The organism is Saccharothrix sp. CCNWYY140 (genome assembly GCF_037401995.1).
Taxonomy (GTDB): Bacteria; Actinomycetota; Actinomycetes; order Mycobacteriales; family Pseudonocardiaceae; genus Actinosynnema.
This window is the reverse complement of sequence record NZ_JBBEGC010000007.1, coordinates 111789-168395: the sequence shown is the minus strand read 5'-3', so window position 1 is coordinate 168395 and position 56607 is coordinate 111789. Positions and strand designations below refer to the sequence as shown.

The window sequence follows — 56607 nt, the reverse complement described above, 5'->3', positions numbered from 1 at the left end:
CCCCGCAGGCCGACGTCGTCCCGGGCCGGATCATGGACCTGGTGCCCGGCACGAACTGCTCGCTGGGCTTCAACGGCACCCGCAACGGCCAGAAGGTGCTGCTCACCGCCGGTCACTGCGTCATGGGCAACCCGGACATCCTCGACGCCAACGGCACCCACATCGGCAAGGGCATCGCCACCCGCTTCCCGTCGGCCGACATGGGCCTGATGTCGGTGGACGCCGAGGACACCCAGCGCGCCTACGTCGACACCCGCAAGGGCACCACGGTCGCCGTGCGCGGCATGTCCAAGGCCCCGGTGGGCACCTCGCTGTGCAAGGCGGGCAACACCACCGGGTGGACCTGCGGCACGATCTCCGGCTACAACTACACCGTCCGCTACTCGGGTCAGAGCACGTCCACCCGGGGCCTGGCGCGCTCCACGGTGTGCACCGAGGGCGGTGACAGCGGCGGCGCGTACATCGCCGGCAACACCGCCCAGGGCATGACCTCCGGCGGCCCGGCCGACGGCCACGACTGCGGCTGGAACCAGGGCTCGGGCGCGACCGGTTCCTATTCCTTCTACCAGCCGGTCGTCGATGCCGCGAACTACTACGGCGTCACCCTGCTGACTTCCTGAGTCGGTGCGGAAATGCGGTGGCGCGAGGGCGTGCCACCGCATTTCTCACTGTCGTTTCCGGCCTTGCGCGCGGAACAGCGCCAGCACGCGCAACCCGAGGGTCGGCGCCAGCGCCCCCAGCCGTGCCAGGCCCGCCCGGTGCGCCGGGACGGCCCGCACCAGCCGCCGCCCGTCCAGCATCGCCACCGCCGCGTCGGCCACCTCGTCGGGCGGCAGCAGGCCGCCGCCGGAGAACAGGATCGCCGCGTCGTCGTCGTGCCGGACCCGGTCGACCATCGCGGTGTCGGCGGCGTCGGGGCACAGCGTGTGCACCCGGATCGGGATGCCCGCCAGGTCCAGGTCGCCTTGCAGGCTGGTGCCGAAGTTCAGCACGGCCGCCTTGGTCGCCGCGTACACCGCCAGGCCCGGCACCGGCCCGTAGGCCGACATGGAGGCGATGTTGAGGATGCGCCCGCCGCCGCCGCGCATGGTCTCCACGGCCACCCGCGACCCGTGGACCACCCCGAGCAGGTTGACCTCGACCATCCTGCGCACCACGTCGTCGTCCAGCTCCCACACCGGCCCGGTGGCCAGCACACCGGCGTTGTTCACCCACACCGCGACCCGGCCGTGCCGTCCGGCGGCCTCGGCGACCGCCCGGTGGGCGGCGGGATCGCGCACGTCGGCCACCACACCGTGCCCGCCGAAGCGCGACACGACCTCCTCGACCACCGGGTCCACGTCGGTGGCCACCACGGTGTGCCCGCGCTCGGCCAGCCGCCGCGCGATCCCGAGCCCGAACCCGCGTGCCGCCCCGGTCACCACCGCCACGTCGCCCATACCCGCAGATGCAACCACAGGGCACCGGGCTCATTCGGCGAACCCGCACGTGGGAGCGGTGCCGATGGGTACACTCCCCGCTTTGCCCGATCGGGAGGGGTAGTGCGGTGGGGGCACCGGTGAGCATCCGCGACGTCGCGACGCGGGCGCGGGTGTCGGTCGGCACCGTGTCCAACGTGCTCAACCGGCCCGACCTCGTCGCGCCCGCGACCCGGGAACGGGTGCTCGGCGCGATCAGCGAACTCGGGTTCGTGCGCAACGACGCCGCCCGCCAGCTGCGCTCGGGCACGCCCCGCGCCATCGGCCTGGTCGTGCTGGACGTGGGCAACCCGTTCTTCACCGACGTGGCGCGCGGCGTGGAGGACACCGCCAGTGAGGCCGGCCACGCGGTGATCCTGTGCAACAGCGACGACTCCGCCCAGCGCGAGGCCCGGCACGTCGAGCTGCTGGCCGAGCAGCGCGTGCACGGCGTGCTGATCACGCCCGTGGACACCGACGCCCCGGTCCGCAGGCTGCGCGAACGCGGCCTGTCGGTGGTGCTGCTGGACCACGCGACCGACAACCCGGACCTGTGCTCGGTGGCCGTCGACGACCGCGCCGGCGGGCGGCTGGCCGTGACGCACCTGATCACCGAGGGCCACCGCCGGATCGTGATGGTCAACGGACCGGAGAACCTGCACCAGGCGCGGGAGCGGCTGGTGGGCGCGCGCGAGGCGGCGCACGTGGCCGGGCTGGAGGTCGAGGAGCTGCGGGTGCCCGCGCTCAACGTCGCCGCCGGCCAGCGGGTCGCGCGGGCGCTGCTGGACCGGGAGACCCGGCCGGAGGCGGTGTTCTGCGCCAACGACCTGGTCGCGTTGGGGCTGCTCCAGGTCCTGGTCCGGGAGGGCGTGCGGGTGCCCGCGGAGATGGCCGTCGTCGGCTACGACGACATCGACTTCGCCGCGGCGGCGGCCGTTCCGCTGACCTCGGTGCGCCAGCCGCGCGAGCTGATCGGCCGCACCGCCGCGTCCCTGGTGATCGAGGAGTCGATGGCGCCACGCGAACACCGACACCGCCACGTCCAGTTCCGCCCCGAACTCGTCATCCGCGAGTCCAGCCGCCGCTGAACCGCTCGGACCTCTGACCTATCGCTGACACTCTGCCGCCACCTCTTGCAGTTTTGTGCCGAACTCCAGTAAGAACCGAGGTAAGACCTCCGATGTCTGCCTCGCTTGAGGAGTTGACGGCTCATGCGCTTATCAACGGCGAAAGCGCTCCTGGCGGTGATCACGACGGTCGCGGCGACCCTGACCGCGTTCACCCCCGCGCACGCGGCACCCGGCGACAACCTGGCCTTGGACGACGTGTTCACCGCCCCACGGACCAGCGGTTTCCGGGCCGACCGGTTCGGCATGTTCATCCACTTCGGCCTCTACAGCGCCTACCGCGGCGAGTACCGGCGGACCGACGGCACGGTGTGCCGGGACGCGGAGTGGATCAAGCGCAACTGCGCGATCCCGTGGCCGGAGTACGAGGCCAAGGCGACCCAGTTCAACCCCACCTCGTTCGACGCCAAGGCGGTGATCGGCACGGCCAAGGCCGCGGGCCAGAAGTACGTCGTGATCACCTCGAAACACCACGACGGCTTCGCTGTGTGGCCCACCGCGGCCAACGACTGGAGCATCACCGCCCGCACCCCCTTCAAGCGCGACCTGCTGCGCGAACTGGCCGACGAAGCACGGGCGCAGGGCGTCAAGCTGGGCTTCTACTACTCGATCTGGGACTGGCACGACCCGGACGCCCAGCCCGGCAGCACGAACTACGACGCCTACGTGACCCGCATGAAGGCCCAGCTGCGCGAGCTGGTGACCAACTACGGCGACGTCGCCGTGCTGTGGTTCGACGGCGAGTGGGACGAGCAGTGGACCACCCAACGCGCCGAAGACCTCACCCGATACGTCCGAGGTCTGGCGCCGAACACGGTCGTGAACAACCGCGTCGGGCACCGGCGGGTCGTGGACGGCGACTACGGCACCCCCGAGCAGGAGATCCCGAGCGCCCCGGTGGACGGCCAGCTCTGGGAGTCGTGCATGACCATCAACGGCACGTGGGGCTTCGCCGCGTGGGACAGCAACTTCAAGTCCGTGAGCACCCTGACCCGCAACCTGATCGGCATCGCGGCCAACGGCGGCAACTACCTGCTCAACGTCGGCCCCGACGACAAGGGCGCCATCCCGGCGACGTCCGTGGACCGGTTGCGCGGCATGGGTTCCTGGCTGGCCGTCAACGGCGCGGCCGTGCACGGGGCGGGCGTGCCGGGCGTCGTCGCCCAACCGACTTGGGGCAGGGTGAGCCGCAACGGCAACCGCCTGTACGCGTCGGTCTACACCTGGCCCGCGGCCGGCACCCCGCTGCACCTGACCGCCACCACGTGGTTCCACGTCACCAAGGCGACCCTGCTCGCCACCGGCGCGGACGTCCCGGTCCAAGCCTCCGGCGACGGCTACGACCTCCGCCCGCCCGGCGCCGCCCCCGACCCGGTCGCGTCGGTCATCGCGCTGGACATCGTCCCCCGAACCCCCACTGAAACCGGCACCGGCACCGGGCTCACCGCGAGGTTCTGGACCAACACGACCTTCACCGGAACCCCCGCGGTCACCCGCCGCGACGCCACCGTGAACTACCACTGGGGCGCGACCGGCTCCCCGGCCGCCGGCATCCCGACCGACTCCTTCGCCGGCCGCTGGACGGGCTGGATCGAGCCGCGCTACAGCGAGCCGTACACGTTCACGACGATCTCCGACGACACCGTCCGCCTGTGGATCGACGGCAAGCAGGTCGTCGCCAACACGACCCCGCACGCGCCCACCGTCGACAAGGGCACCATCACCCTGGAAGCCGGCCGCCGGTACGCGATCACGCTGGAGCACACGGAGAACGGCGGCGAGGCGTCCATGAAACTCCTGTGGACCAGCCCCAACACCCCACAACAACTGGTACCGCGCACCCAACTCCACCCCTGACCCGCCACGGCCTGGCGGCGCGCACCCCACGCCGCCAGGCCGCTCGCCCCTCAGTGGGTGAGGGGCGAGCCGTACAAGATCACCTTCTCGGTCGAGCTGATCTCCGGGACCGGCTTGGACAGGGAGCTGAAGCGGGGGAACATCAGGCGGTTGACCAGTGGCGCGCACGACGGTTGCCCGGGGAGCCCGCATTCGGGGTGTTCCAGACCGAGGACGTGGCCCGTCTCGTGGGCCAGCGTCCACGGGTGCGACGAGTACGTGAGGATCGCGCCGGGCCGTCCCGCGGGGTGGCTGGCACAACCGCCGACGCCGGCCTGGTCGATCGCCTTGACGACGTAGAGGACGATCTCGCCGGGCTGAACCCCGTTGCGGTGCCCGAACAGGGTGTTCTGCTCCGCCGTTGTCGGCTGGTAGTCGCTGCACGCACCGACGTCGAGCGTGTCCATGCCGGTCACCTGGATCCGTTCGACGCTGACCAGGTCGACCCCGATCTCGGCCTGGGCGAACCCGGTCGCCGCGTTGGCCAGCTGGGCGTTGATCGGGTCGAGCGCGGCGGTGGGCTGGTTGACGACCTTGACGTGGACGCGCACCCGTTCGGTGCGCCACCAGTTGGTTCCGATGGTGCCGTCCGGCCGGATCCAGAAGGCGTCCAGGAGCGTCGGGTGCCGGCTGGTGAGGCTGATCGCGCCGGGCTGCGCGGCGTTGACGCCGCTGGCCGGTGCGACGGCCCAGCCTCCGGGTATGCGTTCGTCGAAGGCGTAGCCCTGGACCTGGTTGTTCGCTCCCACCCAGACCAGGTCGAACCGGCCCGGGGACCGGCTGACCACGTCCAGCGAGCCGGGTTGCGCCGCGCCGGGCCACGCGATGGGCCAGGGCGTCGGCCAGTCCAGCACCGGGTTCCAGACGGTCGTGCCGATCCCGCCGTCGGGGCCGATCCAGAAGACGTCGAGCTGATCGGGCCGGTGCGACACGGCCGTGAGCGCCGAGCGGCGCCAGTCCCGGCTCGACCCGACGAGCGCGTGCCCGGCCGGCGCGATGGACCGGCTGGGCCAGTTCGCCTGGGCGTTCCACCAGGCGGTGGAGACACCCCCGTCGGGCCGGATCCAGAACAGGTCGAGGTGGTCGCGGGTGCGGGACACGACGGTCAGCGCGCCCGCGTGGGCGTGCGCGACACCGGCCGGGGTGATGGGCCAGGGGGACAGCCAGCCGTGGCCGGGGTTCCACGCGGTCGTGCCGATCGCGCGGTCCGGGCCGATCCAGAAGACGTCGAGCTGGTCGGGGTTGCGGGCCACGGCGGTCAAGGTCCCGTGCAGGGCGTGGCGCGCGGGGGCGATGGAGAGCGGTGGCGCCCAGGCGACGTCGCCGACGTGCCACCACGACGTCGAGACACCCCCGTCCGGCCTGAGCCAGAACAGGTCGAGGTGGTCGGGGTTCCTCGACACCACGCTCAGGGCACCGGAGAACTCGCCGGGCTGCGCGGATCCCGGCGGCGCGACGGGCCGGTTGACCCAGCGGCCCGTGGCACCGGTCCAGGTGGCCGAACTGATGGCGCCATCGGGCAGGATCCAGAACACGTCGAGCGCGTCGGCCCGGCGGGCCACGGACGTGATGGCGCCGCGGGCCGCCGGACCGGGGGAGGGCAGGGTGAATTCCTGTTTCCAGGCGTGCGCGGTAGGGGTCGGGACGAGGAGCCCCGCGAGCAGAGCCAGGATCGCGAACGATCCAAGGCGTTTTCGTCGTAACACGGGCATGACAGCAGAACCTCCTAGCAGTGTCGGTCTTCGCGGTGGGACAGGTCCGGCGGGCGCGGTGAGCGCCTACCAGGAAATCGGGCGGGGCCAGGCGTAGTTGCAGCTGCTGTAGCCCAGCTCGTTGGCGCGCAGCAGCGCCGAGTCGTCGTACTTCTGGTACGTCCGGTACCGCTCGCGCGCCGCGTCGTAGTGACCCGAGGCGACCAGCTTGCTCATCTCGGTCCAGTACCAGTTGGCGTGGCCGTAGTCGGCCCAGATCTTGGCGGTCTGGTCGGCGAAGGGGCCGTCGACCAGGGATCCGCGGGTCTGCTGCCAGCGCTGGAGCAGGTCGACGCGCAACTCGCCGACCTTGGCGGCCCACTGGGGGAACAGTTCGCTGCTGTTGGCGTACCTGCCGATCTCGTCGATCCGCGCGGTGGCCGCACGGCAGGCCTTGTCGGCGAGGTGGATGTAGTCCCACTTGTCCTGTTCGGGGTCGTGGGTCGGCGTCGCCCGGACGACCTTGGTCGTGGTCCGAGCGGACTTGTCCAGGTCGCGGTAGGTCTCGACACCGAGGAAGCCCGCGATGCCCAACAGGCTCCCGACCAGGCCGAGCGTCGTCACCAACCCTGCGCGCCGCATGTCCTGCCCCTTTCCTCCCCGGTCCGGCGCGTCCAGCTTCGCGGGGCGGGGCCACGACGTCGTCCTGGAGACCTGACCGCGCGCGGCCCGGTAATCCGACCGCGGAACTCGGAAACCTTGGTTGCCACGACCGGCGGCGTGTAGATGATCTGTCAGGGAGGTGCCGACGTGGCGGGGCAGCGGTGGTGGGCAGCGGCGGCGGCATCAGCCGTGTTCGCGTGGACGATGGCCGTGTCGTGGCCCGTCGACGCCGCGTCGTGGTGGCAGGAGTTCCCGCCCCGGGTGGTCGGCCTCGTGGTCGTCGTCACCGGGCTCGTCGTGTGGAACCGGCTGCCGACCCCGCGCATCGGCGCACTGATGGTCCTCGGCGCCGCCGTCTACTACCTCCAGTACCTGCGTTCCACCGACGGTGTGCTGTTCGCCATCGGGTTCTGCCTCGCCTACGCCTGGATGGGCGTCGCCGCGCACATCCTGATGACCTGGCCGACCGGGCGGCTCAAAGGTCGGGTCGACTGGATCTACGTGGTGGCCTCGTACACCACCTCGGTCGGCACGCAGGTCGCGCGGTACTTCGTCGACGACCCGTCCCCGCCGTGGGGCATCGGCATCCCGCAGCCGGTCACGTTCTGGGGTGCGTTCGGCAGCGCGTCGGGCGCCTTCATGGCGGTCAGCGCGATCGTCATCGTGCTGTGGCGGTGGATGAGCACCGCGAAGATCCACCGCCGGCCGACCGGTCCGGTGTGGATAGGGATCGTCGCCGCGGCCACCTTCAAGATCGCCGAAGCGGTGGCCACCGTGCTGCCCACGCCGTTCGTGGTCAAGACGACGCTCGCCTGGTTGTTCACCATCGCGGTGATCGTGATGATCCCCTTGCTGTACCTGGTGCGGTGGGTGCTGCGGAAACTCGCCCCCGAGGTGCTGGTCAACCTGCTGGTGGACATCAAGCGCGACTACTCGGCCCTGGCCGACCCGGCTGCGCTGCAACACAAGCTCAGCAACGGCCTCGGCGACCCGACCCTGACCATCAAGTACACGCTGGACAGCGGCACGCTGGTCGACATCCACGGCAAGCCGGTAGGACCGGGACGGGGATCGACCACCGAGGTGCGCAGGCACGACCGCCTGGTCGCGGTGATCGAGCACGACCCGGCGTTGGACGCGCAACCGGACGTGATGGACGCGGCCGTGGCGGCGGTCGGGCTGGCCATCGACAACGCTCGCCTCTACGCGACCCTGCAAGCCCAACTGGAGCAACTGCGCGCCTCCCGCCGCCAACTCGCGCAGACCGCTGCCAACGAGCGGAAACGCATCCAGCACGACCTGCACGACGAGACGCAGGGCCGGTTCCACCGGATCCTGATGTTGTTGGGCAACGCCGAGCACGAACACCCCAGCGCCACCATCCGCCAAGCACGCACCGAGCTGGTCGAAGCGGTCCGCGTGATGCGGGAACTGACCCAGGGCATCTACCCGACGGTCCTGCGCGACCACGGTCTGGCCGCGGCCGTGGAGAACCTGGCCGACCGGGCCACCCTGCCGGTCGACTTCGCCGTGTCCGCCCAGCGCTGGCCGTACGACGTGGAGATCACGGCGTACTTCGTGATCAGCGAGGCCCTCGCCAACATCCACAAGCACTCGGGCGCGACCGAGGCGGGCGTCCGGGTGCGGGCGGAGCCGGAGCACCTGGTCATCGAGATCACCGACAACGGCCGTGGCGGCGCGCGAGGGCTCAGTGGGTTGCGCGCTCGCGCGGAGGCGGTCAACGGACACCTGACCGTGGTGAGTGAACCGGACCAGGGCACCACCGTGCGAGCCGTCATCCCGGGAGAACCCCTGTGCGCATCGTGATCGTGGAGAACCAGCGCCTGCTGCTCGACCTGCTCACCGACTCCCTGCGCAGCCGCGGCATCGACGTGGTCGGCCGTGCCACGACCCGGGAGGAGGCACTGCCCCTGATCGACGACAACGCACCGGACCTGGCGCTGCTGGACATCCGGCTCACCCGGGAGAAGGACACCGACGGCCTCGCCGTCGCTGAGGCGGTCCGCGCCCAGTACCCCGACGTGGGCCTGCTGGTGCTGTCGGACTACCTGGAGGCCGCGTTCGCCGAACGACTGCTGGGGATGCAGGAAACGCCGCACGCCGTGGGCTACCTCGGCAAGGAACGGCTGGGCAACCTCGACGAGCTGATCGACGCCTTCACCCGGATCACCCGCGGCGAGGTGATCATCGACCCGTACATCATCAGCAAGCTGATGGAACGCCGCCGGGTCGCCGACCCGCTGGAGCGGTTGACCCCGCACGAACGCCGGGTCCTGGAGCTGATGGCCCAAGGCAGGTCCAACCGGGGCATCGCCCACGAGCTGGACACCAAGATCTCCACGGTGGAGGGACAGGTCCACAACATCGCCCACAAGCTGGGCCTGCCGGAGAGCCGCGGCTCCCTCTACAACCGCCGGGTGCTGGCGACCCTGATGTTCCTGCGGAGCACAGGGTCGTCGAGTCGTGACACATCGTCCTGATAGCCGGTTCCGCCGACCCCCAACCCGACTCGACTTCTCCCGTTCACCAAGGGTTCACCCGACCATGCCCCGTTCGAGCGTCAAACGAGTCGAACGGGATGCAAGATCGCGAGCGACTGGGGACGAGGGGGTAGGCCGTGAAGCGCCGGTTGTCCATCGGCTTGGCCGTGGTGCTGTTGCTCGCCGTCGTGGCGGTGGTGGTCTGGGGCCGGGACGACGAGCCTCAGGTCGAGTTGACCACAGTCCGGGGCGTGATCGGCTCCGAGAAGCAGGCGTTCTTCACCGACCCGCGCGTGGTCGAGGCCTTCGCCAAGCACAAGCTCAAGGTCGAGGTGGACACCGCCGGTTCCCGGCAGATCGCCACCACCGTCGACCTGGGCAAGTACGAGTTCGCCTTCCCCTCCTCCTCGCCCGCCGCGCAGAAGATCCAGCGCGACCGCAAGGTCACCACGGTGCACACGCCGTTCCAGTCGCCGATGGCGGTCGCGACCTTCGAGCCCATCGTCCAGCTCCTCGAAGCCAACGGCGCGGTGCGCAAGGGCGTGGGGGACTACCAGGTGCTCGACATCGCCAAGTACCTGGAGCTGTCCGACAAGCGCTGGGACCAGCTGCCGGGCAACACCGCCTACCCGGCCCGCAAGAACGTCCTGATCACCACCACCGACCCGCGCGAGTCCAACTCGGCCGCCATGTACCTGGCGATCGTGTCGTTCGTCGCCAACGGCAACGCGGTGGTCAGCAGCGCCGAGCAGGAGGCGCGGGTGCTGCCGCGCATCGCCAAGCTCTTCCTCGACCAGGGCTACACCCAGAACAGCACCGAGGGACCCTGGGAGGACTACCTGTCCGCCGGCATGGGCAAGACGCCGATGGCGCTGGTCTACGAGTCGCAGTACGTAGACCGCCTGATCCGCGCCGACGGCTCGATCCGCCCGGACATGCGCATGCTCTACACGGCCCCGACCGTGTACTCCAAGCACACGCTGATCCCGTTGTCCGCCAACGGGGACCGGGTGGGCCAGCTGCTGGCCACCGACCCGGACCTGGGTCGGCTCGCCGCGACCTTCGGGTTCCGCACCACCAACCCGAAGCTGTTCGCCGAGGTCGCGCAGGGCAAGGCGCCGGCGGACCTGGTGGACGCCGTCGAGCCCCCGTCGTTCGAGACGCTCGAACGGCTGCTCGACGAGGTGAAGAAGCAGTACTGACATGACCGACCCCACCCCGCACCCCGTCGAACCGGTCACGGCCGAGAGCGCCGTCGGACTGGTCGCGCTCGACCCGCGGACCCGCGAGGACATCGACCGCCGCGCCGAGGAGTTCGCCGAGCGGCTGCAAGCGCTGGACGTCCGGTCACCGCAGTTCGCCGACCGGTTGGAGGAGCTGCTGGCCGTCGGCGAGGCGGACATGCGCACGGCCGCCGGGGTGGCGCGCACCCTGCTCGACCGCGCGGTCACCGAGCACTCCGCGCCGCGCAACCCCGTGACCACGACCCTGGCCGGCCTGCGCCGCACGGTCAACGAACTCGACCCGGCGAAGCTGCCGCTCACCGGCCGCAAGCTGCTCGGCCTGTTCCCGGCGGCCGGGGCGGCGAAGAAAGCCCTGGACCGCTACCAGGCCGCCCACGAGCCCGTCCAGGCGCTGGTGCTGGAACTGCGGCAACGCCAGGACGCCCTGCGCCGCGACAACGCGGCCGTCAAGGGCGAGCGGGAACGGCTCTGGCAGGCCATGACCCGGTTGGCCGAGGCCGCCGCGTTCGCCGGCGCGGTGGACGCCGCGGTCGAGCGCCAAGCCGACGTGTTCGACCTGACCGACCCCGGTCGCGCCCGGACGCTGCGCGCCGACGCCCTGCACCCGATCCGCCAGCGCCACCAGGACCTGCTCACCCAGCTGGCCGTCAGCGCCCAGGGCTACCTCGCGCTGGACCTGGTGCGCCGCAACAACGACGAGCTGATCCGGGGCGTCGAGCGCGCGGTGACCACCACCATGACCGCGCTGCGCACCGCGCTGGTCATCGCCTCCGCCCTGGCCAACCAGCGGGACGTGCTGGACGAGGTCGCCGCGCTGCGCGCCACCACCGACGGCCTGATCCGCGCCAACACCGAGCTGATCGGCTTGCAGGGCGCGGAGATCCAGCGCGCGTCCAGCGACCCGGCGGTGGCCGCGGAGACCATCCGGGCGTCGTTCGACCGGATCTACGCCGCCCTGGACGCCGTGGACGGCCACCGGGCCGACGCGGTGCGGGCGATGGCGGCGACCGTGGAGTCGCTGTCGGGGGAGATCCGCCGCGCCGAGGACCACCTGCGGCGCTCGCACGAGGGGGACCGATGAGGAAGGCACTGGCGTTCGCGCTGGCCGCGGGCGTGGCGACAAGCCTGCTGGCGGCGTGCACGGACGACGACGCGAGCCCGGGACAGCCGGTCGGCCCGCCGGAAGCGGGCACGCTGCGGGTGTTGGCGGGCAGCGAGCTCGCGGACATGCAGCCCGTGCTGGAGGAAGCCGCCAAGGCGACCGGCGTGAGCGTGAAGTTCAGCTTCACCGGCACGCTGGAGGGCGCGGAGTCGCTGGCCTCCGGCGCGGTGGACGGCGCCTACGACGCCGTGTGGTTCTCGTCCAACCGGTACCCGGCGGCGATCCCGGAGGCCGCCAAGCGCCTGGGCAACCAGGTCAAGATCATGGCCTCGCCGGTGGTGCTCGGTCTGTCCACCTCGACCGCGAAGCGGTTGGGGTTCGCGGACCGCCCGGTCGGCTGGGCCGAGATCGCGGAGAAGGCCGGGCAGAAGGCGTTCACCTACGGCATGACCGACCCGTCCGCGTCCAACTCCGGGTTCTCCGCCCTGGTCGGCGTGGCCTCCGCGTTGGCGGGGGCGGGCAACGCGGTCGACGCGAACCAGGTGGCCGCCGTGACGCCGAAGCTGACCGAGTTCTTCAGCGCCCAGGCCCTGTCCTCCGGGTCGTCGGGCTGGCTGTCCGACGCGTACCGCAAGCGGGCGCAGGACCCCGGCACGCGGATCGACGGGTTGATCAACTACGAGTCCGTGCTGCTGTCGCTCAACGCCGCCGGCGGCCTGCCCGAGCCGCTGACGATCGTCCACCCCAGCGACGGCGTGGTCACCGCCGACTACCCGCTGACCCTGCTCACCGGCGCCAACGACGACGCCCGCGGCGCGCACCAGCGGCTGACCGACCACCTGCGCACGCCCGACGTGCAGCGCCGCATCGCCGAGACCACCCACCGCCGCCCGGTCGTTCCCGGTGTCGAGCTGGGCGCCCAGTTCACTGCCAAGGACCTGGTGGAACTGCCGTTCCCGGCGACCCGCGACGCCGTGGACGCCCTGCTGTCGGCCTACTTCAACAAGATCCGGCGTCCCTCGCGCACCTTGTACGTGGTGGACACGTCCGGTTCGATGGCGGGGGACCGGATCGAGGCTCTGCGCACCGCCCTGGTGGGGCTGACCGGCGCGGACCCCTCGCTCACCGGCCGCTTCCGCGGCTTCCGCAACCGCGAGGAGGTGACGATCATGCCGTTCAACACCACCCCGCAGCAGCCGCGCACGTTCGTCGTCCCCGAGCAGGACCCGCAGGTGGTGCTGGCCGAGGTGAAGTCGTTCGCCGAGGGTCTCGAGGCCGCCGGCGGCACGGCCATCTACGACAGCCTCGGCCGGGCCTACGAGGTGCTGGAACCGTTGCAGGCCAAGGACCCCGACCGGTTCCACTCGATCGTGCTGATGACCGACGGCGAGAACGCCAACGGCAGCAACTTCGCCCAGTTCGAGCGCGACTTCACCGGGGTGCCCGCCCGAGTGCGGCAGGTGCCGGTCTTCACGGTGCTGTTCGGCGAGGGCAGCAGCGACGAGCTGACCAAGGTCGCCGACATGACCGGCGGCAAGGTCTTCGACGCCCGCGCCACCCAGCTCACCGACGTGTTCAAGGAGATCCGCGGCTACCAATGATCCGCTACCTGGGCTCGACCAAGAACCTGGTCGGCTGCGTCGGCGGCCTGCTGGGCGTGGCCCTGCACCTGACCGGCGTGGTCGGCTCGTGGTGGCCCGTGGTCGTCGCGGGCCTGTACGGGGTCGGCGCGCTGCTGGCCCCGCCGGAGAAGGTCCACCTGGTGCCGGTCGACGCGACCACCGAGGCCGGCGAGGTGCGCGCCGACCTGGCCACCCTGGTCCACGACGTCACCGCGCAGGCCTCCCGCATGCCCGCGTCCACGGTGGACACCGTGCGCCGGGTCGCCGAGGTCCTCGACGACATGCTCGGCAAGCCGCAACGCCTGGCCGGCGACCCCGACGTCCGCCACGGCCTGGTCCGCCTGGCCCGCACGGACCTGCCGCTGTCCGTGCAGACCTACCTGAACCTGCCGTGGTGGCTGGCGACCCAGCGCGGCGCGGCCGACGAGCTGGTCACCCAGCTGGAGCTGCTGGAGGGCCAGGCCCGCCAGCTGGCCGAGCGCTTCTACGCCTCGGACGTGCACCGCCAGACCGACCACGGCCGCTACCTGCGCGACCAGGACGACTGACGCAGATGTCGAATTCCGGCCAGACACCGTCCCGCACCTCCGACGAAGCTGGGGCCCGCACAACCGGGGACGAAGGAGTCGGGCAGATGTCACAGCAGGACAAGGCGAAGCTCTTCCGCGAACTGCACACCGGCCCGGTGCTGGTGCTGCCGAACGCGTGGGACGCCGCCTCCGCCCGGCTGGTCGAGCACGCGGGCGCGGCGGCCGTCGCCACCACCAGCGCGGGCGTGTCGTGGAGCCTGGGCGCGGCCGACGGCGGCCACCTGGACCGGGAACCCGCGGTCCAGGCCCTGGCGCGGGTCGTGCGGGCGGTATCGGTGCCGGTGACCGCGGACGTCGAGGGCGGGTTCGACGACCCGGCGCGCACGGTCCGCGAGGTGCTGGCCGCCGGGGTCGTCGGCATCAACATCGAGGACAGCGCCGCCGGCCGCCTGCTCGACACCGCCGACCACGCCGCCCGCCTGCGGCTGGTGCGGGAGGCGGCATCGGACGCGGGCGTGGACCTGTTCGTCAACGCCCGCGTCGACGTCTACTTCTTCGGCGACCGCACGGTGGAGACGGTCCTGCGCCGGGCGGAGGCGTTCCTGGCGGCGGGCGCGGACGGCGTGTTCGTGCCCGGCGTCACCGACCCGGACACCATCGCCACCCTGGCCCGCGGTCTCGACGCCCCGCTCAACGTCATGGCCGGCCCCGGATCGCCGTCGATCGCCGAGCTGGCGGAGCTGGGCGTGGCCCGGGTGAGCGTCGGCCAGGGCATCGCGGAGGCCGCGTACGGCGTGGCCTTGGAGTCGGCCCGGCGACTACTGGCCGACGAGGGCTACCCGTCCGGCGCGGTGGACTACGGCCGGATGAACACCCTGCTCACCACTCCAGAAGCCTGACGAACGCGGCCAGGTCGAGCCGCGCTTCGCCGAGCGTCACGGTGCCGGTCCGAGGGTCCAACACGACCGGCCCGGCACCGCCCTCACCGACGACGAGCCCTCCGTCCACAGTGGACGTCTCGTCCGGCGTGAAGACGGTCAGCGCCGTCCCGTCCGCCAGGAACCCCGACCGGAACCACGACTCGCCCGCCAGGTACGCGCGCCAGGCGTCCGGCAGCCCTGGACCGTCCACCCCGGCCCGGTACTCGGTCTCGCACACGATCGGCCCGACGATGTGCGCGTTGAACTCGTCCAGGTCCTCGGCGGGCACCCAGTGCTCCAGCACGTCCCGTCCACCGGCCTGCTGCACGGGGTAGCGCGCCAGGAATGCGGCGTCCACGTCGAACCGCGTCACGAACCCGACACCCCCGGCGGGCACGTTCCACTCCCGGGCGATCTTCACCGCGTACCAGCGGTTGGCCACGGGGTAGAAGATCGGCTGGTCGGGCAGGCGCGGCGGCCACGCCCGCCAGCCCGAGCCGGCGACGAGGTCCAACTCGGCCCGCCCGGTCGGCCGCCACAGGGTCACGGTGTCGTTCACGCGCGGCAGCGTAGGCCGGCGGGGTGCGGGGACGGCGAACGATTTGTCACCCGGCGGTCCCGCGCAGGTAGGTCAGGACGGCCAGCACGCGGCGGTTGGTGTCGTCGTCGGGTGGTAGGCCGAGTTTGGCCAGGATGTTGCCGACGTGCTTGCCCACGGCGGCCTCGCTGACGACCAGGCGGCGGGCGATGGCGGTGTTGGAGGAGCCCTCCGCGACCAGTGCCAGCACCTCCCGTTCGCGGGGTGACAGGCCGTCGAGCGGGTCGCGGCGGCGGGCGAGGAGTTGGCGGACGACCTCCGGGTCGATCGCCGTGCCGCCGGCGGCGACGCGGTGCAGGGTGGCGGCGAAGTCCTCCACGTCCACGACCCGGTCCTTGAGCAGGTAGCCGACGCCGCCGCGCGCGTCGAGCAGTTCGGCGGCCAACCCCCGGTCCACGTACTGGCTCAACGCCACCACGGGCAGGCCGGGGTGGTCGCGGCGCAGGGCCACCGCCGCCCGCAGGCCCTCGTCGCGGTAGCCCGGCGGCATCCGCACGTCGGTCACGACCAGGTCGGGCCGGTGCTCGGCGACGGCCGCGAGCAGGGCAGCGGCGTCACCCACGGCGGCGACCACGGGCAGCCCGAACCGCTCCAGCAGCCCGGCGAGCCCTTCGCGCAGCAGCACGCCGTCCTCGGCCAGCACTACGCGGACCACGGCAGCTCCACCCGCACCAGCGTCGGCCCGCCCGCCGGGCTGGACAGCGCCATCCGCCCGTCGAGCACCGCGACCCGGTCGGCCAACCCGGTCAGCCCGGTGCCGCGCGCCGCGTCCGCGCCGCCGCGCCCGTCGTCGCGCACCTCCACCACCAGCACCCCGTCCACCGCCGACGCCCGCACCGACGCCGCGGTCGCGCCGCTGTGCCGGGCGACGTTGGTCAACGCCTCGGCCACCACGAAGTACGCGGTCGACTCGACGTGCGGAGGCAGCGGCGGCAGGTCGGCCGCCACGTCCACCGGCACCGGCCCGCGCCCGGCGAGGTCCTCCAGCGCCGCCGCCAGCCCCCGGTCGGCCAGCACCTTCGGGTGGATGCCGCGCACGAGTTCGCGCAGCTCGGCCATCAGCTGCTTGGCCTCCTCGTGCGCTCGGGCGACGTGCTCGTGGGCGGGGGAGTCGGCGGGCACGTCCAGCCGCGCCAGCCCCAGCCGCAACGTGAGCCCGACCAGCTTCTCCTGCGCCCCGTCGTGCAGATCCCGCTCGATCCGCCGCCGCTCGGCGTCGAACCCGTCCACCAACCGCGCCCGCGACCGCGCCACCTCCACCAACCGCTCGTCGTCGTGCAGCAACGCCCGCGCCACAGCGGCGTGCGCGACGGCCACCAGCGACCACAGGTACGGAACGGCGGGCAACACCACCAGCCCGGCCAGCGCGTACCCGAAGGCTTCGTCCACCGAGTCGACCACCACAACCCCCAACGCCACCGGCCCGTCCGTGCCCATCACCAGCACCGGCCCGACGAGCAGCACGAACGGCGCCGCCGCGACCAGGAACGCGGGCACGTACACCAGCGGCCCCAACGTCAGCAGCAGCACCGCGTACGCGACCTCCCTCCATGTGGCCGCATCCCTATACCCCCTCGGCGGGTGGTGCGGCGTGAGCCGGGGGTCGAGCAACCGCAACCGCCGCCGCTCCACCCGCGCCAACGGCCGCGCCACCCGCGGCAGCCCCGCCCCCAACACGGCCAACCCGACCACCGCGAACGCGACCCGGGCCGGCTGCGTCGGCGACAACGCCAACAACCCCGGCGCGCTCAACACCCCCACCGGCACCGCAACGACCACCGCCACAACAGGCGTGCCCGCGACGAAGGCCAACGCCCGCCACGGCCACCAGGTCAGCAGGAAGTTCCTCTGCCGCAGGGCTTTCCAGAAGATCACCGTCCGGACGCTAGCCCACCGCGGGCGCGCTGTCGGTGGGTTCGGAAGTAGTCCAGAGGTAGGGCTGGGCATACCCCCATCACGCCGCCCAGTGGTAGTGATCGCAAGTGTCGTCGCTGGTCTGCTGAGCCGCATGACGATCACCGCGACCCGGACCAGTGGCGTCCGGGTGTTCCTGCTGCTGTCGTTCGGCCTGGCCTGGGCCGGCATGATCGGCGCGGCCGTGCTCGGGTTCTCCACCGCGAACCCGTTGGTACAGCTGCCTTTCGCCTTCGCTCCCGCGATCGCGGCCCTGGTGGTCCGTTGGCGGGGAGAGGGCTTCGCCGACGCCGGCCTGCGCCTGCTCTTCCGGCAGGCGTGGTGGCACTACTTGCTGGCGTGGCTGGCACCGTTCGCGTTCGCGGCGGCGTCGATGGGCGTGGCCGTGCTGCTGGGCTTCACCCTGGAACCGGTGCCGTGGTGGCTGTACGCGGTGCTGCTAGCCGGTGTGCCGCTGCTGACCCCGGTGTACTGGGGCGAGGAGTTCGGCTGGACCAGCTACCTGCGACTGCGCCTGTTCCCCGACCGCCCGACGACGTCGACCCTGGCGACGGGGCTGGTGTGGGCGGTGTGGCACTACCCGTTGGCGTTCACCGGGTACGTCGAGTTCGACAACGTCGTGCTGGGGCTGGCGGTGTGGACGGTGTCGTTCCTGTGCCAGGAGGTGCTGCTGAGCTGGCTGCGCCTGGCCAGCGGCACCGTGTGGACGGCGAGCTTGGCGCACGCGGGCAACAACATGGTCCTGTCGCTGCTGCTGGGCGCGATGCTGCCCGGGGTGGACGCGCTCGCGGTGACCGTGGTGCTGACCGTGCCGATGGCGATCGTGGCGGGGTGGCTGCTGGTCACCGGTCGAACGGGTGAACGGCGACCCGCAGGAGCGCGTCGAGCAGCCGTTGCCAGTCGCGCTCGGTGAGCCTTCGGGAGCCGGTCACCACATGCACAACACCCATTAGGCGAAAGAGCTGTCGACGATGACACACTTCCTCGGCTACGCCACCGAGAAATGGTCTGCGAGATGTCCCCCGACGACGCCCCGGCGATCGCCGGGGCGTCGTCGGTCGCGCTGTCGTGCGAGTCACACGGTGACGATCTGCCACTGCTGGTTGGTGCCACCGGTCGCGGGCCACTGGATGACGCGGGCGCCGTCGGCGGTCGAACCGCTCTCCACGTCCACGCAGAGGCCGTTGCGCACGTTGACGATGCGGTGGTAGCCGCCGCCCGCGTCGACGAGCCGCCACCACTGGTTGTCGCTGCTGGTGTCCTGCCACTGCTCGAGCTGGATGCCCTGGCCCGACCCTCCCGGGCTGTTGAGCACGCGTCCGCTGTGCCGGGCGACGAGGCGGAACGAGCCGTCGGGGTTCGCGAGGAACTGCCACTGCTGGTTGGCGCTGCCGGACGAAGTCCACTGGATGACCTTGGCACCGTCGGCGGTGCTCGCGCCGTTGATGTCCAGGACCTTGCCGCTGGCCCTGTTGACCAGGCGGCACCAACCGGTCGGCAGGGACACGGTCGGCAGGGACACCGTGACGTCCGTGCGCTGCCCGGCGGCCAGCGTGACCTTCCGGGCGTGGTTGCCCAGGGGCGACGCGGCCACGGGCGCCGACGTGGTCACCGACGCCATCCCCGGCCGGCTGATCAGGGTGACCACCTGGTCGATGTCGGAGGTGATCGACAGCACGGCCGTGCGGGCGGACAGGTCCCAGCTGAAGCTGTGCACGCGGATCCTGCCGCGGGCCCGCACACCTGTGATCGTGCCCTTGGCCAGTTGCGCGGGCAGTGCCGGCAGGATCTCCAGCACACCCGGGCGGGAATAGACCAGCGCTTCGGCCAGCACGGCGGGGATCGCGTTGGCGGCGTCGGCGTTGTAGATGTCCAGGTTGGGGTTGTGCGAGGTCATCAGCGATGTGAAGACCATGTTGTTGCCGATGATCTTCCGCAGGTTGTCGTAGACCTTGCCGCCGTCCTTGAGCCGCGCGCCGGCCAGCGCCCGGTGCAGGCTGCCGTGGGCGGAGACGTTCTGGTCGCCGCGCAGTTCCAACGCGCGCAGCGACGGGCGGATGAGTTCGGGCTTCTCCTCGGGGTTGATCTCGTGCAACGGCCATGCGCCGTAGAGGTGGTGGACGTGCCGGTGGTCGTACCGGTCGCTCAGGGTCGGCCACGACCACTCGGCGAGCGCGTTGTCGCCGTTGACGCGGTAGGCGGGGATCTTGTTCAGCAGCGCCGTCCAGCGTGCGACGCCTTGGCCCGCGCCCTGTTCGACACTGAGGGCGTTGGCCGCGAAGATCGCCGCCTGAAGGGCGTGCTTGCCCGCCATGATGTCGCCGGTCGCGTTGGTCGACAGCAGGACACCGGTGTTGCCCGGGCTGTTCTCCATCGAGAACGACGGCACGAAGACGACCTTGCCGTTCGAGTCCGTCCGGGTCAGGAAGTCCTCGTAGAACAACGCGAGTTCCATGAGCGCGGGACCGAGCTTGTCCCGCAGGAACGCCTGGTCACCGGTGACCTCGTAGTACTCGATCAACGGGTAGAGCAGCCAGTCGGCGCCGCCGGTCCAGGTCTGGCCGGGGAAGCCGGGGTCGAAGTGCAGCATGTGCCCGTACTCGCCGTCGGTGCGGGACGGGGCGAGGAAGCCGCGGGCGCCGTAGAGGTTGCGCGCGTTGGTGCGCCAGTGGCCGAGTTGGCCGAGGACCAGGGTGAAGTACCCCTGCATGGCCTCGGTCGTATCGAGGATGTTGCCGCCGGCGACCTGGAGGTTGACGTTGGCGTCGGTGGTGAAGTCGTCGGCCCACGCGCCGGACCACGTGCCGGTCCAGATGCCGGTCAGTCGCGGCGGCAGGATGCCGCTGGAGCTGATGAAGAAGTACCGGCCCGAGTCGTAGAGGCGCTCCAGCAAGGCGATGTCGATGACGCTCTTGTTGGCGTTCTGGCGGGCGATCAGCTCGCTGGTGGACAGCCGCCGGTCGGCGGCCGACACGTTCAGGTCGAGCCGCGAGCGGTCGTACATCACGGTGTGGATCGCGGTGTTCCGCGTGCGCAGTGCGGCGTAGTCGGCGCCGAGCGCCGCCAGTTGTGCATGCAGCGGCCGGGAGTCCCACGCGGTGGACGACTCGTAGCGGTCGAGTTTGGTGAGCAGCAGCAGCCGGGTCGCCCCGGCGACGACGACGGTCGACCCGCTCGCGCCGACAGTGCCACCGGTCGGGATGACCCGGGTGACGCCCTCGTAGCCGAAGGCGCCCTGCCCCGCCGGGTACGTGCCGCGCAGGTTCAGGTAGCCCGAGCCGTCGCTGACCGTGGCCAGGGTGGTGTAGCCCAGACTGTTGGGCAGCCCGTCCAGCGCGGTGTTGACGCTGAGCGTGGTGTCGATGGTCCGGCCGGGAGCGGGCAGCAGCTCGTGGACGATCACCCGGTCGGCCCGCGAGGCGAACGCACGGCGGGTCCAGGTTCCGTCGGCGGTGGTCCAGGTCGAGGTGACCTCGCCGGTGCGGAAGTCGGTGATGCGGGCGTAGTCGTCGACCACCGTCATGCCGGGGGTGGAGATCCGCAGTTCGTAGGCCGGGTGGTAGGTCTGCGTCCAGCGCAGCGACCACCCGGCCGCGAAGTCCCGGTTCGCCCCGGCGTAGTCACCGGCGAGGGCCTTGTCCCGCACCGATCCCAGCCGTCCGGCGATCACCGGTGGGGTGAGGGAGCGGGTGCCGTTCGGCAGGACCAGCCGGTGGTGGTTGAAGATCACCTTCTCCAGCGCGGGCGCGCCGTACAGCAGAGCGCCGTACTCGCCGTTCCCGGTGAGGAAGCCGTCGGTCCAGGACGTCGCCTGACCGGTGTCGTAGATGCCGCGCTCGGGCAGGGTGACCTGCGGGGGCACGGCGGCGTCGGCTCGTCCGGCCGGCAGGACGCCGGGGGCGACGGCGGCTCCGGCCGTCAACGCGGTGAGGGCGAGGAAGCGCCTTCGGTCCACAGGACCGTCCATCACGCAAACTCCTTTGTCCGGCGAGAGGCGGCGGGAGAGGGAGGCGGCAGCGGGGCTTCATGGCGTCCGAGGCAGCCGGGGCACATCAGAGTCCCCGTCGACCGACCGGTTCTTGACCGTTCCCGGCCCGGCGATGCCACGGCGACCGCGCCACCGGCAGCGACCGGACACGCCGCTGGTGCCGGGCACGTGCCCGGCACCAGCGGCGTGAGCGCTGCACCGCGATCCGCGGTCGCGTCGAGACGGCCGTCAGACGGCCGTGCGCGTCCACTGCTGGTTGGTGCCGGTGTTGCACGGGTACTGCTTGAGGATCACACCGTCTGCGGTGGACGCTGCCGGCACGTCCACGCACTTGCCGCTGTGGCGTGCCCGCAGTTGGAAGTAGCTGCCGTTGGCGACCATCTGGAACTGCTGGTTGGTGCCGGTGCCGCAGGTGTACTGCACGAGGTCGGCGCCATCGGCGGTCGAAGCGCTCACCACGTCGAGGCACTTTCCGCTGTGCCGGCTGACGATGCGCCAGTAGCCGCTGCCGGCGTCCTCGAACTGCCACTGCTGCCACGCGTTGCCGCCGTACGTGTGCTGGCCGACGCGCACACCGTTGTCGGCGGTCGCCTGGGGAAGTCCCATGACCTTGCCGCTGTGGCGCACGTCGATCCGGTAGTTCGTCGGCTGCGGGTTCGTGGAACCGTCGCCCCAGGCGTACCGGATCCGGTCGGCGCCGGAGGTGTTGCGGATGGTCAGGTTGAGATCGGTGCCGCTGCCGCTGAACGCGTACATCGAGTAGTGGTCGTAGCCGAGGCTTCCGGTGTACTTGCCGCCGAGGGCGGGCCAGTAGGTGCCGCCCATCCTGTTGTCACGCATGACCTGCGCCACGGCGCGGAGGTAGCGCACGAAGTTGTCGCCGCTGTTCGCGTTGCCGTAGTCGAGGCCGGTGGACATCGGCGCGCCGAACTCGGTCGCGACCGCGCGGGAGGCGCAGTTGCCCAGACGCGTCTGGATGTGGCTCCGGAAGGCGTCGTAGGTCATCGCGCCGTAGAAGAAGGCGTAGTAGTGGAAGGACAGCAGCGTCGAGTTGAAGCGGCTGTCGTTGCAGATGTCCCGCAGGTCCTGGCTGAAACCGGTGCCGCCGATGAGCACCCGGCCGGGCACCGCCGAGCTGTGGGAGCTGAGCCAGTTCGCCGCGACGTTGCGCCAGTCCACCGACGAATAGCCGTGCGGCTCGTTCATCGGCTCGAAGTAGACGTTGCTGTTCGAACCGTACGTGCCGACCACGCTGGACCACATCGCGTTCCAGGCGGCGAGGTTCGTGATCCTGCCGCCGGAAGCGGCTCCGTCCTCCCAGTAGGCGAGGATGACCTTGAACCCGCGCTCGGTGGCGGCGTCGATCGCGCCGCGGTAGGCGTTCCACCAGGTCGTGTTCGCCACGGTGTGGGTGTTGATCGGCAGCCGGACGGTGTTGACCCCCAGGGTGGCGGCCATGTCGTCGTAAAGGGCGTTGGCCTTGGCCCGCACCGTCGAGTTGCTGTCGGACTGGCTCAGGCCCTGTACGACGAGCGTGCCGGTGCTGAAGTTGTCACCCATCACGGCCCAGTTCATGCCCCGGAATTGACTGGTGGCGGCACTGGCCGGCGACTCCGAGGCGACGAGGCTCACCGCCGCGGTGAGTGCGGTCACCACAAGGGCGGTCAGCACCCGGCGCAACGGCCGACTGCGCTGCGGTGGTTCTGCTGCGTAACCGCCGGACGCCATGATCAGTGGCATGAAGTGTCCAATCGCTGGAGGTGGATTCGTCGAAGCCTCAACTCGCCGGTCGTGCTTCCGGGCGGCGTCGGGAACACGAGCCTCGTGGTGGGTGCGCGCGGCACTGGGCGGTCGACATCAACGTCTCCACTCGTATGTCCGCCGTGTGACGGGCACCACCAATCTGAGTGAACACTAACGGGTGTCTCCCGCTGGCTCAAGACGTACGGAAAGCGCTTTCATCCGGCATGGGCTTCCCGGCCGACGTGGGGCAAGCCTTCGGGCGGGTCGGTGCCGGGCACGACATCCCGTAAGGGGGCAGGTGACGCCCAGCGCGCCGCGCGGCCATCGTCGGTGGCGCGTTGACGCTGTCGGCGACCAGTTGACAGGTCGTAGGACCGCCGACCACGACCGAGTGGTGGTGGACGTTCCGGGAACCCGCCTGCCGGCTGGCCGGTTCGTCCAGGCCTGGCCCGCGCGGCTGGTCAGGGGCTCAGCGGGTAGACGAGCAGCCTGCGGCGCTCGGCCGTGTTGTCCCGGCGCGGGTTGAACACCGCGTCGAGCAGCGGCAGCGCCTGGTCGCGGGCTTCGCGGGTGCACGTGATCCGCTTCCACAGCACCAGGTCGAGGTGGTAGCGCAACTTCGAGGTGGTAGCCAACCGCAGGACGTCGACGACGTCGCTGCGGACCTTCGGCGGTAGCGCGCGTCCAGGCAGTCCACCGCCTCCTCGGCTGACCGGTCGCCGGCTCCGTCCGGCCGCAGGCCGGTCGTGGTCCGCCCAACTCGAAGTCCATAGTGGACACATGGTGAACGCTAAGAACCGTCTTCCTCTGCCGGTTGGCGATCGTGCCGAGGCCCCGCCGTCGTCTGCGCGGCAACCTGGACCGAGGGCGTGACCACTGCGGTCAAGACCACAGTGGACGGTCGCGTGCAGGGGCCGGCTTGGCCGCGGACGGCACCAAGACCGTGCCGCCGGCACGGGACCGCTGCCGGACGGGCGGACGGTCGCGTGCGGGCTCGGCCGCCTCGTCCAGGTTCAGGTGCACGCCCGGGCATCGCGAGCAGGTCGTTCCAGCGGATCTCGCCCTCCCCGGTCTGGTCGAGGACCGGCCGCCCGCGCCAGGCTGTCCCGCTTCCGCGCAGCGATTCCACCGCCTTGGGGTGAACGAGGAATTCCGCCCCGTGAGGCAGCGCGGTTCGCCCGGCCGGTATCTGAAGGGGTGAACGAGGAGGACTGATGAGCCCAGAGGACGAGCGGGAGTTCCGCGAGTTCGTGACCGCCCGGTCACCCGCCCTGCTGCGCACCGCCTACCTGCTGGCCGGTGACGTGCACGGGGCGCAGGACCTGCTCCAGTCGGCGCTGATGGGCACCGCCCGGCACTGGTCGCGCATCCGGCGGCGGGACCTGCCGGACGCCTACGTGCGGCGGGCGATGGTCAACCAGCAGGCGCGGTGGTGGCGGCAGCGGGCGCGGCGGGCCGAGTCGCCGGTGGCCGAGCCGCCCGAGCGGGCCGTGGTCGGTGACCACGCCGAGCAGGTCGCCGACCGGCATGAGGTGGTGCAGGCGCTGCGCCGGCTGCCCGCCCGGCAGCGCGCGGTCGTGGTGCTGCGCTACTACGAGGACCGCTCGGAGGCCGAGGTCGCCGCGCTCCTGGGCATCTCCACCGGGACCGTGCGCAGCCAGGCGTCCAAGGCGCTGGCGAAGCTGCGGGCCCTCGACCCGTCCCCGATCGAACCCACACCCCAGGAGGCCTGGTCATGACCCTCACCGACGTGCTGCGCGAGCGGTTGCAGGCGGCACCGCCCGCGTTGACCGCACCGCCCGACCTGGCGGACACCGTGGTGGCGGGGGTGCGTCGGCGCCGCCGCGCCGGCCGGATCGGGGTCACCGCGGCGGCCGTGGTCGCGGTGGGTGTGACCACGTCGTTCCTGGTGGCACCGGAGAGTTCCCCGGTGGGGGTCGCCGGACCGGTGATCACGACGACGTCCACGCCCGCGGAGGTCGGCAAACTGGTCCCCGGTCCCGCCCCCGCGCTGGGTGAGTTCCCGTTCACCCCGGGCCGTCCGCACGCCTACCGCCTGGGCCGCGAGGCCGGTGGCCTGGAACTGACGTCGAACAGCGACGCCCGGCACGTCCCGTCCGGCCCGGACGTGTACGTCGGCCCCCACGCGAACCGCCCGGACGACGGCCCGGTCACCGGCACCACGACCGCCACCGCGCTCGGCAAGGCGGCCACGGTCACGCGGATGGCGAACAAGGTCAAGGTGACCTGGGAGGAGCGGCCCGGCCAGTGGGCCGTGGTGGAGTCGCGTTCCCTGCCCGAGGCGGAGGTCGTGCGCTACGCGGAGGAACTGCGCCCGGAGCCCCAGCCGGTCCCGATGCCGCTGGACTTCGCGTGGCTGCCCGCCGGCATGGACGTCGTCCTCACCTCTGACGGCGCGGTGGACGAGTCGGTGGTGTTCGCCCGTCCGAACGGCGCGGAGAGCGTGCACGTCAGCCGCAGCGGCAACGAGGTCGGCAAGGTCGGCGACCCCGTCCCGGTCGGCGACCGCACCGGCTACCTCAGCCACCAGAACGACATGACGGTCCTGTGGGTGCCATTGCCCGGCCACGGCAACCTCAGCGTCGCAGTGCCGGACTCCCTCGGCTTCACGCAGGACGACCTGGTCCGCTTCACCCTGGGGATCTCCAACCCGTGATGTTGGTTCCGCCGGGTGAGTCGGGGCCCCGACCACAAGGGCATCGAGGGAACCCTCCGAGGGCGTGGTCCGCGTCGACCACGCCCTCGGGGTGCCTCAGCCGGGGATGTTCTCCTGCCTGGTGAACACCATCCGGCACGTTGTGCCGGTGGCGAAGGTGACCGGCCGGATGAAGCGGAGGTGGTGGCGTTCCGGGGCGATCGCGTCGGCCCAGTTCAGGTCGAAGCGGCACAGCACCGGTTGCAGGTGCTCCCGCCCCGCCGCCACCAGCGCCTCGTGGAACAGGCACCGCTTGACGTCCAGGACGTAGGTGTCGTGGTCGTCGACCGGCCGCTGGAAGGTGAACGACGGCCCGAAGGACGTGCGTTCACGCAGCCTGCTCGCCTCGACCAGCGTGGTGAACGGGTCGGGTGCGTGGTCCAGCATCGCGGTTGTGCCCTCGATGATGTCCGCGCGCAACGGGGTGTTGAGGCACTCGTCGACGATGGCCGTGGCTTTCACGTCACCGCAGACCGGTTGCAGGACTTCGAACGTGGCAGCAGCCAGCGCGGTGAACCGCACGTTCGCCGCGTCCATCTCATTGGTGATGAGGTGGGCCAGTTCGGGTTCCAACTCGCCCAGGCGCAGGCGGACCAGGTCGTCGACCGGTGCCGGCCACAACCGGGTCGCGGTGGCGCCGAGCAGTCGGAGCAGGCGGTCGAAGAAGGCGGCCTCGATCACCGGCATCCAGGCGTCCGCCCGGTAGTCGCCGTGGTCGGGTTTGGTGGTGTTGTCCATTGAAGGTGGTTCTTCCGGTCATGGACCACCGGGCGCCCTCGGCTGCTCGATCGTGGCGCCGACGGTCGCCCCGTGTGGCCCGGGTTCGACCAGCGCGCTCCACCACCAACCGGCGCTGCATGATTGCCCGCCCATGCAACATCAACCGCGCCGCAACCGTCAAGGCCGTTCGGTCAGTTCGGTGAGCAGGGTGAAGTCGTGGTGGTCCACCGACACCGCGGTACCGGCGGGTTTGGCTCGAACTCCTCGCCGGGGAGCCGGTCACCAGATGCGAAGAGGTCCCGGCGGGTACCGGGACCTCTTCACCGACCTAAGCCTGGTTCGCCCACCAGTCCCGGCCGGCCTCGCCCAACGTCGAGATCGGGTCGTAGTACGGGTACCGGCGGTCCAGGGCGTCCGGGTCCTCCAGTTCGATGCCCGTCCGGTAGTTCTTCGTCCAGTACGAGATGCCCAGCTCACGGTCGTACTCGGCGACCTGGTGCACCCAGCGCTTGCCGACGTACGGCACGTCGCACACGATGCGCGGCGTGGCGTAGCCCGGCAGGTAGCCCATGATGGCGTGCTGCAACTCCTGCGCCTCCCACACCGCCACGCGCCAGTGCTCGGCGTTGGGGATCATGTCGCACATGTAGAAGTAGTACGGCAGGATGTTCGCCTCGCCCTGCAACGCGAAGCACAGGTCGAGCAGGTCGTCCGGGGTCGCGTTGACGCCCTTCATCAGCACGCCCTGGTTGCGCACGTCCCGCACGCCCACGTCCAGCGCCGTCCGCGCCGCCTCGGCGACCAGCGGGGTCACGGACTGCGCGTGGTTGACGTGGGTGTGGATCGCCAGGTTCACGCCGCGGCGGTGGGCGGTGCGGGCGACGCGTTCCATGCCCTCCACGACACGGGGCTGCAACCAGTGTTGCGGCAGGCCGGCCAGCGCCTTGGTGGCCAGGCGGACGTCGCGCACGGTCTCGATGTCGAGCAGCCGCATCAGGAACGACTCGAGCTGCGGCCACGGCACGTTGGCCACGTCGCCGCCGGAGACCACCACGTCCCGCACGCCCGGCGTGCGCTTGAGGTAGTCGATCATCTGGTCCTGCCGGTCCACCGGTTTGAGCAGCAGCTTGTGCTTCTGCACCTGCGGGGTGGAGTTGCCGACCAGGTCCATGCGGGTGCAGTGGCCGCAGTACTGGGGGCAGGTGGACACCAGCTCGGCCAGCACCTTGGTGGGGTAGCGGTGGGTCAGGCCCTCGACCACCCACATCTCGGCCTCGTGCAGCGAGTCCCGCGAGGAGTGCGGGTGGCTGGGCCAGTGCGGGTCGCGGTCGGAGCGGACCGGGATCATGTACCGGCGCACCGGGTCGGCGAAGAACGCGTCGGTGAACTCGGCGGGCTCGGCGTGCGGCGCCATCGTGTTGAGCATCTGCGGCGGCACCAGCATGGACATCGTGGCGAGGTCGGCCTGGTCGGCGGCCAGCTCGTCGTAGAACCGCTCGTCGAGCAGGTCACCCATCAGGGCGCGCAGCTGCTTGACGTTCTTCACGCAGTTCACCCGCTGCCACTGCGCGTCCCGCCACTGCGCGTCGGTGACCTGCCGCCAGCCCGGGAACCGGCGCCAGTCGGGCTCGATCAGCTCGCGACGGGCGTAGGTGTACGGCTGGAGGTCGGGTCGCGGCACCGCGGGCACGACGTCGTGTAGCGCAGTCATCCATGCTCCCTACCCGTTGAGTGGCGTAAAGATATGCTGCCAGACGGGCCGTTCGACGTAAATATTCCGGCAGGGAGTGTTTTGGGCCGCTCGTTCGTTGGTCGGGTATGCGCGTGTTCGCGGTAGTGCTGATCGGTCTGGCCGTCGAGTTGCTGACCCTGGTGTGGGCAGCCGGGACGTGGGGCTTCCTGCCCACCCTCGGGCTGCTGGTCCTGGGCGGCGTCGTCGGCTCCGTGCTCATGCGCCGGGAGGGCACGCGCACGATGGCGGCCTTCACCGAGGCCGTGCGCACCCGCCGCGCCCCGCACCAGGAGATCGCCGACGGCGTGCTCATCGCGGCGGCCGGGTTCCTGATCATCGTGCCGGGCTTCCTCAGCGACCTGGCGGGCCTGTTCCTGCTGTTCCCGCCCACGCGCAGGCTCATCAGCAAGCGCATCGCCCGCCGCGCCGAACAACGCGAACGCGAGATGACCCTCAACCTGCGCTACGGCCGCCCGCCCACGGCCGGCGGTGTCGTCATCGACGGCGACGTGGTCGACGTGCGCCCCGACGAACCGACCCCCACGCAACGCCCCGAACTGACCTGACCGGTGTCACCCGGGGCCGTCGCGGGTACCACACAGCCCATGACGGTCATCGGTGTGCACGCCTCCCACGAGCAGGTTCACCCGTCCGAGCTGCTCAGAGCCGTGAAACGGGCGGAGGAGGTCGGGTTCGACGCCGCCATGTCGTCGGACCACTTCTCCCCGTGGAGCGCCCGCCAGGGGCAGTCCGCGTTCGCCTGGTCCTGGCTGGGCGCGGCGCTCGAGGCGACCAGCCTGCCCTTCGGCGTGGTCAACGCGCCGGGCCAGCGCTACCACCCCGCCATCATCGCCCAAGCCATCGGCACGCTCGGCGCCATGTACCCGGGGCGCTTCTGGGCCGCCCTGGGCACCGGCGAGGCCAGCAACGAGCACATCACCGGCGACCGCTGGCCCCGCAAGGAGGTCCGCACCGCCCGCCTGCGCGAGTGCGTCGACGTCATCCGCGCGCTGCTCGACGGGGAGGAGGTCAGCCACGACGGCCTGGTCCACGTCGACCGCGCCCGCGTCTGGACCAGACCCGGCGAGCCGCCCAAGCTCCTGGGCGCGGCGGTGAGCGTGGAGACCGCCCGGCACCACGCCGAGTGGGCCGACGGGCTGATCACCGTCAACGGCCCGACCGAGCACCTGCGCAAGCTCATCGAGGCGTACCGGGGCGCGGGCGGCATCGGGAAGCTCTGCCTCCAGGTGCACCTGAGCTGGGCGCCCACGGACGAAGAGGCCCTCCGGACCGCGCACGAGCAGTGGCGGTCCAACGTGTTCGCCCCGCCGGTGTGCTGGGACGTCGAGACCGCCGAGCAGTTCGACGTCATCTCCGAGCAGGTCACGCCCGAGCAGGTCGCCCGCACGGTCAACGTCTCCGCCGACCTGGGCCGGCACGCCGCGATCCTCACCGAGTACGCCGAGCTGGGCTTCGACGAGATCTACCTGCACCACGTCGGCCAGGAGCAGGACCGGTTCCTCGACGCGTTCGGCGAGCGCGTCCTGCCGGAGGTGGGCCGGTGAAGCTCACCCGGACCGCCGACCTGTGGTGGAAGAACGCCGTCGTCTACTGCCTGGACGTGGAAACCTTCCACGACTCCGACGGCGACGGCCACGGCGACTTCCGCGGCCTGACCCAGAAGATCGACCACCTGCACAACCTGGGCGTCACCTGCATCTGGCTGATGCCGTTCTTCCCCTCGCCCGACCGCGACGACGGCTACGACATCACCGACTTCTACGGCGTGGACCCGCGCCTGGGCACGCACGGCGACTTCGTGGAGTTCGTCCGCACCGCCCGCGACCGCGGCATGCGGGTGATCGCCGACCTGGTCGTCAACCACACCTCCGACCAGCACCCGTGGTTCGAGGAAGCCCGCTCGTCGAAGGACAACCCGCGCCGCGACTGGTACGTCTGGCGCGACCAGCCGCCGCCCGACGCCGAGAAGGGCGTGGTCTTCCCCGACAAGGAAAAGTCCCTCTGGGAGCTGGACAAGAAGACGGGCCAGTACTACCTGCACCGCTTCTACAAGCACCAGCCGGACCTCAACGTCGCCAACCCCGAGGTGCGCGACGAGATCGCCCGCGTCATGGGCTTCTGGATGGAACTGGGCCTGTCCGGCTTCCGCGTCGACGCCGTGCCGTTCCTGCTGGAGGCCCCGATCCAGGACCTGCCCGACCCGCACGACTACCTGGGCGACCTGCGCGCGTTCCTGTCCCGCCGCAACGGCGAGGGCGTGCTGCTGGGCGAGGTCAACCTGCCGTACACCGACACGATGAAGTTCTTCGGCAGCGCGGACGGCGTGGGCGACGAGCTGAACATGTGCTTCGACTTCATCGGCATGCAGCAGATGTACTTGTCGTTGGCCCGCAAGGACGCCAGCCCCCTCACGCACGCCTTGAAGGAACGCCCCCTGCCGCCGCGCGACTGCCACTGGGCGACCTTCGTCCGCAACCACGACGAGCTGACCCTGGACAAGCTGACCGAGCCCGAACGCCAGGAGGTCTTCGCCGCGTTCGGCCCGGACCCGGACATGCAGCTCTACGGACGAGGCCTGCGCCGGCGGTTGCCGTCGATGCTGGACGGGGACCTGCGGCGCATCAAGATGGTCTACAGCCTGCTGTTCGCCCTGCCCGGCACGCCGGTGCTGTTCTACGGCGAGGAAGTGGGCATGACGGAGGACCTGTCGCAGGAGGGCAGGCTGGCCGTGCGCACCCCGATGTGGTGGGACGCGGCCCGCGACCAACGCCACGACCAGGACTCGCTGCTGTCGTGGATCAAGCAGCTGATCCGCGCGTACCGGGACTGCCCGGAGTTGGCGTGGGGGACCTACCAGCTGATCGACACCCCGGAACCGGCGGTGCTGGCGCACCGGTGCGACATCGACGGCGGAACCGTGATCGCCGTGCACAACCTGGGCGACAAGGAAGCCGACCTCGACCTGTCCACTGTGGATGGTGAGCTGACGGACGTGTTCACCGAGCAGCCGGTGAAGCCGAAGTTCACGCTGGAACCCTACGGCTGCCGCTGGCTGCGGGCGTGGGCCGAGGGGGTGCAGGTCAGCCGGTAGGGTTGCCCGGTGGTCGCCGCCGCCGAACCCCCGTCCGACTTACCCGAGCGGTACCAGCGTGGCCGCTACCTGTACGAACGTCTGGAGGAGAAGGGCTTCCAACGGCTCTGCTCCGCGCTGCTGGCGCACGTCTTCCCGGACGTCACCTGCATGCCGGTCGGGCAGGCGGACGGCGGACGCGACGCCGTTCGCCCGCATCCCGACGGCGGGACGATCGTCTACCAGGTGAAGTGGTCGGCCACGCCCGAACGGGACCCGGTGGCGTGGCTGACCACCGCCATCCGCGGCGAGGCGGACAACATCCGGGCGCTGGTGGCGAGGGGCGCCAAGCGCTACATCCTCCTGACGTCCGTCGCCGGCACGGGCCCGCTCGACCGCGGGACGATGGACCGCCTCGACAAGCTGCTGGTCGGCTTCTCCACCGAGTTCGGCGTCGACATGGCCTGCTGGTGGCGCGCGGACCTGGACGCCCGCGTCGACGCGGCGCCGGAGTCGCTCCGCTGGGCCTTCGCGGACATGTTGGCCGGTTGGGACTTGATCCGGTACATGCTCCAGGCGCCCGAGCGTGAAGTCCGGGAGCTGAAGCTGCGCGACCTGCTGATGAAAGTGGTCGCGGCGCAGTGGGACGAGGACGCGAAGGTCAAGTTCAAACAGGTCGACTTGAACTCCCACGCCCTGGCGGACCTGTATGTCGATGTGCGCGCGGCAAGGGTCAAGCTCCCTCGGTGGAAGCCCGCGGGCGCGAAGGCGATCGGGTTCCCGCCGGGTCACACCGCACCCCTGGGCGGGGCGGCAGAGTACCTCCTCCAGGCTGAGCACCCGTTGACCGTGGTGCTCGGCGCGCCCGGACAGGGCAAGTCGACGCTGGCGCAGTTCGTGTGCCAGCGCCACCGCGCGGTGCTCCTGGGGCGTGGTGAGGCGGGTGACGTCGCGCAGGACCAGGTGCGGGTGCCGCTGAAGGTGGAGCTGCGCGACTACGCGTCCTGGTTGGGCGGTGACAACCCGTTCGACCTCTCCACGCCGCCGGTGCGGCGATCGGTACGGTCGCTCGAGGCGTTCCTCGCGGACCTCCTGCGCGCCCGCAGCGGCGGTCGCCAGGTGGACGTGGAAACCGTGCACGACCTGATCGACCGCTTCCCGCTCCTGCTCGTGCTGGACGGGCTCGACGAGGTGGCCGACAGCGCGGTCCGGGCCACGGTCGTCGACCAGATCGAGAAGCTGCGTGCGCGGCTGTCGACCAACAACTGGACGCCCCGAGTCGTCGTGACCACCCGCCCGAACTCCTCGAACCTCGCAGAACCCTCCACCGACCACTTCGAGCACGTCGTGCTGCTCCCCCTGGACGCCGAGATCCGCAACGCCTACCTGCGCAAGTGGGCCGCAGCCCTGGAGCTGTCGCCGGCCGACGAGCAGTCACTGGCCTCGATCTTCGAACGGCGCGCGATGGAGCCCCACATCGCCCAGTTGGCCGAGAACCCGATGCAGCTGACCATCCTGCTGTACCTGATCCTCAAACGGGGCGACTCCATCCCGCAGGCGCGCACCGAGCTGTACCGGTCGTTCATGGAAACCTTCCTCGACCGCGAAGCCGCCAAGAGCGCCAGCGTGCACCGCCACCGCAGAGACCTGGAGGAGGTGACGGCCTACCTGGGGTGGCACCTCCAGTCGATCGCGGAGACCGAGCGATCCAACGGCACCCTGCCGATCCGCGAGATCAAGCTCGCGATCCTGGAGTACCTGTACACCGCGGACAAGAACGTCGAGCTGGTGGAGGAGCTGTTCACGGCCGTCACCGACCGCGTGTGGGCGCTGACGAGCAAGGAACAGGGCGCCTTCCAGTTCGACGTCCAGCCGGTGCAGGAGTACTTCGCGGCCAAGCACCTGTACGAGGTCGCCGGGGCGGACCAGCGGTACTTCGACGCCTCTGAAGTCTTCCGCGAGTTGCTGCGACGGCCGTACTGGAGCAACACCTGCCGGTTCTATGCGGGCTTCGCCGCAGTCAACGAACTGGCCGCACTCGCGGAGGTCTTGGCGGAGGAGTTCGAACGCCTCAGCCCCCAGCCCGTCCCGCCCCCGGATGACCCGAACGGGCCGCCGACCGTGCAGATCCCAGGGGTCGGCCGCATCGCTCACACCCGGACACTGACGTGGGCTCTTCTACGGGACGGCGCGTTCGCCGCGCGTCCCCGCACACAAGCCGCCGTTGCCCGGCTGTTCGCCGACGACCTCAGCGTGCACATGCTCCTCAGCGACGCCCGCGAGCTAGGGCCGTTGCCGCACAACCGCGGCGCGGGAGCGTTGGCGCAGGCGCTGTTGAACCGAGTCGAACGTGAGCCGCTCCACCCGATGAGCGTCCTGCGCATGCAACTGGTCGCCCACAATGCGACGTCGGACAGGGACCTCTACACCGGGCAGTTCGACGACTGGTGGCAGCCACGGATGGCCGAAGCGGTGGGAACTGCGGATGAGGCCACCTGGCTGCGGTTGGGCATGGCGTTGAGGGCCGGCGAGCGATTGCCCGACGACATCACCGAGCGCTTGTCGCTCGCTGACACCGCAGCGGCGCAATACGCGATCTCGGCGGGTGTCACGCCGCTGCCGGGTTCGCCGGGCGACCGCAGGTTGCTGCGAGCGGTGCTCGACGGCCACTGCGTGTGGGACGACCCCGCGGGCCGAAGCTACGCAGCCGACTTGTTGCGCCTGACCAGGTTCGAACACTTCACCGGGACCGGTGCACCCGAGCACTACATCGGCGGGCCGGCCACCGGCCACTTCGCCTGGCCCGTGTCGAATTTGACGCGGGAGGCAGCGGCGAGACTGGTCGGCGTCGACCCGCGCTACAGCACCGTGGTCACCGTTCCCGACGGCCATCCCGCCACCCTTGCGCCAGCCGGTAGTTGGGCTGCAGTGTCGACGACGATCCGGGAGATACACGGTGGATGCCTCCTCGCGGATGCCGTCGCCGCCATCGGTATCTCCACCGAGGTCGAACTGGACACCGAGTCGGACCTCGTCAGTGATGACTTCGCCGCGGGAATTGCGCACAACCGCACGCGGCCTGCGTGGTGGCGCAGGCAGTTCCCCGATAGCACCGAACCGGTCGCGCTCGCCAGGTGGACGTTGACGCTGCTGTTGGCTGCTCCGGAGTCGATCGTGTTCGAGTGTGTGGATCTCGTCGAGAAGGCGTTGCTGGACTTGCCGCACGCCGGCCGCAGGGCGTTGCTCTCGATGTCCAGTGCGCTTGCGAGGTATGAGCTCGCGGAACCGTTGTCGCGGTCGATCCTCGGGTCGGTGAGGGTACTGGCCGCTCCGACGGCCGCACTTCTCCTTCACCACACAGCCAAGGTCGACGCTCTCGACCCGCTGGACGAGGTGTACCCACAGACATTGAGACACGTGCTGGATGCGGATCCGTACTGCTGGCCCGTAGAACGGGCCATCCACGCTCGGATGCACACACAACCGACGGAGGTCTTAAGCGCCGCGCTACGCCAGGTCGGACCTCTGGTGTGGTTCGGTCCTTCCGATGGGGCACAGGTGGAACTACCGCCTGGCCTCGTGCAGGCCATCCTCTGTGAGGCGGCGGAGTACCCGGAGTACTGGGTGACCCTGGCGGAGAGCTTGCACTCCGCAGCGACGAAAGAGACCCCATTGGCGGAGGTTGCCCGGACCGGTCGGTGGTTCGCCGTTGGGCGGTGAGGGGTCAGGTGAGTCGGTAGCCGTGGGCGGGGCGGTTGGCCATGCCGTAGCGGGGTTGGACTTCTGCCTTGCCTACCGCCACCAAGTGCTCCAGGTACCGCCTAGCGCTCACCCGCGACAGACCTGCCCGCTCGCCGACCTCCTGCGCCGACAGGTCCGTCGCACTGTCGCGCAACGCCTCGGTCACCAGTCGCAACGTCACCGCCGACAACCCCTTCGGCAACCCCGACCGAGGCCGGTGCTGCAACAACTGGTCCACCTCGTCCTGGTCCAGCCACCGGCCCAGCCGCTGTACCTCCTGCCGCCGTGCCAGGTACTCGCGCATCCGGTCCAGGAAAGCGGTCCGGGTGAACGGCTTCACCAGGTAGTGGTCGACGCCCCGGGACATGGCCTGCCGTACGGTCTCCAGCTCGCGCGCCGCGGTCACCGCGATGACGTCCACCGGAGGACCGGACCGTGCCCGCAGACGGGCCAGCACCTCCAAGCCCGAGATATCGGGCAGGTGGATGTCCAGCAGCACCAAGTCCGGGCGCAGGGCCTCCACAGCACGCAGCGCCTCGCCGCCGCCGTGAGCCTCGCCCACCACGGTGAACTCCGGCAGGGCCTCCAGGAAGCCCCGGTGGATCGCCGCCACGGCGAAGTCGTCGTCCACCACCAGCGTCCGCACGGTAGTCACGACCGGACACCTCCGTCCGGCAGCCACACGTCGAACGACGCCCCGCCCAGCTCCGAGTCTGTGATCTCCACCCGGCCGCTGCGCCGCGTGACCACCCTCGACACCAACGCCAGCCCGATCCCTCGTCCGTGCGCGCCCTCCGGCGCCTTCGAGCTCACGCCCAGCGTGAAGATCCGCCCGCGTTGCGACTCCTCGACCCCCGGGCCGTCGTCGTCCACGACCATCCGCACGCCGTCCGACGACGACCGCACCAGCACCCGCACCGTCCCACCGGGGTCCACGGCGTCCACCGCGTTGTCGACCAGGTTGCCCAGCACGGTCAGCGCGTCGTCGCCGGCCCGGGTCGCGACCGCCGAGGTCGGGTCCAGCCGCAGGGCCACGCCCCGCTCGTGCGCGGTGGACGACTTGGCCAGCAGCAGGGCCGCCAAGGCCGGGTCGGCGACGGCGCCGGAGATGATGTCGGACGTGACCGAGCCGGCGCCGCCGACGCGTTCGATGTAGGCGACGGCCTCCGCGCGCCGGTCCAGCTCGACCAGGCCGCCGATGACGTGCAGGTGGTTGGAGAACTCGTGTGCCTGTGCGCGCAGCACCTCGGTCACGGTCCGTTGCCCGTCGAGTTGGCGCAGCGCGTCGTGCAGCTCGGTCCGGTCGCGCAGGGTGAGCACCACGCCGACCGGGCGGCCCTGGGTCTTGGCGGTCATCCGGTTGGCCACCAGCACCCGTTCGCCGGCCAGGACCAGGCGGTCGGCCACGTCGTCCACGCCGCGGGCCAGGTCCAGCAGGCCGCCGTCCTCCAAGACCTGCGCCGCGGGACGTCCGGTCGGGTCCTCCGTCAGGTCCAGCAGCCGCATCGCCTCGTCGTTGACCAGCGCCAACCGCTCCCGCTCGTCCACGGCGACGACGCCCTCGCGGATGCCGTGCAGCATCGCGTCCCTTGTCTCCAGCAGCTGCGCGATCTCCGCCGGTTCCAGCTTGAACGTCCGCCGCCGGACCAGCTGCGTCACCAGCGCCGCGCCCAGCACGCCGACCAGGGCGGCGGCGGCCAGCCACCCGATCAGCTCCGGCAGGTCCTCGGCCAGGTCGGCGGACAGCTCGCTCTCCAGGATGCCCACCGACGCCATCCCGATGATCTGCCCGTCGGCCGCCCGCACCGGCACCTTCGCCCGCAGCGACGTGCCCAGCGTCCCGGTCTCGGTGCCGACGAACACCTGCCCGGACAACGCCGAACTCGGGTCCGTCGAGACGCGTTCCCCTATCCGCGCCGGGTCCGGGTGGGCGTAGCGGACACCGTTGCGGTCGGTCACCACCACGTAGGTCACGCCCGACGCCTTGCGGATCAGCTCCGCCAGCGGCTGGATGGTCGCCGCCGGGTCCGGCGAGCCGAACGCGTCCACCACCGTGGGCAACCGCGCGACGCTCTCGGCGACCGACAGCATCCGGTCCTTGTAGGCCTCGCGGATGCGGTCGGACTGGAGCTTGGCCGCCAGCAGGCCCGCCGCGCACGTCGTCACCAGCACGATGACCACCTGCAACACGAGCAGGGACCACCCGAGCGGGACGGTGCGGCGGCGGCGACGCATGGAGGGCATTCTGACCCACGGCGGGTCCGACCGGGCAAGACCTAAACGACCAATACGGCCCTTACGACCGATGCCTTACCGCTCGCACCCCCCGTCCCTACCGTTCCCGCCCAACCAGGGCGACGACGCCCTGGCGGGAACGTGGAGGCATTCGATGGCAGCACAGCACACCCGACTGCTCGCGGCGGTCCTCGCCGCGGGGCTGGCGCTCGCGGGGTGTGGGGGAGGCGCGAAGTCGTCGGCGACGGGGGAGATCGCCAAGCTGGAGATCATGGCCCCGGCCGACCCGGGCGGCGGCTGGGACCAGACCGCCCGCGCCATGCAGGCCGCCGTCACCGGGGCCGACCTGGTGAAGTCCGTGCAGGTCAGCAACGTCGGCGGGGCCGGCGGCACGGTCGGGCTGCAAAAGCTGGCCAACGAGCGGTCCGAGTCCTACCTGATGGTCACCGGCCTGGTCATGGTCGGCGCGGTGGAGACCAACGGCGTGGACAAGCGGCTGGAGGACACCACCCCGATCGCCCGGCTGACCGCCGAGGAGGAGGTGGTCGTCGTCCCGGCCGACTCGCCGTACCAGACGATCGAGGACCTGCTCAAGGCCGTGCAGGACAAGGGCCAGGGGGTGTCGATCACCGGCGGCTCGGCCGGCGGCACCGACCACATCCTCGCCGCGATGCTGCTCAAGGCCAAGGACATCGACCCGGCCAAGCTCAACTACGTGCCCTACTCCGGTGGCGGCGAGTCGCTGGCGGCGCTGCTGGGCAAGAAGGTCGACGCGGGCATCTCCGGCGTCGGCGAGTACAAGGAGCAGATCAAGGCGGGCAAGCTGCGCGCCCTGGGCACCTCCGGCCCCACGCCGAACCCGGAGCTGAACGCGCCGACGTTCAAGAACGTGGGCACCGGCGTCGAGCTGATCAACTGGCGTGGCGTGGTGGCGCCCGGGTCGATCTCGCCCGCGGCCAAGGACCGGCTGGTCAAGCTGGTCACCGACATGCACGCCAGCCCGCAGTGGCAGGAGGAGCTGAAGAAGAAGGGCTGGACCGACACGTTCCTGACCGGCCACGAGTTCTCCAAGTTCCTCACCGTGGAGATCGGCCGCATCAAGCCGGTCCTCCAGGACATCGGCCTGGTCAAGTGACCACCGAGGTCGCGCAGACCTCGGCCAAGGTCGAGGAGTACGTCTTCGGCGGCCTAGTCGTGGCGCTGGGCGTGTTCACCCTGGTGGACGCGGGCACCATCGCCACGACCCGGGACGCCGTGGGCGCCCGCGCCTTCCCCTACGCGGTGGGTGTGTTGCTGCTGGTCACGGGCGTGGCGGCGATCGTCGCCACGGCCCGGGGCCGGCTGGGCGAGGCCGAGGACGGCGAGGACGTCGACACCGGCGTGCGCACCGACTGGCTCACCGTGGCCAAGCTGGTCGCGCTGCTGGTGGCGCACCTGGTGCTGATCGACGTGGTCGGCTGGCCGGTGGCGGCGGCCGTGCTGTTCTTCGGCGCGGCGTGGGCGCTGGGCGCGGTGTGGTGGAAGGCGCTGGTGGTCGCCGTGGTGCTGGCGCTGGTGGTGCAGGTGGTGTTCGCGTCCGGGCTGGGCCTGTCGCTGCCGGCCGGCGTGTTCGAGGGGGTGCCGCTGCTCGATGGGTAGCCTCACCGCACTGCTTGAGGGCTTCGCGACCGCCGCGCAGCCCGAGTACCTGCTCTACGCCCTGCTGGGCGTCACCCTCGGCACCGCCGTGGGTGTGCTGCCGGGCATCGGCCCGGCGATGACGGTGGCCCTGCTGCTGCCGTTGACCTACACGCTGGAACCGACCGCCGCGTTGATCATCTTCGCGGGCATCTACTACGGCGGCATGTACGGCGGGTCGACGACCTCGATCCTGCTCAACACGCCGGGGGAGTCGTCCTCCATCGTCACCGCGCTGGAGGGCAACCGGATGGCCCGCGCGGGCAAGGGCGCGGCGGCGCTGGCCACGGCGGCGATCGGGTCGTTCGTGGCGGGCACCATCGCCACGGTGCTGCTCACGGCGTTGGCGCCGACCATCGCCGACATCGCCGTGACGCTCGGCCCGGCGGACTACGTGGCGCTGATGGTGGTGGCGTTCGCGACCGTCGCGGCGCTGCTGGGGTCCTCGCCGGTGCGCGGGCTGGCGTCGCTGGCCGTCGGGTTGTTCCTGGGCTTGGTCGGGACGGACACGTTGTCCGGTCAGCAGCGGTTCACCCTCGGGGTGCCGACGCTGGCCGACGGGATCGACGTCGTGGTCGTCGCGGTCGGCGTGTTCGCGGTCGGCGAGGCGCTCTACGTGGCCTCCCGGCTGCGGCACGGCCCGGTCGAGGTGGTGCCGGTCGGCGGGAAGTGGATGACCGGCGAGTTCTGGCGGCGGTCGTGGAAGCCGTGGCTGCGCGGCACGTTCATCGGGTTCCCGATCGGCACGGTGCCGGCGGGCGGCGCGGACGTCTCGACGTTCCTGTCCTACGCGGCGGAGAAGAAGCTGTCGCGGCACAAGGACGAGTTCGGCAAGGGCGCGATCGAGGGCGTCGCCGGTCCGGAGGCGGCCAACAACGCGGCGGCGGCGGGCGTCCTGGTGCCGCTGCTGACGCTGGGCCTGCCGACGACGGCGACCGCGGCGGTGATCGTGGCGGCGTTCCAGAGCTACGGCATCCAGCCCGGTCCGCTGCTGTTCACCACCAACTCGGCGATGGTGTGGGCGCTGATCGCGTCGCTGTACATCGGCAACGTGATGCTGCTGGTGCTCAACCTGCCGCTGGTGAAGATCTGGGTGAAGGTCCTCCAGATCCCGCGCCCCTACCTGTACGCGGGCATCCTGCTGTTCGCCGCGCTGGGCACCTACGCGGTGAACTTCGTGGTGGACGACCTGGTCGTGCTGCTGGTCATCGGCGCGGTCGGGTTCTTCATGCGCCGCCACGGCTACCCCGTGGCGCCGCTGGTGGTGGGCCTGATCCTGGGCCCGATGGCGGAGGAGCAGGTGCGCCGCACCTTGCAGATCAGCGAGGGCGACCCGTCCGCCCTGGTGACCAGCCCGTTCGCGGCGGCGGCCTACGCGCTGCTGGCGGCGGCACTCGTCGTGGCGGCGGTCCTGCGCCGCCGCCGGCCACGCGTGCCGGTCGCGACGGGCTGACCGTGCCGCCGCCGGGCGAGAGGCGCGCACGCCCGGCGGCGGTACGCACGATCGGTTGGATCATCGGCCGTGGCCGGGCGGTCGCGGGTCGTGGACACCAGGATGGGTGGACCCACACCGAAAGGGAGGTCCGGTGTCCACGTCGTTCCTCGACCGCAAGATCCGCCTGGGTTTCGACCGCCTGGACGGCGACCGGGATGGCCGGTTGTCCTGGCACGACCACGTGGTGATGGGGGAGCGGACGGCGGCGGCGTTGGGGCACCAGCCCGGGTCGGCCGCCGAGCACCGGATCATCGAGGCGTTCTGCCGGATCTGGGAGCGCGTGCACCGGCCGCACGACCTGGACGGTGACGGCAGTGTCACGCGGGAGGAGTTCGTGGCGGCGGTCGCCGGGGCGGCCGGGCGTGCGGGGGCGATCGCGGACATGGCGGTGGCGGTGTTCGAGGTGGCCGACGCCGACGGGGACGGTCGGATCGGGTTCGCCGAGTACCTGGCGTTCCTGCGCGGCCACCAGCCCGACGTGTCCGAGGAGGAGGTCGCGGAGGCCTTCGCGCACCTCGACCGGGACGGGGACGGGTCGGTGGTGCGGGCGGAGGTGGCGACGGCGATCGTCGAGTACTGGACCAGCGACGACCCGGCCGCGGCGGGCAACTGGTTCTACGGCCGGCCGCCCAGCAGCCTCAGCGCGGTCGCGCCGGGGGAGTCGGGTTCGGCGGTGTAGGTGATCAGGGTGCGGTCCGGAGCGCCGGGGACCGCGAACGCCTCGTAGTGCAGGGAGAAGTCCCCCGCGACGGGGTGGTGGAAGCGCTTCTCCCCGAACGGGCTGGTCCACACGTCGTGCTCGGCCCACAGCCGGCCGAAGTCCGGGTCGCGGTCGTGCAGTTCGGCCACGAGGTCGTGCAGCGCGCGGTCGTCGGGGTACATCCCGGCCAGCACGCGCAGGCCGCCGACGGTGTCGCGCGCCTTGTCCTCCCACGGGACCCACAGCGTGCGGGCGGCGGGGTCGAGGAAGATCAGGCGGGCCATGTTCGGCGGGTCGAGGGTGCCGAGGTCCACGCCGTAGAGGGCACTGGCCAGGGCGTTCCAGGCCAGCACGTCGGTGCGGGCGCCGAGGATGTAGGCGGGTCCGGCGATGCTGTCGAGCAGCCACCGCTGCTGCGGGCGGGTGGGGTGTTCGCCGGGCCGCAGGCCGTGCGGGCGGACCAGGGTGCGCAGGTGGCCGTGCTCGGTGTCGTCGAGCCGCAGGGCGCGGGCGACGGCGTCGAGGACCTGGTCGGAGACGTTGTCCAGGCGGCCCTGCTCGAAGCGGATGTAGTAGTCGGCGCTGATGCCGGCCAGCTGGGCCAGTTCCTCGCGGCGCAGGCCGGGCACTCGGCGGCGGGTGCCGAAGGTGGCCAGCCCCGCCTGTTCGGGGCTCAACCGGCCGCGTCGGGACCGCAGGAACTCGCTCAGCTCGCTCACGGCCGCAAGCCTAGGTCTGGAATACCCAGGAAATCTCCGGCTCTGGGTAGGCCGGTCGGCGGGCCGCACGATCTTCCTCATGGACATCTTGATCTCGGGTGCGGGTGTGGCGGGTTTGTCGTTGGCCTACTGGCTGCGGCGGTACGGGGTGGACGTGACCGTGGTCGAGCGGGCGCCGGAGGTGCGCGACGGCGGGTACAAGGTGGACCTGCGCGGCGCCGCGGTCGAGGTGGCCCGCCGCGCCGGGGTGCTGGCCGACCTGCTGGCGCTGGAGACGCAGGTCCGGGACGCCCACTTCGTCGACTCCGCCGGGCGGCGGGTGGCGACGATGAGCGCCGACGTCTTCGGCGGGCGCGAGGGGGAGGACCTGGAGGTCCTGCGCGGGGACCTGGTCCGCGTGCTGCGGGACGCGGCGGACGTCGAGTACCTGTTCGGCGACTCGGTCGAGGAGCTGGCCGAGGTGGACGGCGGGGTGGCGGTCCGGTTCGTCTCCGGGCTGGAGCGGGTGTTCGACGTGGTGGTCGGCGCGGACGGGGTGCACTCGCGGGTGCGGGAGCTGGTGTTCGGGGACGAGGAGCGGTTCCGGCACGACCTCGGGCACCACGTGTCGATCTTCACCTCGTCCTCCGGGCACGGGCTGGACCGCGAGGAGCTGCTGTACGCCGAGCCCGGTCGCACGGCCAACGTCTACCGGACGGCCGGCGACGGCGGCGCCCGCGCCCTGTTCCTGTTCCGCTCGCCCGAGCACGCCGGCCCGCCCGCGCGGCAGCTGGCGGAGGCGTTCGAGGGGGCCGGGTGGAAGGTGCCCGAGCTGCTGGCCGAGGCGGCGTCGGCGCGGGACCTGTACTTCGACTCGGTGAGCCTGATCCGGATGCCGCGCTGGTCCGCGGGCCGGGTCGTGCTGGTGGGCGACGCGGCTTACGCGGCCTCGCCGGCTTCCGGCCAGGGCACGAGCCTGGCGCTGGTCGGCGCGTACGTCCTGGCGGGCGAGCTGGTCAACGGCCTGGACGGGGCGTTCGACCGCTACGAGACCGTCCTGCGCGACTTCGTCACCGCGAACCAGGCCCTGGCCGAAGCCAACCTCAAGGGCATGGTGCTGTCCTCCAAGGCCAAGATCTGGTTCCAGACCCGGATGCTGCGCCTGATGCCGCACCTGCCCGGCCGCGACCGCGTGATCGAGCGGATCACCGAACCGATCCGGCGGGCGGCCACGGCGATCACGCTGCCCGACTACTGACCTGAACTCTTGCGCAATCTTGATGCCTCACGTGAAGATATCGGCGTCCAGCCGTCGCCAAGCCGAAGGATTTCCATGACGTCGCCGTTCGGTCTGCACCGTGTCGTCGAGCCCGCGGGCGTCCTGCCGCAGCAGGCGTGGCGGCTGGACCCGACACCGGAGTGCGGCGCGGACGAGGTCGTGGTGGACGTCGAGCGGCTCAACCTGGACGCCGCCTCCTTCCGCCAACTGCGCGAGGAGCACGGGGACGGCATCAAGCGGGCCGTGCTGGACATCGTGGCCGAGCGCGGCAAGATGCAGAACCCGGTCACCGGGTCCGGCGGGATGCTGCTGGGCACGGTGCGCGCGGTCGGCCCGGACTCGCCGCTGGGCCTCCAGCCCGGCGACCGGATCGCCACCCTGGTGTCGCTCACGCTCACCCCGCTGCGGATCACCGACGACCTGGCGAGCTGGGACGGCACGACCGAGCAGGTCCCGTGCGCGGGCACGGCGGTGCTGTTCGGCCGGTCCATCGCGGCCGTGCTGCCCGCCGACCTGCCCGACGAGCTCGCGCTGTCCGTGCTGGACGTGTGCGGCGCGCCGGCCCTGACCGACCGGGTGGTGCGGCGCAAGTCGGCCAACTCCGTGCTGGTCCTGGGCGGTGGCGGCAAGTCCGGGTCGCTGTCGCTGGCCGCCGCCCGCCGCGCCGGCGCGACCCGGCTGGTGGCCCTCGTGCCCACCGAGGGCGAGGCCGCGCGGGTGCGGGAGTCCGGCCTGGCCGACGAGGTCGTGATCGCCGACGCCCGCAACCCCGTCGCCGTCCTGGACGCCGTGGGCGCGCCCGTGGACGTGACGGTGGTGTGCGTGGACGTCCCGGGCTGCGAGCACGGCGCGATCCTGGCCACCGCCGACGGCGGCACGGTCGTGTTCTTCTCGATGGCCACCTCCTTCTCCGCCGCCGCGCTGGGCGCGGAGGGCCTGGCGGCGGACGTGGAGATGCTGGTCGGCAACGGCTACGTGCCCGGTCACGCCGAGTTCGCCCTGGACCTGCTGCGCGCCGAGCCTGCCGTGTGGGCGCTGTTCGACCACCGGCAGACTGCACAGGCGTGACTACCGTGAACAGGACCCAGCTGCTGGTCGGTGGCCGGGTCCACTCCCCGACCTCGCCGGACGCCACCGCGATGGCGATCACCGACGGCACCGTGGTGTGGCTGGGCCAGGACTCCGTGGGCCGTGCCCTGCACCCCGCCGCCGAGGTCGTGGACCTGGCCGGCGCGTGGGTCGCGCCCGCGTTCGTGGACGCCCACGTGCACGCCACGTCCGCCGGCCTGCTGCGCACCGGCCTGGACCTGACCCGCTGCCGGTCCCTGGTCGAGCTGCTCGACGCGGTGCGCGCCGCCGAAGGCCCCCTGGTGTGGGGGCACGGCTGGGACGAGACCCGCTGGCCCGAGCACCGCCCGCCCACGCGCGCCGAGCTGGACGACGCCGCCTGCGGCAAGACCGTCTACCTCTCGCGCATCGACGTGCACTCGGCGCTGGTCTCCACCGCCCTGGTCGATCTCGCCCCGACCGCCCGCGCCGCCGACGGCTGGTCCCCGGACGGCCCGCTGTCCCGCGCCGCGCACCACCTCGTGCGGGGCGCGGCCAAGGACGCCATCCCCGCCGACCGGCGCCGGGCCGCGCAGCGGGCGTTCCTGGAGCACGCGGCCTCGATGGGCATCGCCTCCGTGCACGAGTGCGCCGGCCCCGACATCTCCAGCCGCGACGACCTGGCCGACCTGCTCGCCGGGACCCACGGACCGGAGGTCGTGGGCTACTGGGGCTCCCGCGACCCGATCGACCTGCCTGTGCGCGGCCTGGCCGGCGACCTGTTCGTGGACGGCGCGCTGGGCTCCCGCACGGCCGCGCTGTGCGACCCGTACGCCGACGCCGACACCTCCGGCGCGCTGTACCTGTCCGCCGACGAGATCGCCGCGCACCTGGTGGCCTGCACCCAGGCCGGGTTGCAGGGCGGGTTCCACGTCATCGGCGACGCCGCGATGGCCGCCGTGGTCGAGGGCTTCGAGAAGGCCGCCGCGACCGTCGGCGCGCCCGCGCTGGCCGCCCGCCGCCACCGGCTGGAACACGTCGAGATGATCACCGCCGAGCAGGCCGCGAAACTGGGCTCGTGGGGCGTGGTCGCGTCGGTGCAGCCGCTGTTCGACCACGAGTGGGGCGGCCCCGAGGGCATGTACGCGCAGCGCCTGGGCATCGAGCGCGGCACGGCGCTCAACCCGTTCGCCCAGCTCGCGAGCGCCGGCCTCGTGCTGGCCTTCGGCTCCGACGCCCCCGTGACCGCGGTGGACCCGTGGGCGGCGATCCGCGCCGCCGTCCACCACCGCACGGACGGCTTCGGCATCTCCCCGCGCGCCGCGTTCAACGCCCACACCCGCGGCGGCTGGCGCGCGGCCGGCGTGGACGACGGCATCACCGGCACCCTCCAGCCCGGCGCGCCCGCCACCTACGCGGTGTGGGAAGCGGGGGAGCTGGAGGTCAGAACGCCCGACTCGCGCGTGCAGCGGTGGTCCACCGACCCGCGCTCCCGCGTGCCCGGACTGCCGTCCCTCGACTCGACCCCCACCTGCTTGCGGACCGTGTTGCGCGGCCGGACGATTTTCGAAAGGGAGTGACAATGGCGTTGCTCGACCTCGACCCCGATGTGGTCGCCACGGCGCGCAGGCTCGCCGCGAGGGCGGCGGAGCCCGTGGTGGCCATCGCGAAGGCCCACACCACGGTGGCGGTCGAGCGCGCCACACTGCGGCTGGCCGGGATCACCGGCGCCGACTCCACCCACCGCGCGGGCGACGTGCCGTGGGTGAACCGGGTGATCGACACCGTGCGCGAGCACTGCGGGCTCGAACACGGTGTCGCCCTGCCCGCCTTCCACGCGCTCAAGGAGCACAACCTCGGCACCCTGACCGAGCTGGCCGAGGCCACCGCCGCCGGCCAGGTCCGGTTCACCGTTCCCGAGGGCCGCGACCGCACCCGCGCCGAGAAAGCCGCCCGCACCGCGATCACCCGCGGCATCAAGACCGTCGACCGCAACCGCGCCCAGCGGGACAAGCTGGTGGCCAAGTGGGGCGACCCCGCGCAGCGGCCGTGGATCTACCTCATCGTCGCCACCGGCGACATCGACGAGGACGTCGTCCAGGCCCAGAACGCGGCCCGCGCGGGCGCCGACATCATCGCCGTGATCCGCTCCACCGGCCAGTCGCTGCTGGACTACGTCCCCGAGGGCGCGACGCACCACGGGTTCGCGGGCACCTACGCCACCCAGGAGAACTTCCGCATCATGCGGGCCGCCCTGGACGACGTGTCCAAGGAGGTCGGCCGGTACGTGCGGCTGACCAACTACGCCTCCGGCCTGTGCATGCCCGAGATCGCGGTGCTGGCCGGGTTGCAGCGCCTGGACATGATGCTCAACGACTCGATGTACGGGATCCTGTTCCGCGACATCAACCCCATCCGCACGTTCGTCGACCAGCGGTTCTCCCGCCAGGTCCACGCCCGCGCCGGCATCATCATCAACACCGGCGAGGACAACTACCTCACCACCGCCGACGCCGTGGACGCCGCGCACACGGTCACCGTGTCGCAGTTGCTGAACGAGCACTTCGCGCACGAGGCCGGGCTGCCCGACCATCTGCTGGGCCTGGGGCACGCGTTCGAGATCAACCCGAAGGTGCCCGAGTCGTTCCGGCTGGAGCTGGCGCACGCCCTCCTGGCGCGCGAGCTGTTCCCCGACGCGCCGCTGAAGTGGATGCCGCCGACCAAGCACATGACCGGCGACGTGTTCAACGGCTACCTGCTCGACGGGTTCTTCAACCTCGCGGGCGTGCTGACCGGCCAGTCGATCCTGCTGGTCGGCATGATGACCGAGGCCGTGGTGACCCCGTTCCTGTCCGACCGGGACCTGGCGCTGGCCAACGTCCGCTACGTGCTCAACGCCGCCGGCGGGCTGGCGGAGGACTTCCGGCCCGCGCCGGACGGGTTGATCGTCAAGCGCGCCCACCAGGTGCTCGGCGAGGCCGTGGACCTGCTGGAGCGGATCGTGGACGACGGTCTGCTCAACGCGATCGCGGACGGCACGTTCGGCCTGATGAAGCGCCCCGCCGACGCGGGCAAGGGCGCGGACGGCGTGGTGGAGAAGGCCGACGGGTACTGCAACCCGGCCTCGGAGCTGCTGGAGGTGGGTCGGTGAAGCGGCACGTGCGTCCCTACGGCGACACCACCGGCGACGGGATGGTGCAGACGTCGTTCACCCTGCCGGTGCCGTTCGGTCCCAAGGCCGACGGCGCGGCGCAGCAGCTGGCGAACAAGATGGGCATCGACCCGGCGATGGTCGTGCACTCGCACCCCATCGGCGCGGACTTCACCTTCTTCGTCGTCTACGGGTCGGTCAAGCACATCGTGGACCTGGACGAGGTGCGGGTCGTGGAGCGCGAGTACCCGCTGCTCTCGCCCACAGAGGTCAACACGACGGTGAAGAAGCTGTTGCGGCGCAAGCTGGTCGTGGTCGGCGGGTGCATCGGCACCGACGCGCACACGGTCGGCATCGACGCCATCCTCAACATCAAGGGCTTCGCCGGCGAGAAGGGCCTGGAGTACTACCGCGAGCTCAAGGTCGTGAACCTGGGCGCGCAGGTGTCGGTGCCCGAGCTGGTGCGCCGAGCGCGGTCGGAGAAGGCCGACGCGGTGCTGGTGTCGCAGGTCGTCACGCAGCGGGACGCGCACATCCTCAACACCCAGGAGATGTCCGCGGCGTTCCGGGAGGCGATGGGCGCCCGCCGCCCGCTCCTGATCGCCGGCGGCCCCCGCTTCGACCCGCTGATGGCGGGGGAGCTGGGCGTCGACCGGGTGTTCAGCCGGGGCACCACGCCCGGCGAGGTCGCCAGCTACCTGGTGCACGCGATGCAGGAGAGGAAAGGGGCAGCGTGAGCCTGACCGAGGGTTTCTCCGTCACCCACCGTCGCTACGTGCCGCACTCGCACGCCCACTACGGGGGCAACCTCGTGGACGGCGCGTACGGGCTGGGCCTGTTCGGCGACGTGGCCACGGAACTGCTGATCCGCACCGACGCCGACGAGGGCCTGTTCGCGGGCTACTCGGCCGTCGAGTTCGCGGCCCCCATCCAGGCCGGCGACGTCATCGAGGCCACCGCGACCCTGGTCCGCATCGGCACCCGCTCCCGCGAGATCGAGTTCGAGGCCCGCGTCGTCTGCCGCTCCGCCCCGGACCGCGGCCCCTCGGCGGCCGACGTCCTCGACCCGCCGGTCGTGGTCACCCGCGCCCGCGGCACGGTGGTGGCGCCCAAGAAGGGCTGACCCCAATGCTGTTTGTGTTGGACGCTGGCGATGTTTTCCGCCGGAGAACCTCGCCATCGTCCAACACAAACAACTAGTACCGCCCCCGGCCGCCGGTACGCCTGCTGCCCGGGCCGCACTCAGGTCCGCCTCGGCACACGTCGGGTCGCCCTACGCCGGGTGGCTGCCGTGATAGCGGTCTGTTGTCCTCCGCCGCCCGGCTTCTGCCACCATCGACGGGTGATCAGCCTCGATCCGGCCTCCTCCGTGCCCCCGTTCGAGCAGGTGCGGTCCCAGTTCGCGCGCAAGATCACCGAGCGCGAGTTGGCCGTGGGCACGCGGTTGCCCACCGTGCGGGCGCTTGCCGCCGAACTGGGTATCGCGGTGAACACCGTGGCCCGTGCCTACCGGGAGTTGGAGGAGGCGGGTCTCATCGAGACCCGTGGTAGAGCGGGGACCGTGGTCAGCGCGGCGGGGGAGCGCAGTCGGGAACGGGTGTTGCGCGCCGCCCGCTCGTACGCCGCCACGGCCCGGGAGCAGGGGCTCACGGCCGAGGAAGCGCTGGAGATCGTCCGCGCGGCCCTCACGGACTGAGCCGTCCCTCCTCAGTAGGGTGGCCGGGTGGCGACCGAACGCAGCGACCCGGCGCGCGCCCTCGCGGTGCTGTGGCGCACCGGCGTGCCCCGCAAGGGCCTGGGGCTGGACCGGATCGTGGCCGCCGCGGTCGAGTTGGCCGACGCCGAGGGGCTCGCGGCGGTGTCGATGCGCCGGGTCGCCGACAAGCTCGGCGTGGGCACGATGTCGCTCTACACGCACGTGCCCGGCAAGGCCGAGCTGGTCGACGTCATGGTGGACACCGTCAGCGCCGAGACCGGCCGCGAGGACGTCCCCGGCGGGTGGCGGGCCAGGTTGGCGCACGTGGCCCGGGAGAACTGGGCGTTGTGCCTGCGCCACCCGTGGCTGCTGGAGGTCTCCGGGCACCGGGCGGTGCTCGGGCCGGGGGTCGCCGCCAAGTACGACTTCGAGTTGCGCGCGGTCGACGGGATCGGGCTGACCGACGTGGAGATGGACGCCGTGCTCACCCTCGTGCTGGGGCACGTCCGGGCGGCGGCGCGGCTCGCGGTCGAGGCGGCCCGGGTCGAGCGGAGCACCGGGCTGACCGACGAGCAGTGGTGGGCCGCCGCCGCGCCGGTCCTGGCCGCGGTGTTCGACCCGGCGCGGTTCCCGCTCGCGGCCCGGGTGGGCGCGGCGGCGGGGCAGGCGCACGGGGCGGCCTTCTCGGGGGAGCACGCGTTCGAGTTCGGGCTGGAACGCGTGCTCGACGGCGTCGAGGCGCTGGTGCGCTCGCGCGACCGACCGGGTCAGTAGGGGCGCTTGGGCATCGTGGCCCACAGCACGAGGTAGATCACGAACTGCGGTCCCGGCAGCAGGCAGGACAGCAGGAACAGCAGCCGCACCGTGTTCGGCTTCCAGCCGAAGCGGGCGGCCAGTCCCGCGCACACGCCGGCGATCACGCGCTGGTTCTGGGGCCTGGTCAACGTGGTCATGCCTCCACCATCCGCCTGTCGAGCACTCCTCGCATCGGTGGGAACCCTGAACCGCACCCCGACCGGCGGCCCACCCGGGCCAGGGGCGGGAGACCCGCCTCACGCGCGCGCAACCCGCGCCCCGCCCACACGTCCGGACCACACGTGGAGGTGATCTCGGTGGCCGGTGTCGGCCCAGGCAGGCGGCCTCGTAGGCTGGTCGGCGTGGTCGCACCTCCCGTGGCGCCGGACCAGTCCGCCGCCGACACGCCCCCCGCCCGCCGTCGGGACGTGCGGGGCACCCTGCTGCGGATCGTGCTCGCGGCCTCCGGCGGGGGACTGGTGTTCCTCAGCTTCCCGCCGCGCACGCTGTGGTGGCTGGCCCCGATCGGGTTCGCCGTGCTCGGCGTGCTGCTGCACGGGCGGAAGATGCGCGCGGGCTTCGGGCTGGGGCTGGTGTGGGGCCTGGGGTTCACGGTCCCGCTGCTGCGCTGGACCGGCGAGTTCGTCGGCCTGATCGCGTGGCTGCCGCTGGCACTGGTGTGCGCGGTGCTCATCGCGGTCGGCACGGCGTTCATGGCGCGGGTGTCGGGGCTGCCGGGCGCGCCGCTGTGGATGGCGCTGCTGTGGGTGGCCGACGAGCTCCTGCGCGGCGTGTTCCCGTTCGGCGGGTTCCCCTGGGGCAAGATCGCCTTCGGTCAGCCGGAGGGCTGGTACCTGCCGCTGGCCTCGCTGGGCGGTGCGCCGCTGGTCGGGTTCGCCGTCGCGCTGACCGGCTTCGGCCTGGCCCACCTGGGCCGCAACTGGAAGCTCGGCGCGCCCCTGGTGGCGCTGCCGCTGGCCCTGGGCCTGGCCGCGACGCCGCTGGTGGGCACCGCGCCCGACCAGGGCACCGTCGTGGTGGCGGCCATCCAGGGCAACGTGCCCCGCGCCGGCCTGGACTTCAACTCCCAGCGCCGCGCCGTGCTGGACAACCACGTCAAGCGCACGATCGAGCTGGCCGAGGCGATTCGGGCCGGTCGGGAGAAGCAGCCCGACCTGGTCATCTGGCCGGAGAACTCCTCCGACATCGACCCCTTCCGCAACGTCGACGCCGCCGCCCAGATCGACCGGGCCGCCCGCGCGATCAAGGCACCCATCGCGGTGGGCGCGGTGGTCATCGACAGGTCGGACAACCTGCCGCGCAACACCGTGGTGCTGTGGGACCCCGAGCGCGGCCCCGTCGACACCTACACGAAACGGCAGCTCCAGCCCTTCGGCGAGACCATGCCCTACCGCGAGTTCTTCCGGATCTTCTCCAAGACCGTGGACCGGGCGGGGGTGTTCCAGCCGGGTTCGGACCCCGAGGGGTTCGTGATGGGACCGGCGAAGGTGGCGATCGACACGTGCTACGAGGTCGCGTTCGACGGTGTGGTGCGCGACTCCATCACGGCGGGCGCGAACCTGATCGCGATCCCGACCAACAACGCCACGTTCGGCTTCACCGAGATGACCTACCAGCAGCTCGCGATGTCCCGCGTGCGGGCCGTGGAGCACGGTAAAGCGGTGGTCGTGGCGGCCACCAGCGGGGTCAGCGCGATCGTGCAACCAGACGGCTCGGTCACCCACCGGACTGGTTTGTTCACCCCCGACGCACTGGTGGCGGAGCTGCCGCTGCGCGGGGAGGCTACGCTGGCCACCCGGCTCGGCGCATGGCCCGAGTGGGTGATGACCGCCCTGGGCCTTCTGGCCGTGGCGCTCAGCTTGACAGTGAAACGACGAGGATCGCGTCCGACCCCTGGTGCGGGGATCGGCGAGGAGGAAACGGATGGCGGACCAGCAGGCGCAGCCTGACCGCGAGCTCGGGCCGGTGCTGGTGGTGATCCCGACCTACAACGAGCGGGACAACATCGGGAAGATCGTGAAGCGGCTGCACGCGGCCCTGCCGAAGGTGCACGCGCTCGTGGTCGACGACGGGAGCCCCGACGGCACGGGACAGCTGGCCGACGAGATGGCCGCCGCGGACGACCGGGTGCACGTGCTGCACCGCACGGAGAAGGCCGGTCTGGGCGCCGCCTACGTGGCGGGCTTCCGCTGGGCGCTGGACCACGGCTACGAGGTCGTGGTGGAGATGGACGCCGACGGCTCGCACGCGCCGGAGGACCTGCCGCGGCTGCTGGAGGCGCTGCGGGACGCGGACCTGGTGCTGGGCTCCCGGTACGTGCCGGGCGGCTCCACGGTGAACTGGCCGTGGCACCGGCAGCTGATCTCGCGCGGCGGCAACGTGTTCTCCCAGGTCGCGCTGGGCACGTCGGTCAAGGACATCACCGGCGGGTTCCGGGCGTTCCGGGCGGACGTGCTGCGCAAGCTGAAGCTGGACACGGTGGCCTCGCAGGGCTACTGCTTCCAGATCGACCTGGCGTGGCGCACGATCGAGCTGGGCCACCGGGTGGTCGAGGTGCCGATCACGTTCACCGAGCGCGAGCTGGGCGAGTCGAAGATGAGCGGCAACATCGTGCGCGAGGCGTTGCTGCGAGTGACGAAGTGGGGCATGCGCCGCCGTTACACGCAGCTGCGGGACCTGTTCGCGCCGAAGGCGAAGGCCGGCTCGCGCGGCTGAGTGCGCGGGCGTCCACGGGCGTGACAAAAGGGGGCCTCCGGGTTGTTCGGAGGCCCCCTTCGCGTGTGTGCGGGGGTGTCAGGCGGTGCGGGTGCGCCGACCCCTCAGCTCCTCCAGCCGCTCGTCCAGCAGCTCCTCCAGCTCGGGGATGGAGCGGCGCTCCAGGAGCATGTCCCAGTGCGTGCGCGGCGGCTTGACCTTCTTGGCCTCCGGCTCGGCACCGTCGATGATCTTGGATTCCTGGCCGTGCAGGCGGCACTCCCAGGTGTGCGGGATCTCGGCGTCGTCGGAGAACGGCACCTCGAAGTCGTGGCCCTTGGGGCAGGCGTACCGCACCGACCGGCGCGGGGCGAGGTCGTGATTGCGGTCGGTCTCGTAGCTGACTGCTCCGAGCCGGCTACCCCGTAGAACGCGGTCGGCCATGGCGGTTCCTTTCGCTCGGCTCAGGGCCGGGGCCCAGGCGGTGTTGCTCACCGAGTGCAACGATCGGACTGCTCCGTTCGTTCCCGGCGTCACGGTCATGGTCGCCCACAGTGACGTCTTTCACTCGTCAACGAAGGCTTCCTCCTAAGGGATGCAATCGCGGCGAGATCGTGACGCGTTATCAAGCTGTCGGGCTACTTCATCACTCCGATGGAGTAGTTCCGGCAGAAAGTGTGCGGCTGCGACAGCTTAGACCGAACACGCAGGGCGATGTTAACTCGGGTTTAACTCGCTGGTAGTGACTTGCATCGCTCGGACGCTCACTCTCCGTCATTTTGATGGCTCCGGTGGAATCGGCGACGCTGCGTGTCGTCACCGACCTGCTCCGTGGCCGCTGCCGAAGAAGGGTCACCCGGTCGGCCCGCACCCAAACGTTGGGCGGGGAATTTATTCCACCTAGTGATTTCAGTGTGGACTTAAAGATCGTCGCTGGTCAGCGCGTCGTGCAGCCGGTCGAGGAACTCCCGTTGGGCGGTGACCAGCTTCGGACGGGCCTCGGCGAGGGGCACCCAGGCGACGCGGTCGACCTCGGGGTACTCGCGGAAGGTGCCCTTGGGGTGTTCGAGGGTGAAGGTGCCGGGGACGACCCGGTCGGGGTCCAGGTCGCCTTCCAGGGCCCAGACGTGGACGGTCTTGCCGCCGGACTGGCGGACGTGGCCCAGCGGGCGCAGGTCGCCGGCGGGGACGGGCAGGCCGAGCTCCTCGGTGAACTCGCGGCGGGCGGTGTCCTCGAGGGGCTCGTCGCCGTCGGGTTCACCCTTGGGGATGGACCAGGCGCCGGCGTCCTTGCGCGCCCAGAACGGGCCGCCCATGTGTCCGATGAGCACTTCCAGGCCGTCGGCGGTGGCGCGGTGCAGCAGGATGCCCGCGCTGATCTTCCCGGTCACGGTGATCAGTGTGCCGGGTGCCGCCGGGTCGGGCGGCGCGGGTCGGTCCCGGCGCGAGTGCGGTACGCCACCGGTACGCCCCCAATGCACGGCCCGGTAAGCGGTCCGTGCGGCGCTCGGGTCGGGCGTGCGAGCCGTTTTGTCGGTGCCCCCTGGGACAATGGTGTCGGGGGCCGGAGGCCGGCGCCTGGCGCGTGCGGCTCGCCGCGGAGGGCCTCAGGTGAGGCTGAGCTGGCGGCTGTCGACGGCGGTGGGGCCGAGGTCGCCGGTGCGGTAGTGGCGGCGGCACAGGACCTGGTAGCGGACTTCCTCGGTGGTGGCGGCGGTGTCGGCGACCAGGACGGTGTCGCCGGCTCGGACGACGTCGCCGTCGTGGACGCGGGCGTTGAAGCGGCCGGGGTGGCCGCACCAGCACAGGACCTCGACCTGGATGGCGTTGAGCTCGTCGGCCAGTTCGAACAGCCGGGCGGAGCCGGGGAACAGGGTGCTGCGGAAGTCCGTGGCCAGGCCGAAGCAGTAGACGTCGAGTTGGGCGTCGTCGGCGAGTTCGGCGAGCTGGTCGACCTGGGTGGGGTGGAGGAACTGGGCTTCGTCGACGACGAGGTAGTCGACGCGGGTGCCCTGGGACCAGTGGGTGCGCACGAGGGCGCACAGGTCCATGTCCTCGTGGACCTCGATGGCGCGGCGGGCCAGGCCCATGCGGCTGGTGATGCTGGGGGTGCCGGAGCGGTCGTGGCGGACCAGGAGCAGGCCGCTGCGGCCCTGGCGGGCCTGGTTGTGGTCGATCTGGAGGGCGAGGGTGGACTTGCCGCAGTCCATGGGGCCGAAGAAGAACCGGAGCCTGCCGGTGGCGGTGACGCCGCGGCGGGCTCCGGCGGCGGGTACCGAGGACAGGGCGTCGGTGGGGTCTGTGCTGGGGTTCGTCGGCTCCACGGCGGGCCACCTTAGTGGTATCACCGCACCCGCTGGGCGCTCCTCCTGTCGTCCGCAGTCGATCGAGGAGGGTCCGATGGTGCGCAGGTTGGCGTCGGTGTTGGTGTTGTGCCTGATCACGTCGTTGTGCGTGGTGGTGCCGGCTTCGGCGGCGCCGGTGTTGGGGTGTACCCAGACCGAGACGTTCAAGACCTTCCGGTGGGAGTGGAACGGGGAGTACTACACGCCGGTGGGGACCTACTTCCACGGCTATGTGGGGTCGTCCGCGGCGACCCTGACGACGTCCTTCAAGACGTGGCACGTGACGTACAAGGACAACGGGGCCACCATCGCGACCTACTCGCACGCGTACGCGTTGCGGTGTGACGCGGAGGGGTCGGCGGTGGGGGAGGTGGACCTGACGCGGTCGCCGGGGGAGACGTTGTCGGAGTTCGACCTGCGGTGCGGGACGGCGAACTTCTCCAGTGGGGACACGGCGTACGCGTTGGTGGGGTCGCGGTCGCAGTTCGCGGTGACGTGGCGGTACTGGTCGACGAAGACGACATCGCCGTTGCTGACGTACTGGGGTGTCGCGTCGGCTCGCTGCGCCTAAGAGCAGGTTCAGCACTGTCAATAGCTTCAGTGTAACCCGAAAGTGTAACTTGTCGTCGGTGCGATCCCGAACTCGTCCTCGAACACCAACAGGCCGGGATCGGAGAAATGCTCCTCTAGCCCGCATACACCGCTTTGCGATATAACCTGCGGTGTGAGAGGTATGTCGGAGCAGGCGTTCCTGGTGTTGACCGCGTTGGCCGGTGAGCCGTTGCACGGGTACGCGATCGTGCAGGCGGTGGAGACCCTGTCGGAGGGCCGGACGCGGTTGCGGGTCGGGACGCTGTACGGGGTGTTGGACCGGCTGGTCGCCGAGGGGTTGGCGGAGCGGGACCGGGAGGAGGTGCACCAGGGTCGGTTGCGGCGCTACTACCGGTTGACCGACGACGGGGTGCGGGCGTTGAGCGCGGAGGTGGCGCGGATGTCGGCGAACGTGCGGGCGGCCTCGGCGGTGCTGCGGGCTCGGGAGGCACGGTGAGCGGGTCGAACCTGGAGCGGCGCTACCGGCGGCTGCTGCGCGTGCTGCCCGCCTGGTACCGGGCGGGGCGCGAGGAGGAGATGGTCGGGATCTTCCTGGCCGACCGGGCCGATGTCGCCGAGTCCGGGGAGTTGGACCTGGAGCACGGGTGGCCGGGTTGGGGTGAGGTGGGGGCGACGCTGGGCCTGGCGGTGCGGGTGCGGTTCGGGGTGGCGCGGCCGGCGGGTGCGGTGGTGCGGCTGGTGGCGGTGGCCGGGGTGCTGGCGCAGGTCGTGCTGGTGGGCCAGGGGTGGGGGTCGTTGGCGCGGTTCGGCGGGGTGTGGGAGTGGTGGTTCGACGCGTTGGTGGCCGTGGCGGTCGTGGGGGTGGCGGCGCGGCAGTGGGTGGCGGTGAAGGCGGCGGTGGGGGTGCTCGCCGTGCAGGGGGTTGTGCTGGTGCAGGACGCGTGGGCGTGGGTGCCGGTCGGGGTGTCGTGGGTGACGGCGGTGGCGCTGGTGGTGGGGTGGCACCGCGAAGCCCCGCCGGTGCCGCGGGCGCGTTGGTGGGCGGCCGTGGTGGCGGGGCTGGTGTCGGGCGCGGTGTGGGGGTTGGTGGTGCCGTTGTCGCCGGTGGCGTTCGTGGTGGCGGCGGTGGTCACCACGGGTGTGGTGGCGGGGTTCAGACCTTGGCGGGCAGCGGGTTCCCCGACGCCTTGATGGCCTTGCGGACCGGGACGAAGATCATCAGGACG

The 56607-nt window shown here is 71.4% G+C and carries 53 protein-coding genes (2 of these 53 running past the window's edge); 34 read left to right on the top strand and 19 right to left on the bottom strand.

What is annotated here, in order from left to right; translation table 11 throughout:
- Nucleotides 1-620, top strand: the 3' portion of a protein-coding gene (locus WBN91_RS06820; RefSeq protein ID WP_337722273.1) for a trypsin-like serine protease. 514 nt of this gene lie to the left of the window's left edge; only the last 620 of its 1134 coding nucleotides appear in the window; the start codon falls outside the window, past its left edge; its stop codon occupies nucleotides 618-620.
- A gap of 45 nt (nucleotides 621-665) precedes the next feature.
- Here WBN91_RS06820 and WBN91_RS06815 read toward each other — a convergent pair whose 3' ends face one another.
- Entirely contained in the window at nucleotides 666-1439 is a 774-nt protein-coding gene (locus tag WBN91_RS06815; RefSeq protein ID WP_337722272.1) for an SDR family NAD(P)-dependent oxidoreductase, read from the bottom strand.
- Nucleotides 1440-1546: 107 nt separating this feature from the next.
- Here WBN91_RS06815 and WBN91_RS06810 point away from each other — a divergent pair, with 107 nt between their 5' ends.
- Both WBN91_RS06810 and WBN91_RS06805 read left to right on the top strand, forming a co-directional pair.
- Complete coding sequence (locus WBN91_RS06810) at nucleotides 1547-2545, top strand: LacI family DNA-binding transcriptional regulator (RefSeq protein ID WP_337722271.1); 999 nt, start codon at nucleotides 1547-1549, stop codon at nucleotides 2543-2545.
- 123 nt (nucleotides 2546-2668) lie between these two features.
- On the top strand, nucleotides 2669-4441 hold the full coding sequence (locus WBN91_RS06805) for an alpha-L-fucosidase (protein ID WP_337722270.1): 1773 nt from the start codon (nucleotides 2669-2671) through the stop codon (nucleotides 4439-4441).
- A gap of 50 nt (nucleotides 4442-4491) precedes the next feature.
- Here the strand turns inward: WBN91_RS06805 and WBN91_RS06800 are convergent, their stop codons facing one another.
- Nucleotides 4492-6192 (bottom strand): hypothetical protein, encoded by a 1701-nt coding sequence (locus WBN91_RS06800; protein WP_337722269.1) that lies wholly within the window; start codon nucleotides 6190-6192, stop codon nucleotides 4492-4494.
- Between the two features lie 66 nt (nucleotides 6193-6258).
- Nucleotides 6259-6813 (bottom strand): hypothetical protein, encoded by a 555-nt coding sequence (locus tag WBN91_RS06795; RefSeq protein WP_337722268.1) that lies wholly within the window; start codon nucleotides 6811-6813, stop codon nucleotides 6259-6261.
- A gap of 168 nt (nucleotides 6814-6981) precedes the next feature.
- Here WBN91_RS06795 and WBN91_RS06790 point away from each other — a divergent pair, with 168 nt between their 5' ends.
- The 7 genes from WBN91_RS06790 (at nucleotide 6982) to WBN91_RS06760 (ending at nucleotide 14732) form a co-directional block, all read left to right on the top strand.
- Nucleotides 6982-8661: a sensor histidine kinase gene (locus tag WBN91_RS06790; protein ID WP_337722267.1), complete on the top strand. Its 1680-nt coding sequence runs from the start codon at nucleotides 6982-6984 to the stop codon at nucleotides 8659-8661.
- Nucleotides 8649-9335 (top strand): response regulator transcription factor, encoded by a 687-nt coding sequence (locus tag WBN91_RS06785; protein ID WP_337722266.1) that lies wholly within the window; start codon nucleotides 8649-8651, stop codon nucleotides 9333-9335. The genes WBN91_RS06790 and WBN91_RS06785 overlap by 13 nt, the downstream gene beginning before the upstream one ends.
- Nucleotides 9336-9472: 137 nt before the next feature.
- On the top strand, nucleotides 9473-10537 hold the full coding sequence (locus tag WBN91_RS06780; RefSeq protein ID WP_337722265.1) for a hypothetical protein: 1065 nt from the start codon (nucleotides 9473-9475) through the stop codon (nucleotides 10535-10537).
- A gap of 1 nt (nucleotide 10538) precedes the next feature.
- A complete protein-coding gene (locus tag WBN91_RS06775; RefSeq protein ID WP_337722264.1) occupies nucleotides 10539-11660 on the top strand; it encodes a toxic anion resistance protein in 1122 nt (373 codons plus the stop codon).
- Complete coding sequence (locus tag WBN91_RS06770; RefSeq protein ID WP_337722263.1) at nucleotides 11657-13282, top strand: extracellular solute-binding protein; 1626 nt, start codon at nucleotides 11657-11659, stop codon at nucleotides 13280-13282. Before WBN91_RS06775 ends, WBN91_RS06770 begins: the two co-directional genes overlap by 4 nt.
- Entirely contained in the window at nucleotides 13279-13851 is a 573-nt protein-coding gene (locus WBN91_RS06765) for a hypothetical protein (protein ID WP_337722262.1), read from the top strand. Before WBN91_RS06770 ends, WBN91_RS06765 begins: the two co-directional genes overlap by 4 nt.
- A gap of 86 nt (nucleotides 13852-13937) precedes the next feature.
- Entirely contained in the window at nucleotides 13938-14732 is a 795-nt protein-coding gene (locus WBN91_RS06760) for an isocitrate lyase/PEP mutase family protein (protein ID WP_337722261.1), read from the top strand.
- On the opposite strand, the gene WBN91_RS06755 is transcribed toward WBN91_RS06760, so the two are convergent.
- From WBN91_RS06755 to WBN91_RS06745, 3 genes are read right to left on the bottom strand one after another with little or no spacing between them, the layout of a single operon-like run.
- Nucleotides 14713-15312, bottom strand: a complete 600-nt coding sequence (locus WBN91_RS06755; protein ID WP_337722260.1) for a hypothetical protein — start codon at nucleotides 15310-15312, stop codon at nucleotides 14713-14715. The two genes, WBN91_RS06760 and WBN91_RS06755, sit on opposite strands and share 20 nt — an antisense overlap.
- Before the next feature lie 46 nt (nucleotides 15313-15358).
- The gene (locus WBN91_RS06750) at nucleotides 15359-16006 is read right to left on the bottom strand and encodes a response regulator transcription factor (RefSeq protein ID WP_337722259.1); all 648 of its coding nucleotides are present in this window, start codon (nucleotides 16004-16006) and stop codon (nucleotides 15359-15361) included.
- A complete protein-coding gene (locus WBN91_RS06745) occupies nucleotides 15994-17226 on the bottom strand; it encodes a sensor histidine kinase (RefSeq protein ID WP_337722258.1) in 1233 nt (410 codons plus the stop codon). Before WBN91_RS06745 ends, WBN91_RS06750 begins: the two co-directional genes overlap by 13 nt.
- Nucleotides 17227-17359: 133 nt before the next feature.
- Between WBN91_RS06745 and WBN91_RS06740 the strand changes: the two genes are divergently transcribed.
- Nucleotides 17360-18178 (top strand): CPBP family glutamic-type intramembrane protease, encoded by an 819-nt coding sequence (locus WBN91_RS06740; protein WP_337722257.1) that lies wholly within the window; start codon nucleotides 17360-17362, stop codon nucleotides 18176-18178.
- A gap of 162 nt (nucleotides 18179-18340) precedes the next feature.
- On the opposite strand, the gene WBN91_RS06735 is transcribed toward WBN91_RS06740, so the two are convergent.
- The 3 genes from WBN91_RS06735 to WBN91_RS06725 all read right to left on the bottom strand — a co-directional run bounded on the left by WBN91_RS06735 (nucleotide 18341) and on the right by WBN91_RS06725 (nucleotide 23613).
- On the bottom strand, nucleotides 18341-21232 hold the full coding sequence (locus WBN91_RS06735) for a glycosyl hydrolase family 95 catalytic domain-containing protein (RefSeq protein WP_337722256.1): 2892 nt from the start codon (nucleotides 21230-21232) through the stop codon (nucleotides 18341-18343).
- Nucleotides 21233-21481: 249 nt separating this feature from the next.
- Nucleotides 21482-22993, bottom strand: coding sequence for an RICIN domain-containing protein (locus tag WBN91_RS06730; protein ID WP_337722255.1), 1512 nt, complete (start codon nucleotides 22991-22993; stop codon nucleotides 21482-21484).
- 464 nt (nucleotides 22994-23457) lie between these two features.
- Entirely contained in the window at nucleotides 23458-23613 is a 156-nt protein-coding gene (locus tag WBN91_RS06725) for a hypothetical protein (protein WP_337722254.1), read from the bottom strand.
- Between the two features lie 597 nt (nucleotides 23614-24210).
- On the opposite strand from WBN91_RS06725, the gene WBN91_RS06720 reads away from it, so the two are divergent.
- Together WBN91_RS06720 and WBN91_RS06715 are read left to right on the top strand one after the other, a co-directional pair.
- Complete coding sequence (locus WBN91_RS06720; protein ID WP_337722253.1) at nucleotides 24211-24735, top strand: SigE family RNA polymerase sigma factor; 525 nt, start codon at nucleotides 24211-24213, stop codon at nucleotides 24733-24735.
- Nucleotides 24732-25673 carry a hypothetical protein gene (locus tag WBN91_RS06715; RefSeq protein ID WP_337722252.1) on the top strand — a complete coding sequence of 314 codons (942 nt, stop codon included), beginning with the start codon at nucleotides 24732-24734 and terminating at the stop codon, nucleotides 25671-25673. Before WBN91_RS06720 ends, WBN91_RS06715 begins: the two co-directional genes overlap by 4 nt.
- 96 nt (nucleotides 25674-25769) lie before the next feature.
- On the opposite strand, the gene WBN91_RS06710 is transcribed toward WBN91_RS06715, so the two are convergent.
- Together WBN91_RS06710 and WBN91_RS06705 are read right to left on the bottom strand one after the other, a co-directional pair.
- The gene (locus WBN91_RS06710; RefSeq protein ID WP_337722251.1) at nucleotides 25770-26450 is read right to left on the bottom strand and encodes an L-2-amino-thiazoline-4-carboxylic acid hydrolase; all 681 of its coding nucleotides are present in this window, start codon (nucleotides 26448-26450) and stop codon (nucleotides 25770-25772) included.
- A 310-nt stretch (nucleotides 26451-26760) separates the two neighbouring features.
- A complete protein-coding gene (locus WBN91_RS06705) occupies nucleotides 26761-28143 on the bottom strand; it encodes a KamA family radical SAM protein (protein ID WP_337722250.1) in 1383 nt (460 codons plus the stop codon).
- A gap of 107 nt (nucleotides 28144-28250) precedes the next feature.
- Between WBN91_RS06705 and WBN91_RS06700 the strand changes: the two genes are divergently transcribed.
- Genes WBN91_RS06700 through WBN91_RS06685 form a run of 4 tightly spaced genes read left to right on the top strand, consistent with a single transcriptional unit; the run spans nucleotide 28251 to nucleotide 34975 of the window.
- A complete protein-coding gene (locus tag WBN91_RS06700) occupies nucleotides 28251-28730 on the top strand; it encodes an FxsA family protein (RefSeq protein WP_337722249.1) in 480 nt (159 codons plus the stop codon).
- A gap of 39 nt (nucleotides 28731-28769) precedes the next feature.
- Nucleotides 28770-29729: a TIGR03885 family FMN-dependent LLM class oxidoreductase gene (locus WBN91_RS06695; protein WP_337722248.1), complete on the top strand. Its 960-nt coding sequence runs from the start codon at nucleotides 28770-28772 to the stop codon at nucleotides 29727-29729.
- On the top strand, nucleotides 29726-31276 hold the full coding sequence (locus tag WBN91_RS06690; RefSeq protein ID WP_337722247.1) for an alpha-amylase family protein: 1551 nt from the start codon (nucleotides 29726-29728) through the stop codon (nucleotides 31274-31276). The genes WBN91_RS06695 and WBN91_RS06690 overlap by 4 nt, the downstream gene beginning before the upstream one ends.
- 9 nt (nucleotides 31277-31285) lie before the next feature.
- Nucleotides 31286-34975: an NACHT domain-containing protein gene (locus WBN91_RS06685; RefSeq protein WP_337722246.1), complete on the top strand. Its 3690-nt coding sequence runs from the start codon at nucleotides 31286-31288 to the stop codon at nucleotides 34973-34975.
- A 4-nt stretch (nucleotides 34976-34979) separates the two neighbouring features.
- On the opposite strand, the gene WBN91_RS06680 is transcribed toward WBN91_RS06685, so the two are convergent.
- Nucleotides 34980-35651, bottom strand: coding sequence for a response regulator (locus tag WBN91_RS06680; RefSeq protein WP_443217668.1), 672 nt, complete (start codon nucleotides 35649-35651; stop codon nucleotides 34980-34982).
- A complete protein-coding gene (locus WBN91_RS06675) occupies nucleotides 35648-37231 on the bottom strand; it encodes a sensor histidine kinase (RefSeq protein WP_337722245.1) in 1584 nt (527 codons plus the stop codon). Before WBN91_RS06675 ends, WBN91_RS06680 begins: the two co-directional genes overlap by 4 nt.
- A gap of 154 nt (nucleotides 37232-37385) precedes the next feature.
- Here WBN91_RS06675 and WBN91_RS06670 point away from each other — a divergent pair, with 154 nt between their 5' ends.
- From WBN91_RS06670 to WBN91_RS06655, 4 genes are all read left to right on the top strand, one after another.
- Nucleotides 37386-38366, top strand: coding sequence for a Bug family tripartite tricarboxylate transporter substrate binding protein (locus WBN91_RS06670; RefSeq protein ID WP_337722244.1), 981 nt, complete (start codon nucleotides 37386-37388; stop codon nucleotides 38364-38366).
- Nucleotides 38363-38869 (top strand): tripartite tricarboxylate transporter TctB family protein, encoded by a 507-nt coding sequence (locus WBN91_RS06665; protein WP_337722243.1) that lies wholly within the window; start codon nucleotides 38363-38365, stop codon nucleotides 38867-38869. Before WBN91_RS06670 ends, WBN91_RS06665 begins: the two co-directional genes overlap by 4 nt.
- Nucleotides 38862-40361: a tripartite tricarboxylate transporter permease gene (locus WBN91_RS06660; RefSeq protein WP_337722242.1), complete on the top strand. Its 1500-nt coding sequence runs from the start codon at nucleotides 38862-38864 to the stop codon at nucleotides 40359-40361. Before WBN91_RS06665 ends, WBN91_RS06660 begins: the two co-directional genes overlap by 8 nt.
- A gap of 133 nt (nucleotides 40362-40494) precedes the next feature.
- Nucleotides 40495-41082 (top strand): EF-hand domain-containing protein, encoded by a 588-nt coding sequence (locus tag WBN91_RS06655; protein WP_337722241.1) that lies wholly within the window; start codon nucleotides 40495-40497, stop codon nucleotides 41080-41082.
- Here the strand turns inward: WBN91_RS06655 and WBN91_RS06650 are convergent.
- A complete protein-coding gene (locus WBN91_RS06650; RefSeq protein WP_337722240.1) occupies nucleotides 41019-41822 on the bottom strand; it encodes a helix-turn-helix transcriptional regulator in 804 nt (267 codons plus the stop codon). The genes WBN91_RS06655 and WBN91_RS06650 overlap by 64 nt on opposite strands.
- Before the next feature lie 79 nt (nucleotides 41823-41901).
- On the opposite strand from WBN91_RS06650, the gene WBN91_RS06645 reads away from it, so the two are divergent.
- The 8 genes from WBN91_RS06645 to WBN91_RS06610 all read left to right on the top strand — a co-directional run bounded on the left by WBN91_RS06645 (nucleotide 41902) and on the right by WBN91_RS06610 (nucleotide 49748).
- Nucleotides 41902-43059: an FAD-dependent oxidoreductase gene (locus WBN91_RS06645; protein ID WP_337722239.1), complete on the top strand. Its 1158-nt coding sequence runs from the start codon at nucleotides 41902-41904 to the stop codon at nucleotides 43057-43059.
- A gap of 75 nt (nucleotides 43060-43134) precedes the next feature.
- Nucleotides 43135-44148, top strand: a complete 1014-nt coding sequence (locus WBN91_RS06640; protein ID WP_337722238.1) for an L-erythro-3,5-diaminohexanoate dehydrogenase — start codon at nucleotides 43135-43137, stop codon at nucleotides 44146-44148.
- Nucleotides 44145-45707, top strand: coding sequence for an amidohydrolase (locus tag WBN91_RS06635; RefSeq protein WP_443217667.1), 1563 nt, complete (start codon nucleotides 44145-44147; stop codon nucleotides 45705-45707). Before WBN91_RS06640 ends, WBN91_RS06635 begins: the two co-directional genes overlap by 4 nt.
- A gap of 2 nt (nucleotides 45708-45709) precedes the next feature.
- Nucleotides 45710-47278 (top strand): lysine 5,6-aminomutase subunit alpha, encoded by a 1569-nt coding sequence (locus tag WBN91_RS06630; protein WP_337722236.1) that lies wholly within the window; start codon nucleotides 45710-45712, stop codon nucleotides 47276-47278.
- A complete protein-coding gene (locus WBN91_RS06625) occupies nucleotides 47275-48015 on the top strand; it encodes an OAM dimerization domain-containing protein (protein WP_337722235.1) in 741 nt (246 codons plus the stop codon). Before WBN91_RS06630 ends, WBN91_RS06625 begins: the two co-directional genes overlap by 4 nt.
- A complete protein-coding gene (locus WBN91_RS06620; protein ID WP_337722234.1) occupies nucleotides 48012-48401 on the top strand; it encodes a hotdog fold domain-containing protein in 390 nt (129 codons plus the stop codon). Before WBN91_RS06625 ends, WBN91_RS06620 begins: the two co-directional genes overlap by 4 nt.
- Nucleotides 48402-48620: 219 nt before the next feature.
- A complete protein-coding gene (locus WBN91_RS06615; protein ID WP_337722233.1) occupies nucleotides 48621-48974 on the top strand; it encodes a GntR family transcriptional regulator in 354 nt (117 codons plus the stop codon).
- 27 nt (nucleotides 48975-49001) lie between these two features.
- Entirely contained in the window at nucleotides 49002-49748 is a 747-nt protein-coding gene (locus WBN91_RS06610; RefSeq protein WP_337729365.1) for a TetR/AcrR family transcriptional regulator, read from the top strand.
- Here WBN91_RS06610 and WBN91_RS06605 read toward each other — a convergent pair.
- Nucleotides 49742-49927, bottom strand: a complete 186-nt coding sequence (locus WBN91_RS06605; protein WP_337722230.1) for a PspC domain-containing protein — start codon at nucleotides 49925-49927, stop codon at nucleotides 49742-49744. The genes WBN91_RS06610 and WBN91_RS06605 overlap by 7 nt on opposite strands.
- A gap of 204 nt (nucleotides 49928-50131) precedes the next feature.
- Here WBN91_RS06605 and lnt point away from each other — a divergent pair, with 204 nt between their 5' ends.
- Together lnt and WBN91_RS06595 are read left to right on the top strand one after the other, a co-directional pair.
- Nucleotides 50132-51739, top strand: coding sequence for an apolipoprotein N-acyltransferase (lnt, locus tag WBN91_RS06600; RefSeq protein ID WP_337722229.1), 1608 nt, complete (start codon nucleotides 50132-50134; stop codon nucleotides 51737-51739).
- The gene (locus tag WBN91_RS06595; RefSeq protein WP_337722228.1) at nucleotides 51714-52505 is read left to right on the top strand and encodes a polyprenol monophosphomannose synthase; all 792 of its coding nucleotides are present in this window, start codon (nucleotides 51714-51716) and stop codon (nucleotides 52503-52505) included. Before lnt ends, WBN91_RS06595 begins: the two co-directional genes overlap by 26 nt.
- A 78-nt stretch (nucleotides 52506-52583) precedes the next feature.
- Here WBN91_RS06595 and WBN91_RS06590 read toward each other — a convergent pair whose 3' ends face one another.
- The 3 genes from WBN91_RS06590 to WBN91_RS06580 form a co-directional block, all read right to left on the bottom strand.
- Nucleotides 52584-52928, bottom strand: a complete 345-nt coding sequence (locus WBN91_RS06590) for an RNA polymerase-binding protein RbpA (protein WP_121217541.1) — start codon at nucleotides 52926-52928, stop codon at nucleotides 52584-52586.
- 476 nt (nucleotides 52929-53404) lie between these two features.
- Nucleotides 53405-53875, bottom strand: a complete 471-nt coding sequence (locus WBN91_RS06585; RefSeq protein WP_337722227.1) for an NUDIX domain-containing protein — start codon at nucleotides 53873-53875, stop codon at nucleotides 53405-53407.
- Nucleotides 53876-54091: 216 nt separating this feature from the next.
- Complete coding sequence (locus WBN91_RS06580; RefSeq protein ID WP_337722226.1) at nucleotides 54092-54808, bottom strand: thymidine kinase; 717 nt, start codon at nucleotides 54806-54808, stop codon at nucleotides 54092-54094.
- Nucleotides 54809-54884: 76 nt separating this feature from the next.
- On the opposite strand from WBN91_RS06580, the gene WBN91_RS06575 reads away from it, so the two are divergent.
- The 3 genes from WBN91_RS06575 to WBN91_RS06565 all read left to right on the top strand — a co-directional run bounded on the left by WBN91_RS06575 (nucleotide 54885) and on the right by WBN91_RS06565 (nucleotide 56572).
- The gene (locus tag WBN91_RS06575) at nucleotides 54885-55400 is read left to right on the top strand and encodes a hypothetical protein (RefSeq protein ID WP_337722225.1); all 516 of its coding nucleotides are present in this window, start codon (nucleotides 54885-54887) and stop codon (nucleotides 55398-55400) included.
- Between the two features lie 162 nt (nucleotides 55401-55562).
- Nucleotides 55563-55877 (top strand): PadR family transcriptional regulator, encoded by a 315-nt coding sequence (locus WBN91_RS06570; RefSeq protein ID WP_337722289.1) that lies wholly within the window; start codon nucleotides 55563-55565, stop codon nucleotides 55875-55877.
- Complete coding sequence (locus WBN91_RS06565) at nucleotides 55874-56572, top strand: hypothetical protein (RefSeq protein ID WP_337722224.1); 699 nt, start codon at nucleotides 55874-55876, stop codon at nucleotides 56570-56572. The genes WBN91_RS06570 and WBN91_RS06565 overlap by 4 nt, the downstream gene beginning before the upstream one ends.
- Here WBN91_RS06565 and WBN91_RS06560 read toward each other — a convergent pair.
- Nucleotides 56535-56607 carry the 3' end of an MFS transporter gene (locus WBN91_RS06560; RefSeq protein ID WP_337722223.1) on the bottom strand. The gene runs 1325 nt beyond the window's last position, so 73 of the gene's 1398 nt are visible here — the last part of the coding sequence; its start codon lies beyond the right edge, outside the window; the stop codon is at nucleotides 56535-56537. The genes WBN91_RS06565 and WBN91_RS06560 overlap by 38 nt on opposite strands.

Coding starts and splice junctions, on each gene's coding strand:
- WBN91_RS06645 (WP_337722239.1), top strand. CDS start 41,902: ATGGACATCTTGATCTCGGGTGCGGGTGTGGCGGGTTTGTCGTTGGCC.
- WBN91_RS06700 (WP_337722249.1), top strand. CDS start 28,251: ATGCGCGTGTTCGCGGTAGTGCTGATCGGTCTGGCCGTCGAGTTGCTG.
- WBN91_RS06695 (WP_337722248.1), top strand. CDS start 28,770: ATGACGGTCATCGGTGTGCACGCCTCCCACGAGCAGGTTCACCCGTCC.
- WBN91_RS06720 (WP_337722253.1), top strand. CDS start 24,211: ATGAGCCCAGAGGACGAGCGGGAGTTCCGCGAGTTCGTGACCGCCCGG.
- WBN91_RS06595 (WP_337722228.1), top strand. CDS start 51,714: ATGGCGGACCAGCAGGCGCAGCCTGACCGCGAGCTCGGGCCGGTGCTG.
- WBN91_RS06670 (WP_337722244.1), top strand. CDS start 37,386: ATGGCAGCACAGCACACCCGACTGCTCGCGGCGGTCCTCGCCGCGGGG.
- WBN91_RS06775 (WP_337722264.1), top strand. CDS start 10,539: ATGACCGACCCCACCCCGCACCCCGTCGAACCGGTCACGGCCGAGAGC.
- WBN91_RS06715 (WP_337722252.1), top strand. CDS start 24,732: ATGACCCTCACCGACGTGCTGCGCGAGCGGTTGCAGGCGGCACCGCCC.
- WBN91_RS06660 (WP_337722242.1), top strand. CDS start 38,862: ATGGGTAGCCTCACCGCACTGCTTGAGGGCTTCGCGACCGCCGCGCAG.
- WBN91_RS06570 (WP_337722289.1), top strand. CDS start 55,563: ATGTCGGAGCAGGCGTTCCTGGTGTTGACCGCGTTGGCCGGTGAGCCG.
- WBN91_RS06795 (WP_337722268.1), bottom strand. CDS start 6,813: ATGCGGCGCGCAGGGTTGGTGACGACGCTCGGCCTGGTCGGGAGCCTG.
- WBN91_RS06740 (WP_337722257.1), top strand. CDS start 17,360: ATGACGATCACCGCGACCCGGACCAGTGGCGTCCGGGTGTTCCTGCTG.
- WBN91_RS06575 (WP_337722225.1), top strand. CDS start 54,885: ATGGTGCGCAGGTTGGCGTCGGTGTTGGTGTTGTGCCTGATCACGTCG.
- WBN91_RS06730 (WP_337722255.1), bottom strand. CDS start 22,993: ATGCCACTGATCATGGCGTCCGGCGGTTACGCAGCAGAACCACCGCAG.
- WBN91_RS06735 (WP_337722256.1), bottom strand. CDS start 21,232: ATGGACGGTCCTGTGGACCGAAGGCGCTTCCTCGCCCTCACCGCGTTG.
- WBN91_RS06590 (WP_121217541.1), bottom strand. CDS start 52,928: ATGGCCGACCGCGTTCTACGGGGTAGCCGGCTCGGAGCAGTCAGCTAC.
- WBN91_RS06805 (WP_337722270.1), top strand. CDS start 2,669: ATGCGCTTATCAACGGCGAAAGCGCTCCTGGCGGTGATCACGACGGTC.
- WBN91_RS06630 (WP_337722236.1), top strand. CDS start 45,710: ATGGCGTTGCTCGACCTCGACCCCGATGTGGTCGCCACGGCGCGCAGG.
- WBN91_RS06760 (WP_337722261.1), top strand. CDS start 13,938: ATGTCACAGCAGGACAAGGCGAAGCTCTTCCGCGAACTGCACACCGGC.
- WBN91_RS06765 (WP_337722262.1), top strand. CDS start 13,279: ATGATCCGCTACCTGGGCTCGACCAAGAACCTGGTCGGCTGCGTCGGC.
- WBN91_RS06705 (WP_337722250.1), bottom strand. CDS start 28,143: ATGACTGCGCTACACGACGTCGTGCCCGCGGTGCCGCGACCCGACCTC.
- WBN91_RS06675 (WP_337722245.1), bottom strand. CDS start 37,231: ATGCGTCGCCGCCGCCGCACCGTCCCGCTCGGGTGGTCCCTGCTCGTG.
- WBN91_RS06815 (WP_337722272.1), bottom strand. CDS start 1,439: ATGGGCGACGTGGCGGTGGTGACCGGGGCGGCACGCGGGTTCGGGCTC.
- WBN91_RS06710 (WP_337722251.1), bottom strand. CDS start 26,450: ATGGACAACACCACCAAACCCGACCACGGCGACTACCGGGCGGACGCC.
- WBN91_RS06640 (WP_337722238.1), top strand. CDS start 43,135: ATGACGTCGCCGTTCGGTCTGCACCGTGTCGTCGAGCCCGCGGGCGTC.
- WBN91_RS06800 (WP_337722269.1), bottom strand. CDS start 6,192: ATGCCCGTGTTACGACGAAAACGCCTTGGATCGTTCGCGATCCTGGCT.
- WBN91_RS06605 (WP_337722230.1), bottom strand. CDS start 49,927: ATGACCACGTTGACCAGGCCCCAGAACCAGCGCGTGATCGCCGGCGTG.
- WBN91_RS06770 (WP_337722263.1), top strand. CDS start 11,657: ATGAGGAAGGCACTGGCGTTCGCGCTGGCCGCGGGCGTGGCGACAAGC.